The following is a 57,120-nucleotide window of genomic DNA, read 5'->3' as shown; positions in this document are numbered from 1 at the left end:
CGGCGCGGCGCGAGGTAAACAGCCCCTTGGTAAACGCGCCAATGCTCGCCAGCGACAGGTTTTGGCCGACCGACATGGTCTGCACAAGACCGTCGCGTTGACGATCTTCCGGCACCAAAACCAATCCCTTAGCGATGCGTTGCGCGATGGTCAGGCCCGATATATCGCGCCCCTGCAACATCACCCGGCCACCCGAAGGCGTCAGCCGGCCCGCGACACATTCTAGCAACTCGGTGCGACCCGCGCCCATAAGCCCATATATACAAACAATTTCCCCAGCCTTCACTGATAGGGAAAGCCGATCAACCACCGAGAAACCCACACCCGCCGCATCCGGCACCGACAGGTTTTCAATGCTCAAAGCTGTGTCGCCCATCGCATAACCGTTCGGCGGCGAGCCGAGGTCAAAGTTCTCACCCACCATGTTGCGCACGATCCATTCGAGATCAATCTGCGCGCGTTCAGCCGAGGCCGTCATCGCGCCATCGCGCAAAACCACCGCGTGATGGGTGATCTGCAAAGCTTCCTCAAGATGGTGCGAGATATAGACAATCGACACCCCCCGCGCCGTCAAATCGCGGATAACCTTGAACAAAACCTCAACCTCGGTGGCTGACAGCGCGGAGGTCGGCTCATCCATGATCAAAATGCGGGAGTTAACCGACAAAGCCCGAGCGATTTCAACGATTTGCTGCTGGCCAAGGCGGAGTTCTTCAACCGGCGTCAGCGGGTCAATATCTTCCTCAAGCTCGGCCATCAAAGCCCGGGTTTGGCGTTCTTCCTCGGCATAATCGACGCCAGAGCGGCCCATAATCTCACGGCCCATGAAGATATTGTCGCGGACGTTCATATTGGTTGCAAGGCTAAGCTCTTGGTGGATAATGGAAATCCCCCGATTGCGCGCATCGGTGGAATTGGCGAATGTCACAGGCGAGCCGTCCAGCACGATCTGCCCGGAAGTCGGCTTCACCACGCCCGACAAGATCTTCATCAGCGTCGATTTACCCGCGCCGTTTTCGCCGAAAAGCGTCGTCACCTGACCGCGATGGATGTCGAAATTCACGCCTTTCAGCGCGTTGATATTGCCGTAAGCCTTGGCGATATTGCGCGCTGACAGCACCGCCTCGCCGTGGGGGGCATCAAGGCTCATTTCACCTCCAACGACACCGGGGTGATCATCCAGCTTTTCGGATTAACCAGTTTGAACGCACCAACCACAGCGATGGTTTTGCCGGTCAAAGCCGCATTATCAATGCCGTCCAGTACCAGCTTTTTCATCTCTTTATTCAACGCCGATCCGGCATCCTGATACTCGATCTGGTTGGTGAATTGGCTGAAACTGATCTCGCCTGTAGCGTCGCGCAACTCGGTGCCATTGATCGCGGGGCCGGTCTGCACACGCAACCGCAAAGGCGCAGGAATCCCTGCAATATCAACGAAGTAAAGCCCGGATTTGCCTTCGCCCACCACGCCTTCAAGCTTCACCGGATAGACGCCCCCAACGGAATATTTCGCCTCCGCAGCCTTAGGATCAGCCGCAATCGCCGTTGCCAATTCGACCGCATCCACCGCGCGGCTGGTCACATTGGCCTGCACTTTTGGAAAGGTTTCCGCACCAAACGCCTCAGGCGAAAACACCGCCGCACGCACGTCCTGATCCGAGCCGATGCGGACCACCGTGGTATCCAGCGCAATCGCGGCCAACACGGCGACGACGATCGCCGCAGTGATCAAAGTTGTGCGGCTGGGGCGGTTGGGCAATGGAGCGAGATCGGAGTGTTGGCTCATTGTGAAGTGACCTCAGAGAGAGAGAAATTTGGGGTTCGACGACGATGGGCTGTACAGCGCAGGTCCACAATACCGCGCAACCAGCGCGGCTTGTCTGCCGTTCACGCGCACGAAGCCGGAATGCGGCGGCCAACTCAGCATGACTTCCCCCCACTTCTGCCGAAACTCAAGCTTAGGCGATTTCCTCCCGCCCAGCTGGTTCGCTCGTGTCTAACCATGATAGAGTTATGGTATCAACTCGGCGGATATTGTTATAACTTTCCAAGCCTGTCAATCGAGTCTTTCGTAAGCCTCTCACCATGCTCCGTGTCCGAAAGTCGCGAAATGTGAGCCGCTATCTTTGCATATCCGATTTTCTGCAGCCGCGAAAACCGCTGCGATGCGGCGAGGCTTTCGAAACAAAACCGAGCCAAATGTGAAGCAATCACTTGATATACATAGGTTATCAAGCTTTTGACCGAGCCTCACTCCGACGTGAAATCATCGGAACACCAACCTCGCCACGAATCCCAACTTGCTGCAGCTCAACTCCGCTTACGCCAATTGACAGCCTTCAGTTTATCTGAAAGAAATTGCGATGTCCGTAAAATAATTCAGTTTGGATGTTATCTCTATGCGATAACATGTGAAGCCAGCGGAGGGCCTATGGCTTTTGTGGTGACATGAAAGCTACGCAAGGAGGGGTGATGAAAGAGCTTTTGATCGGCATCGACTCAGGCACTTCGGTGGTCAAGGCGGTTGCGTTTGATTTGCACGGCGTCCAACTGGCGTCGCACGCCGTACCGAATGTCTACATCAGCGGTGCCGATGGTGCGGCCACGCAATCGCTGGTGCAGACTTGGGCTGATTGTGCGGCAGCCTTGCGCGGGTTGGCGGAAAAGGTGCCGAACTTGGCTGCGCGCACGACGGCGATCTCGGTCACCGCGCAAGGCGATGGCACTTGGCTGGTGGGGGCGGGCAACAAGCCAATCTGTGACGCTTGGCTTTGGCTTGACGCCCGCGCCGCGCCGACCGTCGCACGCTTGGCCGCAAATCCCGCCAATCGCGCCCGGTTTGAGGCTACAGGCACCGGGCTGAACACCTGCCAGCAGGGCACACAGATGGCGCATATCGACAGCTTTCACCCCGAGCTTCTGAACGCCGCCGAAGTGGTACTGCATTGTAAGGATTGGCTTTATCTGAACCTGACCGGAGTGCGCGCCACCGATCCCTCCGAGGCCAGCTTCACTTTCGGCAACTTCCGCACCCGCCTTTATGAAGATGCGGTGATTGATGCTTTGGGGCTTTCGCACCGGCGAAACCTGCTGCCGCAGATCATCGACGGCAGCCAAATCACGCATCCTTTGACGCCCGAAGCCGCCGCGCAAACCGGCTTGCTGGCGGGCACCCCGGTCAGTCTCGGCTTTGTTGATATGGTGATGACGGCGCTTGGCGCGGGCGTGCATACCGGTGCCGCGGGGGCTGCGTGTTCCACTGTTGGCTCGACGGGTGTGCATATGCGGGCAACTCCGGTGGACGGCGTACATCTGAATGCCGAGGGCACTGGCTACGTGATTTGCCTGCCAGTGCCGGGGATGGTGACGCAGGTGCAGACCAATATGGCGGCGACGCTGAACATTGATTGGGCGCTGCGGATGGCCGCTGACCTGATGTCGGACTTCGGCAAACCCACCAAACACGCGGATTTGGTACCGCTGATCGAAAGCTGGCTGGCGGCCAGCAAGCCCGGCGCGCTGCTCTATCATCCTTATATTTCGGAGGCGGGTGAGCGTGGACCGTTCGTTAATGCTGACGCCCGCGCAGGCTTTGTTGGCCTGAATTTCAACCATCGTTTCGCTGACTTGTTGCGCGCCGTGGTCGAAGGTCTGGGCATGGCAACGCGCGATTGCTATGCGGCAATGGGCGCTATGCCATTGGAGCTGCGGCTTACAGGCGGGGCTGCGCGCTCCAAAGGGCTGCGTGGCGTGCTGTCGGCTGCAACCGGCGCGCCAGTGCGGGTATCCACGCGCGAGGAGGCTGGTGCCGCCGCCGCCGCGATGATGGCGGCCGTCGCGATCGGCGCATATCCTTCGATGGATGACTGCATCGCAGAATGGGTGACGCCCCTGCTGGGTACGCCCGAAGCGCCCGATCCGGCGCTGACCGCCACCTACGCCCAAACCTACACCGCCTATAAATCCGCCCGCGAAGGGCTAACTGCCGCATGGTCCGGCCTTGCCGACCTGCGCGCGACAGCCCGCCACGCCACAGACAGGATAACACCATGAGCCTGAGTGAATCTCACCTTTCTACCGACAGTTTGTCTAACAATGACCGTATCTCTGATCCCGCTCTGGTTGATCTGTTCGTGATTGGCGGCGGCATCAACGGTGCGGGTATCGCGCGCGATGCTGCCGGGCGTGGGCTATCGGTGGTGTTGTGCGAAAAAGATGATCTGGCACAAGGCACCTCGTCACGCTCGGGAAAACTGGTGCATGGCGGCTTGCGCTATCTGGAGTATTACGAATTTAGGCTGGTGCGTGAGGCACTTATAGAGCGCGAGGTGTTGCTGAATGCCGCACCCCATATCATCTGGCCGATGCGTTTCGTGCTGCCGCACTCTCCCACCGATCGTCCGGCATGGTTGGTGCGGCTCGGGCTGTTTCTGTATGATCATCTGGGCGGTCGGAAAAAACTTCCCGGCACGCGGACGCTTGATCTTCGACGCGATCCGCAGGGCGCGCCGATCATGGATCAGTACAAGCGCGGCTTTGAATACTCCGATTGCTGGGTAGATGACGCCCGGTTGGTGGTGCTGAACGCTTTGGACGCCGCCGAAAAAGGCGCGCTGGTGCTGACGCGGACAACTTGCACGGGCGCGCGGCGTGAAAATGATGCTTGGACTGTAGAGACCACTGACCAGAACGGCGAAACGAGGGCGTTCCGGGCGCGCTGTATTGTCAACGCGGCTGGCCCATGGGTGACCGATATCGTTACGCGGGTGGCGGGGTCGAACTCCTCGCGCAACGTGCGATTGGTGAAGGGCAGCCACATCATCGTGCCGAAGTTTTGGGCCGGCGATCATGCCTATCTGGTGCAAAATCACGACAAACGGGTGATATTCATCAACCCATATGAGGGCGACAAGGCGCTGATCGGTACCACCGATGTGCCTTACGAGGGCCGCCCGGAAAAGGTGCAGGCCAGCGAAGCCGAGATCGAATATCTGATCGCTGCCGTTAACCGTTATTTTAAGGAAAAGCTGCGCCGCGCCGATGTGCTGCATCATTTCTCCGGCGTGCGACCGCTGTTTGACGATGGCAAGGGCAACCCCTCTGCCGTCACCCGCGACTATGTGTTCGATCTGGATGAAACCGGTGGGGTGCCTTTGCTCAACGTATTCGGTGGCAAGATCACCACCTTTCGCGAACTCGCCGAGCGTGGGCTGCATCGCCTGAAAGCCGTGTTCCCGCAGATGGGGCCCGATTGGACCGCAACCGCCAAACTGCCGGGCGGTGAGATGCCAAATGCCGATTACGAAAGCTTTGCCAATGACTTGCGCGTCGCCTACCCATGGATGCCCCGCAGTCTGATCCGGCACTATGGTCGTCATTATGGTGCCCGCACCGGTGATCTCGTGGGTACGGCGCAAAGCCTTGGCGATCTTGGCCAACACTTCGGCGGCGATCTTTATGAGGCCGAAGCGCGCTACTTGATCGCCCGCGAATGGGCGCAAACGGCGGAAGATATCCTAACCCGTCGCACCAAGCACAACCTGCAACTGACCGCCGAACAGCAAGCCCACTTCACGACTTGGCTGGCGCAGGAGGCTTAGATGTTAACGCTTTCGCTCAACACCAACCCGCTCGTTAACCGTTTCGCCGACCCGGATGAGCTGATTAACACCGTCGCCCGCGACTTGCGCATCCGCGATTTGCAGCTGACGCATGAGTTCATTAACCCGTCGTGGCCCGCCCCGGTGATACGTCGTTTGACCCGTCAAATGAACGCCGCGTTGCAGCGTACCGGCGTCCGTGTGACCTCTGGAATGACCGGTCCGTATGGCCGTCTTAACCATTTCGGTCATCCCGACCGCGACGTGCGCCGCTACTATGTTGACTGGTTCAAAACCTTTGCCGATATCACCGCTGATCTCGGAGGCACCTCGGTCGGAACGCAGTTTGCAATTTTCACTTACGCCGATTTTGACGACCCCAAGCGCCGGGAATCTTTGATTCAAATCGCCATCGATTGCTGGGCCGAGGTGGCCGAGCATGCCAAATCTGCGGGCCTTAACTATGTTTTCTGGGAGCCGATGAGCGTCGGTCGCGAGTTTGGCGAGACCATCGCTTCCGCACTTGCGCTGCAGACCCGCCTCACCAACGCCCGCATGGCGGTGCCGATGTGGATGATGGCCGACATTGATCATGGTGATTTGACCAGCCCAAACCCTGATGATGTTGACCCCTACGCCTGGGCACGCGCAATACCAAAGGTTTCGCCGATTATCCATATCAAACAAAGCCTTATGGATAAGGGTGGCCACCGCCCTTTTACCGCTGCCTTCAACGCCAAGGGTCGGATTCAACCTGAACCGCTGCTCAAGGCTTTGGCGGAAGGCGGTGCGCAAGACAACGAGATCTGCCTCGAACTGTCGTTCAAAGAACGCGACCCGAACGACCGCGAAGTGATCGCGCAAATCGCCGAAAGCATTGCGTTTTGGGCGCCGCATATCAGCAGCGGTGTGGACGATCTTAATATCTGACGGGGGATTTATGACCGCTTTCGCCTTCCTTACCGCCACGGAAATTATGTTTGGCCGCGGGCAAGCGGCGCAAGCGGCTCCGCGCATCCGGGCCCTCGGCACGGCGGTCTTCCTGCTGCACGGACAGCCCGGCCGCGCTGATTGGCTGGCGCATGCGCTCGCAGAGCAAGGCTGCAATGTCACCCGTTTTGTCGTGAGCGGCGAGCCTGATGTTGCGATGATCACAGCCGCAACTGACGCCGCCAAAACGGCGCAAGTTGTCGTGGCGCTGGGTGGTGGTGCGGTGATTGACGCCGGAAAAGCTGTGGCTGCCATGGTGCCAGCTATACGCCCGTTGATGGATCACCTTGAAGTCATTGGAAAATCGCTGCCACTTGACCATCCACCGCTGCCCTTCGTCGCGCTCCCGACAACCGCAGGCACCGGTGCCGAAGTCACCCGAAATGCGGTCATCGGCTCTCCCGAGCATGGCCGCAAAGTCAGCCTTCGTGACAAGCGTATGCTACCCACGCTCGCGATTATCGACCCTGCCTTGACCGACAATACACCGAAAAATATCACGCTCGCCTCGGGCCTCGACGCCATCACGCAAGCGATCGAGCCCTACATTTCCACCCGCTCCAATCGGCTGACCGACGCGCTTTGCCGCGATGCAATCCCGCAAGGTTTGCAGGCTTTGCGGCGATTAATGGTTAACGAAGATGCCGCCGCGCGCGACGATATGGCCTGGGTCAGTCTCTGCGGCGGTTTGGCGCTGGCCAATGCCGGGCTGGGGGTGGTGCACGGGCTCGCGGGCCCGTTGGGCGGTTTGATTGCGGCTCCGCATGGTGCGATCTGTGGCACGCTGCTGCCGCATGGCTTGGCGCTGAATGCTGCCCGCGCAACCAACCCGGCGCGCATAGATCAGGTGATCAAATGGATCGCGGAAGCCTTTGAAACTACACCGGAAAATGCGCTGACTGCGCTGACCGTGTGGTCGCGCCGGCACGGTTTGCCAACGCTTTCACAAATGGGTTTCACTCAAGCCCATCTGCATCAAGCCGCCGCAGCTGCGGCCTCATCGTCTTCGATGCAGGCCAATCCAGCCCAACTTTCCGCGCAAGATCTGCTGTCTCTGATGGCCGCCGCATGACCCGCGCGATTGATCCCGAGCAATCGCTCGCCATCCGCGCGGCTTGGTTGCATTACGTCGGCGGTCTGACGCAAGCGGCCGTCGCCAAACGGCTGGGCATCGCTTCGGTGAAGGCGCATCGCCTGATTGCACGCGCCGTGGCCGAGGGTGCGGTGAAGGTCACCATCGACGGCGATATTGTCGAATGTGTCGAGTTGGAAGCCAAACTCGCCGCGAAATTCGCGCTCAAGTTTTGCGAAGTTGCACCGGATTTGGACGAGGTAGGTCTGCCGACCCGCACCTTGGGTATGGCGGGTGCGGGCTTTCTGCGCCGACAAATAGAGCAGGGTGCGGCTCCGATAATCGGGTTGGGGCACGGTCGCACTCTCGCCGCCATGGTGCAACATTTACCACGTCTCGACGCGCCCGATCTAAAATTTGTCTCGCTGCTGGGAGGACTTACGCGAAATTACTCGGCCAATCCGCATGACGTAATGCACCGCATTGCCGAGAAAACCGGCGCGCGGGCCTACGTCATGCCGGTGCCGTTTTTCGCCAATACCGCGGACGACCGTGAGGTTTTGCTGCAGCAACGCGGAGTGGCAGAGGTGTTTGCGATGGCGACGCGTGCTTCGCTAAAACTGGTTGGCATCGGTACAGTTGAGCCGGATGCGCAGTTGGTATCGTCGGGCATGATAGAACCAAAAGAAATCAAAGCGATACAGGCCGCTGGGGGAGTGGGCGAGTTGTTGGGGCATTTCTTCGATGCGCAAGGCGAAATTCTGCAAACCCAACTTACAGCGCGGACTTTGGCGGTCAGTTTTGACGAAGTGGGCGATCAAATCGTTGCGATAGCGGGTGGGCCTGACAAGGTGCAGGCGATCCGCGCAGTGCTATCTAGTCGCCGCCTGAAGGGGCTGATCACCGATGAAGTGACGGCGCGGGCTTTGGTTAACGCGGTTTGATTGATTAATTAACTGACATCGCTCTGCTTATCCAAAATGCTCTGACAAAATTAGGCCGGGCTGGCCCACCACGGTCGCCCGGCCTTCGCAAGCGTTTCGAGTTTGACCTCGAGACGCCCTTAAAGAATGCTCTGGCCAGTGGCCGCCCAGTCTTTGGCGAACTGCTCAAGCCCCTTATCGGTCAGCACGTGATTGGCCAAGCTCTTGATAACATTGGCAGGAATCGTCGCCACATCGGCACCGGCGAGGGCCGCCTCTTTAACATGATTTGCGGTGCGGATTGATGCCGCGAGGATCTGCGTCTCAAACCCATAATTGTCGTAAATCTCGCGAATGTCGCGGATCAGGTCCATGCCGTCGACGTTGATATCGTCCAGCCGGCCCAGAAACGGCGAGATATAGGTAGCTCCAGCTTTCGCTGCGAGCAGGGCCTGATTGGCGCTGAAGCACAACGTCACATTGGTTTTGATACCTTTCTTGCTGAAATGCCGACACGCCTTGAGGCCAGCCAGAGTCAGCGGCAGCTTAACCACGACGTTATCGGCGATTTGTGCCAGACGCTCGCCTTCGGCAACCATGCCGTCATATTCGATCGAGGCGACTTCAGCCGAGACGGGGCCTTCGACCAGCGCGCAGATTTCTGCGATTACCTCTTTGAAATCACGACCAGATTTTGAGATCAGGCTCGGATTGGTCGTCACGCCATCCAACAGCCCATAGTCGTTCAACTCAGTGATATCTTTGATTTCGGCGGTGTCTACGAAGAATTTCATAACGCTCTCCTCTGCGGGAATCGATGGGATTTGCTTTGGGTTAACTCTACCGGAGCGGGCGAATTATCACAAGTAAAAATCACAAAATCACAAATTTCACTTTTCATTCATAATAGGTAATGTTAAAACAAGCCAAAGCTAGGGGGAATCTGGTGAAGCGCGAAGATCGCAAGCAGGCGATTATGGATTTGCTGGTAGAGCAGCATGCGGTCGATCTTGATGATCTGGCGGAGCGTTTTGCAGTCTCGAAAATGACCATTCACCGCGATCTGGACGATCTGGAGTCCGAAGGTTTGCTGCGTAAAATGCGCGGTGGGGCGACGATTGAGTCCGGCACCCAGTTTGAATCCGACTTCCGTTTTCGGGCCCGGCAAGAAGGCAACGCCAAGGCTCGGATGGCCCGCGCGGCGCTTGAAATGGTCGAACCTGGCATGACCTTAATGGTTAACGACGGCTCAATGGCCGCGGTGTTGGGCGCGATGCTGCCGCAGAAACGCCCGCTGACGGTGATCACCAACAACGCCGCCATAATTGATGCGCTGCGGGCCGAGCATGGCATTACCCTCATCGCCTTGGGTGGCATTTATTCCTACAAATTCAATGGCTTCTTTGGTGTCGTCACCGAAGAAACCCTCGCCCGCTTGCGCGCTGATGTGGCGTTCATCTCAACGCCTGCGGTACAAGGCACCCGCGCCTTTCACATGGATGACAACGTGGTGCGAACCAAACGCGCGATGATCGCCAGCGCCGCCAAGACCTGTCTTTTGGTTAACCACCAACGCTTTGGCCGCCAAGCCCTGCACGTTTTGGCCGAGCTTTCCGATTTCGATATCATTATCACCGACGCCCCGCCCGAACCTGAAACGCGCGCCGCTCTGGACCGGGCCGGGATCGCGCTGCGCATCGCAGGAGACCACGCATGAGCAAACACGTCTGGATTGGCACCAGTTGGAAAATGAACAAAACGCTGGCCGAGGCGCAGGCGTTCGCGCACGATCTGCCGCCTGAAGGCCATCCAAACATCCAACGATTTGTGATCCCGCCGTTTACCGCAGTGCGTGAAGTCAAAAATATCCTCGCCCACACCTCGGTAAAGGTCGGCGCGCAGAACATGCATTGGGCGGACGACGGCGCTTGGACTGGCGAAATCTCACCGCTGATGCTGCGTGATTGCAACTTGGATATTGTCGAACTAGGCCATTCAGAGCGCCGCGAGTTCTTCAATGAGACCGACGAAACTGTTGGTTTGAAAACTGAAGCCGCTGTGCGCCACGGGCTTATCCCATTGATTTGCATTGGTGAAACCCTAGCGCAGCGTGAGGCTGGCTTGGCGACTGAGACGCTTACGATGCAGGTCACCGGTGCGTTAAGCAAACTTTCGCAGGCCCAAAAATCGAGCGCGATCCTGCTCGCTTATGAACCCGTATGGGCCATCGGCGCCAACGGCATTCCCGCCACTTCGGACTATGCCGACGCCCGTCAGGCCGAGGTAATCGCTACCGCCGAAACCATTCTGAACCGGCGCATTCCCTGTCTGTACGGCGGCTCGGTCAACCCCGAAAACGCCGCCGAACTTATCGCTTGCCCAAATATCGACGGGCTGTTCATTGGCCGCTCGGCTTGGAATGTCGCAGGCTACCTCGACATCCTCGCCCGTGTCGCCGCAACTTTGTGAAGGAGAAACCGATGAAACTTGCAATCGCTGGTGACAGTGCGGGCGAAGGTCTTGCCAAAATCCTCGCCGAACACTTGAAAGCGACGCATGACGTTGCGGAAATCTCGCGCACCGAGGCTGGCCCGGACGCTTTTTACGCAAACCTGTCTGACAGGGTGGCGAATGAGGTGCTGCAAGGCAAATACGACCGCGCCATTTTGGTCTGCGGCACCGGCATCGGCGTCTGCATTGCGGCGAACAAAGTGCCGGGCATCCGCGCCGCACTCACGCATGACACCTACTCTGCCGAGCGTGCGGCTTTGTCGAATAACGCGCAAATTATCACCATGGGTGCGCGGGTGATCGGCTCTGAGCTGGCAAAAGCCATCGCCGACGCTTTCCTTGCGCAGAATTTTGACGAAAATGGCCGCTCTGCCACCAATGTCGATGCGATTAACGCGCTCGATAAAAAATACTCGTAACCCCCCATACGGCCCTGCGAGGGCATTTCCCCCGCGAGGCCGTTCAAGCCCGGCTGCCTCCTCGGCCGGGCTTGTCTTAACCCAACGTCCAAGCCATCTTGCGACAAACGGAGGCTGCGATGCTGACGCAAAAGCTGATTAACGACGGCAATCACGCGGTGGATGAGATGCTGCGGGGCGTTCTGGCCGCGCATCCCAAGCACCTGACCCTCGCATCGCCGCGCGCAATCGTCGCCAAACATGGCCCACGCCCGGGCAAGGTGGCGCTGGTGATAGGTGGCGGATCGGGCCACGAGCCGACGTTTTTAGGCTTTGTTGGCAAGGGCTTGGCCGATGCCGCTGCTGTCGGTAACGTCTTCGCCTCACCCCCGCCACAGCCCATCGTTGATGCCGCGATGGCTGTCCACGGCGGCGCGGGCGTGCTGTTCATGTACGGCAATTACGCGGGCGATGTGATGAATTTCGACATGGCCACCGAACTGCTGGAGATGGAGGACATTGAGGCCCGCACCGTGCTCACCACCGACGATATCGCCTCGTCGCCCGACCGCTCTAAACGTCGCGGTGTGGCCGGAAATGTGTTTATATTCAAGGTCGCCGGGGCCGCCGCCGACTTGATGCTGCCGTTGGATGAGGTCGCCCGCATCGCCGCCCACGCCAACGCCCGCACCTATACGATGGGCGTCGCGCTTTCTGCCTGTTCGCTGCCGCAAACCCGGCGGCTGAACTTCGATCTGCCCGCCGGAGAGATGGAAATCGGCATGGGCATCCACGGCGAACCCGGCATCCGGCGCGGGCCTTTGAAGCCCGCCAATGACGTCGCAGACGAGATCATCGACGCGATTTTGGCCGAGATGGCTGCGCCAAAAGGCGCCAACGTCGCAGTGCTGGTGAACTCGCTGGGTTCGACGCCACTGATGGAGCTTTACATCCTTTATGCCCGCGTCGCGGAGCGTCTCGCCGCCGCTGATCTGACGGTTCACACCGCCCTCGTCGGCCCGTATTGCACCTCGATGGAGATGGCCGGCGCGTCGATAACCATCATGCACCTTGATGAGGAACTGGCGCAACTGCTCGACCATCCCTGCGATTGCGCCATGTTCCGGGTTGGCTAAGCGATGGATTTCACGACACAAGACCTCACGGATCTGTTCGCAAACCTCGCCGGCCGCATGGCCGCCGAACGCGACGCCCTCTGCGCGCTGGATGGTCTGATCGGAGACGCCGATCACGGCATTGCGATGGAGCAGGGTATGCAAGCCGCAGCCGCAGCCGTGCCCAACCTAGCCACCCTGCAAGACCAATTTAACGCAGCCGCGAAGGCTTTCCTGAACGCGGTCGGAGCCTCATCCGGCCCGCTTTACGCTACGGCCTTCATGCGCGCGGCAAAAACAGCAGGCCCGCGCGCCGCAATGCCTGGCGCTGAAACGCCCGACCTGATCACCGCTATGGCCGAAGGCATTGCGCATCGCGGCAAAGCTGAACCGGGGCAAAAAACCATGATCGACGCATGGCACCCTGCGTCAGAAGCCGCCAAATCCGGCGCTACCTGGCCCGAAATACTGCGAGCCGCCCAAAGCGGAGCCGATGCCACTGCGCAAATGCAAGCCAGTTTAGGCCGCGCCGCACGACTGGGCGAACGCAGTTTGGGCCACAAAGACCCCGGAGCCGTCAGCGCCTGTATGATCATCGAAGAATTCGCCAAAGTCCTAAGCTAAGTGTCTAAAACTTATCTAAAATTGTTTCATCTACTCATAAATATCCCCGCCGGAGGCATCCTACATCGGCCAAAATGGCCTCCGTCAGAACATATGACCATAATGGAGCGAGCCTTAGTGATGCGCGATCACATCCGCCGAGCGCGCGATATGTGCCTGCATCGCTGCCACCGCGCCATCGCCGTCCCGCGCCGCAATCCGCTCGATGATCCGTGCGTGCTCCAACAGCGTCACTTCTTCCTTGCCAGACCAGTGCAGCAGCGCCGAGTGATAGTGAAACAGCCATTTCAGCATCGCCTGCGATACAGCGAGCATGATCGGATTGGCGGTCATCGCCGCGATCCGAGTGTGAAAGGCCATGTCGGCGGCAATAAAGGCGCGCGGATCAGCAAGGCAGCGACGCTGTTCATCCAAAATGTCTGACAGATCGACCACGTCCGCCTCGACCGCCCTCGCAGCCGCAATCCGCACCATGCCGGATTCGAACAGCCGCCGCGCCTCTTTCAGATGCGCCAAAGCTCCCGGTTCCGCCGACAGCAAAAGCTGCGCCACCGCGTCGACTTGGTCCAAAACAGCGCCTGCATTCAATGGCTTAACCCGGCTGCGCTCACCATGCGCGATGGTGATCAGCCCCATCGTATGCATTTGTTGCAGCGCCTCGCGCACCGCAGGTCGCCCGACGCCGAACCGCAACATCAGCGCGCGTTCCGACGGCACCACCTCTCCCGCAGCCAACTCACCAGTCAAAATCATCGCGCGCAGCCGGTCAAACACCTGATCCGAAAGCTTTTGCCGGGTGATCTTTTCCGAACTCATTTTGCGCCCAATTCCTGCGACCAGCGGTGTTCCGCCAAGTCTGCCCGCACAGCGCCACCCTCAAAATGCAAGCTCGCGCGGCGTTCGGGCACGATTTCAGCCCGGACCTGTTGCCCCGCCCGCTCCGCCAAAACCGCCAAAACCTCAGCCAATGGATAGACCTGCCCATCCCAATCCATCACCCCGCGCGGGCCATAAAGCCCAGCCGGAGTCCAAATCTCCACACCAGAACCGACCAAAGCCGCCGCCAATCCCACCGTATAAGCCGCGCCAAAAAGCTCGCGATGGCGCGGATCGTCGTCGGACATGCAGACCCGCGCCTGCTCTGGGTTCGGGATCGTGCGCGACCCATACGGGTTCTGCCGCATCGCAATCGTGCTCGGGCCCAGCCGATATTGCTTGGCACCAATGATGCTGCGGGCGGTCGCGGTGATATGCGGCACAGCCTCCAAAGTCTGCATCACGCCCGCATCGCTCGCATCATGCACAATAGGGCAAAGCCCGTGGCTGACGAAATCCAACAGCGCAACCGGCGGCGGTTTGCGGTTCAGTTCCGGGAAAAAACTGACCATGCCGCCGCCCAAAATCACGCCGGGAAACGCCAACCGCGCCGCTTTACAAACGTCGGCCAAAGCCGGGCAGGGCGGCCAAGCCGAACCTGGCGGCGTCGATTGTCGGTCCACCGAGGGGCAAACCATGATCGAGGCCACCCGCAGGCCAGAAATCTCCAAGTCTTTGGCATGGCGAGCAAATTCAAGATCTAAGTCGCCATCACAGCGCGCGATCAGCTCCAGATCAAACTCTGCATGATACACTGCCTGCAACGCCGCGAAGGCTTGCAACTCGGCCAGACCATGCAAAGTCGCATCAAAATGACAGAGCAGCCGCTGCGGTTTTACCACGTCCAAATCAGCGGGCAGGGTTGCAGCCAGCAAAGCCTCTTGCGCAGTGATCACAAGCGCAGTTTGCGGGAAAACCCCTGCGATTTGCGGCTCGGGCGGGGCGGTTTCAACCGAACCCGCAGCTTGCCATCTCAGCCGCACCGCTTGGCTAAACGCTGCGCCATCCGCGACCACATACGGCCAAGGCAGCGCCAACGGCCGCACGTAAGTCTTATAACTCGCGTCGCCCCACTGCCGCTGATCCTCCATTTCAAACGCGTCGCCCTCCATCCGACAGCTGATTTGCCAGCCGCCAGCGTGATGCGTCAGCGCTCGCAAGTCTTGAAACGGCTGCCACGGCGCGATCAACTTGGGGAAATGCGCCGCCCGAATGCTGCCATCGCAATGCTCAACCGTCACCGGCGCCCCCGCCACGCCACTGATCGGATGCAGCACCGTAAAGCCCGCGCGATTGGTTTCAAAATCGCCCATCGCCCGCGCCTCGGCGGTGAAATCCAGCCCCTCCGCAAAGTCGATAACCACGCTAACCACCAACCGCGCGCTATTGCTCTCATAAGTCGCGCTGTAGGAAATCCGTTTATCTTCAATACGTTCATCGTATATTTGCGGCACCAACGTGCCCCAATCCTTGTCACGCACCAGATAGGCGATGCCGCGAATGATCTCAACCTCGCCAAGGCAAATCCGCCGCAGCGCGCCGCTGTCATAGTCGAAATTCAGCGCACCCGCAGTGATTTTCATAGCTCTGCCAGTGCCACACTACGGCCCTCGGCAGCCGACAAATAGGCGGCCTCAACCAGCGCCAAAGTCTGCAAATTGTCCGCGCCCGAGGTTTCCGGCTGCACGCCCGCCGCGATGCAATCTAGAAAATGCCGCTGAATATGCAGCACGCTCTCCTGAATATTGTGCCAAGGCTTGCTCGCCCAGGCCAGCACCGGCGGTGTTAGATTTTCCACCCGATTGCCCATCTGCAACCGATAGCCCGCATCCAGCCGCAAACTGCCCAAAGTGCCGTCAATTTCAATCAAACTTTCCGGAAACGTCTCTGGGCTGCGCTTTGTGGCATAAGAACAATCGACCACGCTGGTCGCACCCCCGCCATGCGTCAACAGCATCGTCGCAACGTCCTCGCCGTTGATCGCAGGATTGATCCGCTTGGTCGTGGCCGTCAACCGCACCACATCGCCGAACAAAGCCCGAGCAATATCAAGGATATGGATGCCTAGATCCTCAATGATAAAGCGTTCACCCTCGGCCAGATAAGGCTGGCCCGAGAACACATCAAAGCCCGACCGAAAGCTCACCCGGCCAAAGAAAACCTCACCCAACGCACCCGAGCGCACGATCTCAATCACCCGTCGCACTGCAGATTGCCAGCGGAAATTCTCGTGTACCATCAGCGTCTTACCGGCAGCATCCACTGCCGCCGCCATGGCGCGCGCATCCGTCATATTAGCGGCAAACGGCTTTTGGCAGATCACATGCACCCCAGCCTGCGCCGCGATTTTTACCAGGAGCCGATGCGAGGCAACCGTGGTTGCGATATCGACAAAATCCAAATTCTCGGCGGCAAACATCTCACCCGCATCGGTGTATGTGCGCGCAATGCCAAACCGCGCGGCAGTTTCCGCCAACCGCACGGGATCGCGATCACATAAAGCTACAATCTGAGCATCGGCCAGGTCCGACCAAGCATGAAGTTGATTTTGCGCGAAAAATCCGCAGCCGATCACGGCACCGATCAAGGGTTCAGGCAAAGCGCGCTCCTTACAAACTGGCTGAACTCTGCCACGCTAGGTGCTTGAATTCAACAGGTATGATGAGTATGCAAGAGCAACACCCGACGAAAGGCCAGCCCATGCCCGAAGACTTGATCCGCGTGATTTATCGTCTGGAAACCTCCGGCGACATGGCGGCTTTGGCGGCGAAAATCGCCTCGGATCAATCGACAGGCACCTTCACGGATCTGCCCGGCGAGACTGCCGAAGTCAAAGCCCGCTGCGCCGCGCGCGTGTTGAAAATCACTCCGCTTCCCGACACGGAATTGTCGTCTTTTCCGTCCGAAGGCCACAGATTTCACCGCGCCGATGTGGTGATTGGCTATCCGCTTGAAGCTGTCGGCACCGATATTGCGGCGCTAATGACCATCACGGTTGGCGGAGTTTTTTCGGTGCGCGGCCTGTCTGGCGTGCGGGTGATGGACTTCGATCTGCCACCTGCTTTTGCCCGACATCCCGGTCCGCAATTCGGTATCGACGGCTCGCGCAAGTTAACCAATGTCTATGATCGCCCAATCATCGGTTCGATCATCAAGCCCGCTTTGGGCCTCGCGCCGCCCGAGACTGCACTGATGGTGAAAGAGCTTTGCGAGGCCGGAGTTGACTTCATTAAGGATGATGAAAAGCTGATGAGCCCCGGCTACTCGCCGCTGGCTGATCGCATCGCCGCCGTGATGCCGGTGATTGATGCGCATGAACAGCGCACTGGCAAACGCGTGATGTATGCTTGGGGGATCTCGTCGGCTGATCCAGATATTATGATGGAAAACCATGATCTTGTGCTTTCCGCGGGTGGCAATGCGGCCGTAATTAACATCAATTCCGTCGGCTACGGCGGCATAACTTACCTGCGAAAACGCTCCGCTCTGTGCCTTCACGCCCATCGCAATGGCTGGGACATCTTAACCCGGCATCCCGGTCTGGGAATGCAGTTCACCGCTTGGGGCAAAATCTGGCGGTTGCTCGGGGTAGATCAGTTTCAGATCAATGGCATAGCCGCGAAATACTGGGAGCCTGACGAGAGTTTCGTACGCTCGTTCCACGATTGCATGACCCCAATTTTCAGCCCAGCCGACCGTCCGCTGCCCGTAGTGGGATCTGGTCAATGGGGCGGTCAAGCGGTCGAAACTTACGCTCGCACCGGTCAGACTACCGATCTGATGTATCTCGGCGGCGGCGGTATTCACGGCCATCCCGGCGGTGCGGCGAGTGGAGTGGCTGCCATTCGCCAAGCGTGGGAGGCCGCAGTAGAAGGCGTATCGTTGGCCGATTATGCTAAGGATCACAAAGAGTTAGCGCAAGCCATCGAGAAATTCGGCGACAAATGAAAATACCCCCGGTATTTCTACCGAGGGCGCACTAGTTACTTCAACTACCTCAGGTAATTCGTTGAATAGACGCAGTAATCTCGTCCCATTCAAATACTTTTTTCCAGTCATCGCGCATCAGCATTGGCTTGCCGAACTCAATCGCTTTGTTGCAAGCGTCAGAGAACACGCCCGGCTGTTCGTCAAAGATTACAGCCGCCAAGATGTTCATATGCCCAAGCAAAAAGTCGCGGGCTGCCGCTTGCGGCACACCGCGCGCCACACATTCGTCCATCGCCTCGCGCATCACCACCAATAGCGACGCCACGACGGTCTCGGAAAGCCCCGGCTCCAGCATCGCCATTTGCTCAACCGTCACCCGATGGGAGCGCGCAACTGGCGCAAAAATCGCCTTCGCCACCGCCTCACCCACCGCATAATGCGCATCCGGTCCCTGCATCAAAGCGTTAACAACGCCCTGTTTTGCAGCCACACCTCCGAAGAAATCGCGCTTGGCTTCCGGGTCGGTTTCATCGTTAAAAATCGGCGGATGGCAGGGGTGGGTGACAAAATAGGTGATGTCTTCGCGCGGTGGCAGATGCCCGGCAAAGGGTGCGGCAGCATCCAAGCAGATCACAATCGTCCCCGGTGCCACCATCGGTACCACCATCGCGGCAACTTTGCCGATCGCGGTATCCGGTACGGCCAGAACCACCACATCGGCACCCAGTACAGCCTCCGCTGCAGTCACACAATCTGCCCCAACGGCGTCCTTTAACCGCGCTTGCCCGGCTTCGGAAAGCTCAACATGGGCCACGGTATAATCTGTCTTCGCGAGGTTGCGCGACAGCCGCACGCCCATCTTCCCGCCCGCTCCAAACAGCGCAATTTTGGTCATTTTCGTCTCCACCATTCGTCTATTGCTCAACTGGTATGATGAGATAATATGACAAGGTCAAGTCGAAGGAATAAACATGGCTCAATCGCTGCCGAATGGCCTGCTGCTGACGTGGTACGGCGATGATTTTACTGGCTCGGCCGCGGTCATGGAGGCATTAACCTTTGCGGGCCTGCCATCGATCCTGTTCTTCGACACCCCGACACCGGAGCAACTTGCGCGATTTCCCGGCGTCCGCGGCCTCGGCATCGCTTCCACTGCGCGCAGCCACGGCCCTGAATGGATGGCGCAAAATATGCCAGTGCCGCTGGCCTTTCTCGCTGCACTGAACGCACCTTTCCTGCACTATAAAATCTGCTCCACCCTCGATTCCGCGCGCCATGTTGGCAATATCGGAGCCGCGATTGATCTTGCCCTGCAAGCGCGCCCGTCGGCTGGCATCCCTGTGTTGACCGCCGCGCCCCGGATGCGCCGCTACCAAGCGTTCGGCCATTTGTTTGCGGGTACACCGCAGGGCGTGTTTCGCCTCGATCGTCACCCGGTGATGGCGCAACATCCGGTTACACCGATGGCCGAATCCGACGTCTTGCGCCACCTCGCCACGCTGTCTGCGCTACCCTCGGCGTTGCTGGATTTAGAGGCTTTGGCCGATTCCGAAACCGCTCAAGCCGCGCTAAATGCCGCACTGAAATCCTCCCGTTTGCTCAGCTTCGATGCGATGACGGCAGAAACTGATGCGGCCGCAGGTCGATTGATCTGGCAGAATCGCGACAATTTGCGACTGCTGGTCGGGTCACAAGGCATTGAATATGCACTTATCGAACATTGGCAGCGTGAGGGGCTTCTTCCGTCCGCCAGCGCAACCGCTTCTGCTGGCAAGGTCGCGCAGATCGTCGCGGTCTCCGGTTCGGTCTCGCCGACCACCGCGGCGCAGATCGAATGGTCCGCCGCAAATGGCTTCGGCCTTGTTCGTCTGAACGCCGCAACTCTGCTATCCGACCCCACAGGCGGCGAAGCCGAGGCGACCGCTTCGGCGCTGACCATCATCGCGCAAGGCCAAAGCCCGCTGATCCTGACCGCCGCTGGCCCCAGCGATCCTGCCGTTGCCGCATTCCGAGCCGCGCTCAGCCATACCGAAATCACCGTCGAGGCTGCCAATCAGCGCATCGGCGAAAGTCTTGGCCGGGTGCTCGACGCCACGCTAAAGACCTCCAACATTCGCCGAGCAGTGATCTCGGGCGGCGATACTTCTGGTCACGGCGCGCGTCAGCTGGGCCTGTTCGCGCTTTCCGCACTGGCCCCCACCATCCCGGGTGCTGCGTTGTTCACAGCCCACGGCGATGGCGTGCATGACGGTTTGCAACTGGCGCTGAAGGGCGGCCAGATGGGCAGCGCCGACTACTTCGGCTGGATCAGGCAGGGCGGTGGGCCGCGCTAGACCATCGACACGGGCTGCGAAATCCAGCAGTCTCGCCGCAAGCAAATCAAAGGCGCAATGATGTCCGAAAATGCAAATCTCACCCTGCCGAACGGCATTTGGCTTGGCCGCATTTGGCGCGCTGGCATCGGCCCCAGCCTTGTTACACTGCGCGATGGCAACGTGATCGACATCACCACAAAAGCCGCGCCGACTATGCGCGATGCGCTGGAACAGCCTGATATCGCTGGCTTTATCTCTGGTATCCAAGGCGAACCTATAGGCCAACTCACCGATCTCGCCGCAAATTCCATCGAACCCGACCAAGCCCAAACCCACCTGCTTGCCCCGAATGATCTGCAGGCAGTCAAAGCTTGCGGCGTTACTTTCGCGCGCTCGATGGTGGAGCGGGTGATCGAAGAACGTGCCGCCGGCAACCCCGCGCGTGCCGCCGAAATTCGCGCCCGCGTGGCCGATATGATCGGCAATTCCTTGCGCGATCTGATCCCAGGCTCCACCAAAGCGGCCGAGGTTAAAGCCTTGCTCCAAGCCGAAAATCTGTGGAGCCAGTATCTCGAAGTCGGCATCGGCCCGGATGCCGAGGTGTTCACCAAGGCGCAAGCAATGTCGGCGGTGGGCTACGGTGCGTCGGTCGGCCTGCACCCGATCAGCAAATGGAACAACCCCGAGCCGGAGGTGGTGCTGGCGGTCAACTCCACGGGCCAAATTGTCGGCGCAACTTTGGGCAATGATGTCAATCTGCGCGATGTCGAGGGCCGCTCTGCGCTGCTACTTGGCAAGGCGAAAGACAACAACGCAGCGGCCAGTATCGGCCCGTTCATCCGCGTTTTTGACGCCGATTTCACCATGGATACCGTTCGCAACCTGAACCTCACCCTGACCGTCACAGGCGAAGACGGCTTCCATCTGACGGGTGCTTCCTCGATGAGCCAAATCAGCCGCGACCCCGCCGATCTGGTGGCACAAACAAGGGGCCGCCATCACCAATATCCCGACGGTTTCATGCTTTACTGCGGCACGATGTTTTCACCGGTGCAAGACCGCGACGGGCCGGGGCAGGGCTTCACCCACCATCTTGGCGACGTGGTCACCATCGCCGCACCCGAACTCGGCACCCTGCGCAACACCGTGCGCCTGTCGACAGAAGCCCCAGAATGGACCTTCGGCACATCCGCCCTTATGCGCAATTTGGCCGCCAGAGGCTTGCTCTAAATACCTAAAACTTAGCTAAAATTGTCATCCTCTCTGCTCAAATATCCCACCGGGGTCCGGGGGTGTGAAACCCCCGGCGTTTGATGCAGAGCACAAGACTTTGAAATTTAAACCAAATCCGCCGGAAACAACTCCGCTGGCAGGTTCTGGAACGCCACCGGACGCAACCAGCGCCGGATTGACAGTGTCCCTACGCTCGTCGCGCCAAAGTTGGTCGAGGCCGGATACGGCCCGCCATGCACCTGCGCATCGACCACCTCAACGCCAGTCGGGAAGCCGTTGGCGAGGATCCGGCCCGCCTTGCGTTCCAGCACGGGCAACAACACGCGCGCCTGCGGGTAATCCGCAGGGTCGATGTGCAACGTGCAGGTCAGTTGGCCCTGCAACGCGGCCGCAACCGCCTGCATCTCAGCGAAATCGCGCACCCGCACGATCAGGCCCAAAGGCCCGAACACTTCCTCGCCCAAGGCATGATTGGCCAGCCAATCAGCACCCGAAACTTCGAACAAATACGGGCTGGCTTGGCGCATGTCGCAAACCGAGGTCAGCACTTCCTGCACGCCTGTCGCCGCTGCGATCTTGTCGCGCCCGGAACGGTAGGCTTGCGCGATACCATCGGTCAGCATGGTCTGCGCGCCAACTTTTGCCAGCGCCGCCTTGGCCGCGTCGATGAAGCCTTGCGTCTCGGCACCGTCGATCACCACCACGATGCCCGGGTTTGTGCAAAACTGGCCAGCTCCCATCGTCAAAGATCCAGCCCAGCCCGAACCCAGCGCCTCACCGCGCGCCGCGACGGCAGCGGGCAGCAGGAACATTGGGTTGACCGAACCCAACTCCCCAAAGAACGGAATCGGTTCAGGACGCTGTGCGCAAAGGTCAAACAGCGCGCGGCCACCGCCCAAAGACCCTGTAAAGCCCACCGCTTTGATCAGCGGATGCTGCACCAAAGCCTCGCCGACATCGCGGTTACCACCTTGCACCAAAGAAAACACGCCGGGATGCAATCCCGAAGCTTTGATAGCCGCCTCAATGGCTTGCGCGATAATCTCACCTGTGCCCGGATGCGCCGAATGGCCCTTAACCACCACGGGGCAGCCCGCCGCCAGTGCCGAAGCGGTATCACCACCCCCCGTTGAGAACGCCAGCGGGAAGTTAGACGCCCCAAACACCCCAACTGGCCCAACCGGAACCTGCATCATGCGGATTTCCGGCCGCGCAGCTGGCGCGCGGTCCGGTTGCGCTGCATCGAAGCGGCGATCGAGATAGTCGCCCTTGCGAATGTGGTTGGCAAACAGCCGCAGCTGGCCCGTGGTGCGACCGCGCTCCCCCTCCAGCCGCCCCGCTGGCAGCCCGGTTTCAGAGGTGCCAATCGCGGTAATTTCCGGCCCGCGCGCTTCAATCTCGTCAGCGATCTTGTCGAGGAAAGCCGCCCGCGCTTCCCGGCTCAAAGCCGAATAGCTGGGATAAGCTGCCTCGGCGCCCTTCGCGGCCGCATCAATATGCGCCGGAGTGCCGACCGCAAAAGCCAAAGCCTCGCCCGTCGCCGGAGAGGAGAGAAAAGTCGCGTCGCCCGCGACCCAAGTGCCCGCGATGAGGTGTTTGCCAGTTAGCATGGTGGTTCCTTTCAGCAGCGGCTGGGGGTTTCACGCCCCCCGAGCCATTTGTTCTTTAACCAATGGCGAATCAAACGGCTCACCCGTGGGATATTTAGGCCAATGTGAAATTAGAAGTCGAAGGCCGCAGTTTCAATGCGTCGGCCCAAAGTCAGCGCATCAGCGACATGTACCATTGGCGCGAGATCAACCTCTGAGCCACCTTGCGCCACCAGTTCGGCCATGCGTTTATAAAGCGCCGGATACTCGCCCATGATGGTATTTTCGCCCGCCGAGGGCTGGCCCGCGATTTCCAGCACATTGCCACCCATCCGCAAAGCCATCGGGCCTTGGTCGGTGTCGATCTCAATGTCCCAAGTCTGCGGCCCGGTTTGCCGCCAATCGAAATCGGCGGTGACATTGCCCGAGAAGGTCAGTTTGGCGGCAATCGGAGTTTGACGGTTCGACGGAAACTCAAGGCTCGCAGCGGTCAGATGCACCGGCGCGGGGAGGATTTCGGTCAGGATCGACAGCGCGTTAATGCCCGGATCAAACACCCCCATGCCGCCCGGTTCAAACACCCAATCCTGCCCCGGATGCCATTTCCGCACATCCTCGCGCCAAGTGATATGGGCTTTGAGAATGCGTTTATCCGCCAGCCAAGCCTTTGCCGGGGCCACCGCATGTGCCATGCGGCTGTGCCATGTGGTGTAAAGCGTCAGCCCCTTAGCCGCTGCAAGTGCCTGTAAAGCATGGACTTCGGCCAAGGTTGCTCCCGGCGGTTTCTCCAGCATCACATGCCGACCCGCCAGCAGCGCGGCTTCGGCATAGTCGAACCGAGGCACTGGCGGCAGGCACAAAGATACCACCGACACATCCGGGCGAGCCGTCAAAAACGCTGCGAAATCGTCAAACGCCTCGACGCCTTCAACCGAGCCTTTGCGCGATACCGTCGCCGACAGCTCCCAATCCGCCGATCCAGCAATCGCCGGAACATGCTGATCAATCGCGATCTTGCCGATGCCAACCAGAGCCACTTTCATTGGATTGGGCATCAATGCGAATCCTTGCCCACCGCATTGCCGCGCGCGCCTTTGAGGAAATCGAGGTCAGCCCCGGTATCGGCCCCCTCAACATGGCGCTGATGCAGCCAGCCGTAACCGCTTTGATACAAAGGATGGATCGGCACCCATTTCGCCAACCGCGCCGCAAGTTCCTCATCCGAAATATCCAGATGCAGGCGACGGTTCGGCACGTCCAACTCGATGAAATCGCCGTTCTGCACCACAGCCAACGGCCCACCCGCAGCCGCTTCCGGCGAGGTGTGCAGCACAACCGTGCCATAAGCCGTCCCCGACATCCGCGCATCGGAAATCCGCACCATATCGGTGATGCCTTTACGCAAAATCTTCGGTGGCAGGCCCATATTGCCGACCTCTGCCATGCCCGGATAACCCTTCGGCCCGCAGTTTTTCAGCACCATGATGCAGGTCTCGTCAATGTCGAGATCCTCGTCGTTGATCTTGGCTTTGTAGTCGTCGATATCCTCAAACACCACGGCGCGACCCCGGTGGGTCAGTAGCGCCGCCGTCGCAGCCGAGGGCTTCAACACCGCGCCTTTCGGTGCCAGATTGCCCTTCACCACCACCACGCCACCCGATTGCGCCAGCGCCTTATCGGCAGGCAGGATCACGTCGTCGTTGTGGTTCACCACATCCTTGACCTGCTCCCAAGCCGTCTCACCCGAAACCGTCAGCGCATCCTTGTGCAGCAGACCCGCTTCGCCAAGCCGTTTGATCACCACGGGCAGACCGCCCGCGTAGAAGAATTCCTCCATCAGGTATTTGCCCGACGGCATCAGGTTCACAATCGTCGGCACATCGCGGCCGCAACGGTCCCAATCTTCCAGCGTCAGATCAATGCCAACCCGGCCCGCAATCGCGAGCAAATGGATCACCGCATTCGTAGACCCACCAATCGCCGCATTGGTGCGGATGGCGTTTTCAAACGCCTCCTTCTTCAGGATATCGGACGGTTTCAGATCATCCTTGACCATCTGCACAATCCGCCGCCCGGTAATCTGGGCCATCACCCGACGCCGACTGTCCACCGCCGGAATAGCCGCATTGCCCGACAAAGCCATGCCCAATGCTTCCGCCATCGACGCCATGGTGCTCGCCGTCCCCATAGTATTGCACGAACCGGGCGAACGGCTCATCGAAGCTTCCGCGTCAACGAACTCCTCTTTGGTCATCGTCCCGGCCTTCACGGCCTCAGAAAACTTCCACAAGTGAGTCCCCGAGCCAACCCGCTCATTCTTGTAATAGCCGTTCAGCATCGGCCCGCCGGTCACCACGATCGACGGAATATCGGTGCTCGCCGCCGCCATCAACAACGAAGGCGTGGTTTTATCGCAACCGACCATCAGCACGCAGCCATCCATCGGCTGCCCGCGCATCGCTTCCTCAACCGCCATCGCGGCGAGGTTGCGGAACATCATCGCAGTCGGGCGGAACGCGCTTTCCGAAGCCGAAAACACCGGAACCTCAACCGGGAACCCGCCCGCCTCATAAATCCCATGCTTCACCCGCTCTGCCAGATCGCGCAAATGCGCGTTGCAGGGGGTCAATTCCGACCATGTGTTCAAAATCCCGATCACCGGGCGGCCATCGAACAAATCCGGTGGGAAGCCTTGGTTTTTCATCCAACCACGGTGATAGATATTGTCCTTCGACGTGCCGCCAAACCAAGTTTGCGAGCGCAGTTTGCGGGGCCATTCGGCGGGTTTGAAGGTCATGTTATCCTCAGAGTTGCTTAACGGTCACCGCACCCTGCAGGGCAGGGGCAACGGCCAAAGTATTGCGCAGCGGCAGACCGAACGCATCGACTTGAATCTCAAACACATCGCCGGGCAGCACATTCAGCCCATCCGCGAAACTCAAGGTCGCGGTGCCGAACATATGCACATGCAGATCGCCGGGCTGACGGAACAGATCATATTTGAAGTGGTGATGCTCCAAGTTCGCGAACGTATGCGACATGTTCGCCTCCCCCGACAGGAACGGCTTGTCGAAAATCGCCTTACCATCGCGGTAAATCCGGCTTGCGCCGCGCACATCCATCGGCAGATCGCCGACCAACAACTCCGGTCCGAACGAGGCTTCACGCAGTTTGGAATGCGCAAGGAACAGATAGTTGATCCGCTCGGTCACATGGTCGGAAAACTCATTCGCCAAGGCCCAGCCGACGCGGGCAGGGCCGCCATCCGCGTCAATCAGGTAAATCCCGGCGAGTTCAGGTTCTTCACCACCATCCAGCGCAAACCCCGGTGAGGTCAAAGCCGAACCTGGAGCAACAGCAGTATAACCGTTGCCCTTATAAAACCACTCCGGCTGCACGCCGACTTGCCCCGGCGCAGGCCGACCATCGGCCAGCCCCATCTGGAACATCTTCATCGAATCCGTCAGAACCGCTGCCTCGCCCAACTTGGTATGCATCGCATCGCGCGTCGCAGCCGAGCCCAAATGCGTCAACCCGGTGCCAGTCAGATGCATATGCGTCAGATCCGGGTGGGTGATCGGCAACGCCAACCGCCCAGCCGCAGCCAAACTCACAAGATCGACCGCCTCACCCAAACCGCGCGCGGCAATCACTTCGGCCAGACCACGACCCTGCGCCAAAGCCTCAGCCGCGAGCGCATAGGTGCTGACAGCACCGCGCACAATCGCCGCTTCCGAGCCTTCACGCGCCACAACACTCAGCGACCCGTCTACATTCATTATCTGAGACAACAGCATGACATTCCTGCCTTATTTCGCTTTGTTATAGACGTCAAAGATCACAGCGGCCAACAGCACCAAGCCCTTGATCATCTGCTGATAATCAATGCCGATGCCCATGATCGACATGCCCATGTTCATCACGCCCATGATCAGCGCACCGATCACCACGCCGACAATCTTGCCCGAACCGCCCGTCATTGACGCGCCGCCGATGAACACCGAAGCAATCGCGTCCAACTCAAACCCGGTGCCAGCCTTAGGCGTTGCCGAGTTCAACCGCGCCGTCACCATCATCCCCGCCAAAGCCGCCAGAACGCCCATGTTGACGAAACAAGCGAACACCAGACGGTCGCTGCGGATACCCGACAGTTTGGCGGCTTTCTCATTGCCGCCCACCGCGTAAATCCGCCGCCCCATCGTGGTATTTTCGGTGAAGAACGCATAGAGCACGGTCAGCACGATCAGCACCACCAACACGTTTGGCAGACCTTTCAGATAGGCCAACTGGTAGCCGACAAACCCCGTCGCCGCCGCGATCAGCGCAGTGCGGCCCATGAACAAAGCCATCGGCTCGGCTTCAATGCCAAACTCGGCATCGCGCGCCCGCGCCCGGAAACCGAGCCAAAACTGCGCGCCAATCGCCAGCACCACCAAGATCACCGTCAGGCCATGCGGCTTATCCATCCCGGTCAAATCCGGCAGGAAACCGCTTGAAATCGCTTGGAATTCTTTTGGAAACGGCCCGATGTTCTGCCCGCCGAGCATCCACATCGTAGCCCCCCGGAACACCATCATGCCCGCAAGCGTCACGATGAACGAAGGGATGCGCCAGAACGCCACCCAATAGCCTTGAATAGCCCCGATACAGCCGCCAACCACCAGCGTCGCCGGGATCACCACATAGAACGGCCAGCCCAGTTTCACCGTCAGATAAGCCGCAACCGCCCCGGTAAACGCCGCAACCGAGCCCACCGAAAGGTCAATATGCCCCGCCACAATCACCAGCAGCATCCCCAAAGCGAGGATAATCACATGGCCATTCTGCAAGAAAATGTTGGTGATGTTTTGCGGCTGCAAGAACGTTTTGCCCTGTTGTGCCAGCAAAATCGAGAACAGCGCCACGATGGCGACCAGCGCCAGCAACATACCATTTTCGCGCAGACGTTCGCCCAAAGCCGAGCCGGATTTTTTGTCTTGTGCCATTATGCAGCCTTCCCTTCGCCCTTCAGGATCAACGCCATGATTTTCTCTTGGCTTGCCTCATCCCGGCCCAATTCTCCCACGATCCGCCCCTCGTTCATCACATAGATGCGGTCGCACATGCCCAACAGCTCGGGCATTTCCGAGCTGATCATCACGATGGAACGGCCCTGTTCGGCGAGTTCCTTCATGATGGTGTAAATCTCAAACTTCGCGCCCACGTCGATGCCGCGCGTCGGCTCATCGAGGATCAGCACTTCAGGGTTGGTGAACAGCCATTTTGACAACACCACCTTTTGCTGATTGCCGCCCGACAGGTTCATCACCTTTTGCTGCACCCCCGGGGTGCGGATGGCGAGTTGCTTGCGATAGCCTTCAGCCACCCGGGTTTCGCGCCGCTTGTCCAGCACGCCGCGCAACGACACCCCCGGCAGATTGGCCAGCGTGACGTTCTTCACAATCGGTTCTTCAAGGATCAGTCCCAGCCCCTTGCGATCCTCGGTGACATAAGAAATCCCCGCCCTCACCGCTTTGGTCACTGTCGAGACATCGACTTCCTTGCCATGCATCTTGACCGAGCCCTTGTGACCCTTGCCATAAGACCGCCCGAAGATCGACATCGCAAGCTCGGTCCGCCCGGTGCCCATCAGCCCCGCAATGCCGACGATCTCACCCTTTTTCACATTCAGCGACACATCCTTGATGATCTGCCGATCCGCCTGCTCGGGATGCCAAACGCTCCAGTTCGCCACCTCCATCAGCGTCTCACCGACATTCGACACCCGCTCGGGGTAGCGATGCGCCATATCGCGCCCCACCATGTCGCGGATGATGCGGTCCTCGGTGATCTCATGCTTGTCCATCGTTGACACCGAAGCGCCATCGCGGATCACCGTGATACGGTCAGCCACGCGGGAAATCTCGTTCAGCTTGTGGCTGATGATGATCTGAGTAACCCCCTGCGCCTTCAACTCCAGCATCAGGTCGAGCAGTTTCTGGCTGTCATTCTCTTGCAAAGCCGCGGTCGGCTCATCCAAGATCAACAACCGCACATCCTTGGCCAAAGCCTTGGCGATCTCAATCAACTGCTGCTTACCAACGCCGAGCTTTTCCACTTTGGTGGTCGGCAGTTCGTTCAAGCCGACCTTCTTCAACAGCCCCTCAGTGCGCTGATAGGCTTCGCCCCAGTTAATCACACCGTTCTTCGCCACCTCGTTGCCAAGAAACAAGTTCTCGGCAATCGACAGCAACGGCACCAGCGCAAGTTCCTGGTGAATAATGATAATCCCGCGCGCTTCACTGTCGCGGATGTTGCGGCAAGCCAACGTCTCGCCGTCATAAATTATATCGCCCTCATAAGAGCCAAACGGATAAACCCCTGACAGCACCTTCATCAGGGTGGATTTGCCCGCGCCATTCTCACCGCAGATCGCGTGGATCTCGCCGGGCTGAACCGTAAGCGACACGTTATCCAACGCCCGAACACCCGGAAAGACCTTGGTGATCCCCCGCATTTCCAACAATGCTGTCATGATTTCCTCCTAAAATCCGTGCCCGCCCAAAGACGCCAATGGGCGGGCACGGAGTTCGCTTATTTCAGCTCGTCAGCGGTGTAGTAGCCCGAAGTGACCAGCACAGCTTCGTAGTTGGTGGCGTTGACCGGCTGGCTTTCCAGCAGATACGACGGCACAACTTTGACGCCGTTGTCATAGGTTTTGGTGTCGTTGATCTCTGGCTCTGCGCCCGAAAGCACCGCATCGACCATTTTCACGGTGACTTTCGCCAGCTCGCGGGTGTCTTTGAAGATCGACGAATACTGCTCACCAGCGATGATCGACTTCACCGACGGCACTTCGCAATCCTGGCCAGTCACGATTGGCATTTTCAGATCGCCCGAACCGTAGCCGACGCCCTTAACTGACGACAGGATACCGATCGACAGACCATCGTAAGGCGACAGCGCGCCGTGCAGAACCTTGTCGCCGTAGTTCGACGACAGCAGGTTATCCATGCGGGATTGGGCCACAGCCGCATCCCAACGCAGAGTGCCGACAACCTTCATGCCAGTTTGGCCCGACGGAATAACGATCTCGCCCGAGTCGATCATTGGCTGCAACACCGACATCGCGCCATCATAGAAGAAGAACGCGTTGTTATCGTCCGGGGAGCCGCCGAACAATTCAACGTTCCAAGGCTTGGTATCTGGGAAGCGCTCTTTCAGACCTTCAACCAGCGAAGTCGCCTGCTGCACGCCGACTTTGAAGTTGTCGAACGTCGCATAGTAATCGACCGAGCCAGAATCGCGGATCAGACGGTCATAAGCGATGATCTTGATGCCAGCCTTGTTGGCCGCGTCCAAAGCGTTCGACAAAGTGGTGCCGTCGATCGCTGCAATCACCAAAGCTTTGACGCCATTGGTGATCATGTTTTCGATCTGGCTCAACTGGTTTGGAATGTCATCTTCTGCATATTGCAGATCGGTGGTGTAGCCAGCGGCGGTGAACTGATCCACCATCGATTTGCCGTCCGAGATCCAACGTGCCGAAGATTGCGTCGGCATTGCGATGCCGATGGTGCCTTTGTCTTGCGCAAAAGCTGGCAGACCGAACACGGTCGTTGCAGCCGCAGCGCCGCCCAGCGCCAAAAGCGCCCTTCTTGAAACTTGCATTCTATATCCTCCCAAGCGGCACATTGGCCGCGATATCCCTACAGGTCCAACCGAGCAGCGCCCCTCGGAACCGTGCGGCACTCTTGCAACAGGCTAACATATCGGTCAAATGATGAAATGGTATGGACACATGGCAGGATTGATATGTCAAAACCCCCAACAAGCGATTTGTTGATTCAGCGCGGCCTAAAACTTAGCCATTTGCGCTTGCTCGCCGCCTTGGCCGAAACCAGCCATATTAGTCTTGCGGCAGATCGGATCGGCTCCACCCAGCCCGCCGCTTCGCGTCTGCTGGCAGAGGTGGAGCGTATCGTAGGTCAACCGGTTCACCACCGCACCGGGCGCGGGATGAGCTTGACGGCTGTGGGCCAAGCCCTAGCGACCCGCGCCCAACGTATCCAGATGGAGCTGCGCGATGCCGCCCGCGATATGAGTGAAGTGGCCTCTGGCACCAGTGGCCATGTTCGCATCGGTGCGGTGACTGGCCCGGCCATCGACCGCGTGCTGCCAACGTTGCGCAACGCGCGGCTGACCGCACCGCAAGTCACCGTCGAAGTCGTGGTGTCACCCTCAGATCTTTTGTGCGAACAACTCCTCGCCGGACGTCTCGATTTTGTCATCGGTCGCCTGCCCGAAGGACCAACCCGCGACCTGTTTACCCTGACACCCATCGCCACCGAACCCGTCAGCCTGGTGGTACGCAAAGGCCATCCGCTCGCCAATCATCCGAACCCGCAGCCCGAAGACCTGCTGGCTTACGATTGGGTGATGCCGCCGCCGGATTCGCTGCTGTCCCGCGCCGTGCACGCCCGCCTGCACGCAAGCGGAATGCCCAGCCCACCGCAACGGCTTTCGACCGCGTCGTTCCTGTTGATCTTCGCGCTCTTGCAACAATCGAACGCCATCGCCCCACTCGCCCGCGCCGTGGTGACCAGCTTCTCCGCTTCACCCGACGCGCCTTACACCGAACTCGCCATTGATCTCGGCATCGAAGTCGAACCCTTCGGCCTCGTCACCCGCGCAGGTGCGATCCTGCCACCCGTCGCGGCACGGCTGGCACGCGAGATTCAAAACATGGTGACGCTGTAAATAAGCCAGAGATTTTCTTGCATGCTATCGCAACAAGCTGCCAGCGCCGGGGGTTTCACACCCCCGGACCCCCGTGGGATATTTGTGCCAATGTGAAAGAGCTAAGAACAGCAGAAGAGTGAGCCGTGCGAATTGACCGCCCACCAAACCCCTCAAATTTTAATCTATTTGCATTCACATTGGCTTAAATATCCTCGGGGTCTGGGGGTGAGCCCCCAGTGGCCTGCCGCAATTCCCCAAGTTTCAGAATAATCTCTGCGACCACCATCTCCATCGGCTGATCAATATCTACCACCACGGCGCGCTCGTGAGCCGCCGGCACCTCCAAAGTCGCAAACTGGCTATCAAGCAAGGCGGGCGGCATGAAATGCCCGGTCCGTGCCCGCATCCGCGTTTCAATCACCGTCCGCGAGCCGGAAAGATGCACAAACACCACCCCGCCGCCCGCCTGCCTATCAATCAACTCCCGATACACCCGCTTCAAAGCCGAACAGCCGACAATCCCCGGCGCGCGCAAAGCCTGCCCGACCAGTTCCAACCAAGGCCAGCGATCGGTATCCGTCAGCGGCTCGCCCCGCGACATTTTCACGATATTCGCCGCCGGATGCAGATCATCGCCGTCGCGGTAGGGCAGGGCCAAAGCCTGCGCCAAAGCCACCCCGACCGAGGATTTTCCGCAGCCCGCCACCCCCATCAACACGATTTTCATCAGCCCTCACAAACTCGCCGTAATGCCGCCATCGACATACAAACACTGACCATTGACGAAACTCGACGCAGCCGAGGCGAGAAATACGCAAGCCCCGACGAGTTCTTCAACCTTGCCCCAGCGCCCCGCTGGCGTGCGCTTTTCCAGCCATTCGGTAAACGCAGGGTCCGCGACCAGCGCCGCATTCAACGGCGTGTCAAAATACCCCGGCGCAATCGCATTGCATTGCAAGCCGTGCTTCGCCCAATCCGTCGCCATGCCCTTGGTCAGATTGCCCACCGCCCCCTTGGTCGCGGTATAAGGTGCTATCCCCGGCCGCGCCAAAGCCGTCTGCACCGAGGCGATGTTGATGATCTTGCCCGCACCGCGGCTGATCATATGCCGCGCCACCGCTTGGCCTACATTGAACACCGATGCGATGTTGGTCTGCAACAACCGCTGAAACGCTTCCTCGGGGAATTCCTCCAGCGGCCCGCGATGCTGCATGCCCGCATTGTTCACCAGAATATCGATCGGCCCCACAGCCACCTCAAACCCATCCACCGCCGCCCGAGCGCCCCTGTAATCCGTTACATCAAACACCAGCCCGAGCGCGCCCGGCACCCGCGCCACCGCGCCCTGCAACCGCACAGCATCGCGCCCGTTCAAGACCACCGCTGCCCCAGCCTCCGCCAGACCCTGCGCCAGCGCCAGCCCAATGCCCTGCGACGCCCCCGTCACCAGCGCCCGCTTGCCCGTAAGATCAAACAACTTCATCCTGTCCCCTCGACACATCGCACGCACCCCAGTTAGGTAACGCCAACCCCCGCTGTCAACCGGAGCGCACCATGCCGAAACCCCACATCCTCCAGATCGCGAGCTACCCCGCGCCCGACCAAACAGCCCTTGACGCCGCCTACACCACGCACCGCCTCTGGCTAGATCCCGATCTGACCCAAATCGGCCCGCAGATCCAAGCCATCGCCACCAACGGCGGGGCAGGGGTCGCCTCCGACGTGATCCGAGCCTGCCCCAACCTCAAACTCATCGCGATTTACGGCGTAGGCTACGATGCCATCGACCTCGCCCTCTGCGCCGAACGCCACATCCAGATCACCAACACCCCCGACGTCCTCACCGGCGACTGCGCCGACCTCGCCCTAGGCATGATGCTCAGCCTCGCCCGCCAAATCCCCGCCGCCGACCACCATGCCCGCAGCGGAGCATGGACCCAAACCAGCTTCCCCCTACAGCGCCGCGTCTGGGGCGCTAAAGCCGGCATCCTCGGCATGGGCCGCATCGGCCAAGACGTAGCCACCCGTCTGCAAGGCTTCGGCATCGACATCGCCTACTCCGCCCGCCACGAAAAACCCTTGCCCTACAAATACATCCCCGACCCGATCCACCTCGCCACCCACGCTGACTTCCTGTTCGTCACCGCCGCAGCCACGCCTGAAACCCACCACATCATCAACGCCGCCACCCTTGCAGCCCTCGGCCCCAACGGCTTTCTCATCAACATCTCCCGCGCCGCCAATGTCGACGAATCCGCCCTGCTTGACGCCCTCGAATCCCATCAAATCGCCGGAGCCGCCCTCGACGTGTTCGACGCCGAGCCCCACATCAACCCCCGCTTCGCCGCCCTGACCAACGCCCTGCTGCAACCCCACCACGCCTCCGCCACCCATGAAACCCGCCGCGCCATGGGCCAACTGATGCGTGACAACCTCGCCGCATATTTCGCCAACCGCCCGCTGATTAACCCGGTTACATAACAAACCCCCGCCAACCGCCCGCTCGCGCCACCCGATGTTAACCACGCCAATGCTCCACTCCGCCCAAACCAACGGAGCATAAAATGACCCTCATCCCAGCCCTACTGAACACCCCAATCCTGATAAATACCGCCGAGATTGACCCCAATGCCCTGCCGCGCGACCGCACCCAACTCGACGAGGCAGCCATGGCCGAACTCACCACCTCCATCGCCACCACCGGCCTGCGTATGCCGATTGAGGTCTGGACACTCAGCCAACCCACCGAGCCATTCCGCTACGGCCTGATCTCCGGCCTGCGCCGCCTCACCGCCCACCAGCGCCTCGCCACCCTGCGCCAAAACGGCACATTCACCGAAATCGCCGCCTTCATCCGCACCCCCGAAACCATCCCGCAAGCTATGGCCGATATGGTGGCCGAGAATGAAATCCGCGCCGAAACAAGCCCTTGGGAGAAAGGTGCCACGCTTTTAGCCGCCACCCGCGCAGGTATCTTTGACACGCTGGACGATGCCACCCAAACCCTGCACGCCAGTGCAAGCCGCCAAAAACGCGCCCGCCTGCGCGCCTTCGCCGAGGTTGTCGAAGATCTCGAGGGCACCATCGCCACCCCTGAACGCCTGACCGGCCGCCAAATGCACCGCCTCAGCGCCGCCCTGCGCGCCGGCCTGTCCGAACTGATCCACCTCACCTTACGCGACCACCACCGCTCCGCCTTGCCCGCCCAATGGCAAGCCCTGCTGCCGATATTGTCCGAAGCCCTCACCGACCCCACCGAGGAAGCCACAACCACCACCCCCGGCCGCCCCCGCAGGCTGTTGCAGCTGAAACAGGGGTTAACCATTAGGCGGGAGCGGTCGGGGAGCGACTGGATTCTGCGGTTCTCAGGGCCAGAGTCGAAGAAGAACGGGCTGATGGACGACGTGATCGACCATATAGAGCGATGGTTTCAGCCGGAGTAGAAATGCTTGATTTTTACGCGCCAAACAGCGGCGCTGGCTTGGCTTCATCCGTGTGAGATTTCACAGCGCTCGCAAGTTGTCCGACAATCACGTCCACCTCATCTGCATCCACCACCACTGGATTCAACGGGCTAACCCGAAGCAGCTTCTGCATTTGCGCGTACTTGGGAAGCAACGCGGGGTTCGTCGGTTTCCCGGTGACAAAATAGGGCTTTAGGTCTACGCGATATTGTAAACTTTGCATATTTCCCGCCCACTTAGCACCTTTCAGCTGCATTTGCTCTTCATCGACAGAGTCAAATGATACTGGCTGAATGCAATGGAGCTTTCCGTTTTGAATGGTGTGAGCAAAACTGATTTTTGCGAACTCGGACGTCACTGTCGTGGGTTGCATCAGGTGAAGTAGTTCGGCTCGTTGCAGCTTATCTTTTACGCGCTCAAAGACCATTTCGTCCGTAATGGCGTCTCGGCCTTCTTCTTGCTCATACCGCGTCACCATTCTAGCAAATATAGCTTCATGAGCGGCGGCTGGGTCTAAAGCTAACCCACTTCCGCTACTAAACCACCGTAAGCTGCTATCGTCATCAGCAAGCACCGAACGCCCAAAATCCAAAGCTGAATCTGGCCTTGGAAGAAAGCCGTTCTTCTCCAACCGATTTGCGAAGTATTTTTCTAAGCCTTTAATCGTTTGTCGAAGTGCACCATGATCAATGTCGGGATATACCCGACCCAGTCGTGCCCGGCCTGTCCGAACTTTCAGAGATAAGTAGGAATGCGACGGGCAAAACATCAAAACGCCTAGGTTCAGAGCTTCCCCTGTCCAAACGTCGTGACGATACTGAAGTATCGTGTAAGAGTATGATGCCATGTTCATCGTGAGAAATTATACTCTATCAGTGCGGTTATTTCGTCTATTCTTTGCGTTGCATTCGAAAGATAATCGGCGATCGCGAATGTGGCGTGTGATGACCAGCATGCCGGTGCATCTCGTGCATAGAGCGTGAAAGCATCCGATGGCAAGCGTTTCCAAGTGGCAGCTGCCTGTTGGAAATCGACCTGCGTGGCTGGATGCAGTTTTCGCCACAAGGGGTGTTCAAGGTCGTACCCCGTGTGATTGCTGATCGCTCCCCGCACCCACGGAGCCTTTTGGTAGTCTTTCTCAGCGTCCGATCCAGTTGCTTCGACAAATGCCTCTTCATGGTCAATGAGAAGGAGATCATCGCCTTTTTGAAGAAGATTGGGATTTGGCATGCAGCGATCCCAGTTCTGAATTACGGTATCGAAAAGATATATACTTGTCGCTAGCGCCAGTTTGTTCCGGGGCATATGCGCCGCTTCAGTCCATATGTTCCAGCCGGAACCCGCCGACAGGGAACCGAATATTATTTCTGGCCCTGACAAGAGCTGACGCTGTAGTTGTCGGTCTGCCATGGAAGCGATAAACTCTTGCGAAAGATGCACCTTGACTGGCGGCGCGCAGGGTAGGTCAAGAGCGAGTGCAAGTTTTGCAGCCATCCATTCCCGTTCAACAACGAAACTAGATTTTTTCACATGAAAGTGTGGGCTTTTCAGATACACCTCGAATAGTTCGCCGCCATTGCCCCTTACGATCACCATAGGTGGGTTTGCTCTGCCAGTGCCTGCGCGTCCAACGCAACTCATAGCTTCACAAATCAATGGATTTTAACTCCAGTCCTGTAATTCTAATCATCTTGCGCAGATTATCAACGCGACGCCAGATGAAGTTTTTTTACTGGTAACAAAAGCTATTCGTTGAAATACCTTAACAAACCCTTAGCAAACCTCCTAACCCCTTGAAATCCCTAGCCCCACCCCAAACGCCACACGTGGACACACCCCCTCAACTCTGAGGCCGGGTCTTCTTTGGATCATAAGCCGAAGGGCCCACAATCCGCGCCGGAAGCCGTTTTTGCTGGCCGTCGAGTTTGCCGATCTCCACCGCAGTCCCAAGCGCCGCATGGGCCAGATCAACCCGGGCGAGGGCGATATTCTTGCCCAACAAAGGCGACCGCATCGCCGAAGTCACCACCCCAACTTTGGCCCGCCCCAGATAAATTCCGTCGCCATGCCCGACCTCCACAGCCGCCTCAATCTCCAGCCCGACAAACTTCTCACGCGGGTTTTCCTTCCGCCGGATCAAAGCCTCGCGCCCGATAAAATCGTCGGTCTTCGATTTCAAAGGCACGGTAAACCCGATCCCGGCTTCAAAAGGATCGGTCTGGTCGGTGAAATCATAACCCGCAAAGATCAACCCCGCCTCAATCCGCACCATATCCAGCGCCGCCAGCCCCATCGGCCGCAGCCCCTGATCGGCCCCACTCTCCCAAACCGCATCCCAAACCGCAGCGCCATCCTTGGGGTGACAAAACACCTCAAACCCCAACTCGCCCGTATATCCCGTCCGAGAAACCACCACAGGCGCGCCATCCGGCCCCCCAAGCCGCCCCACCGTGAAGCGGAACCAGCCGAGTTCCTCAATCGTCGGCTGGTGCGGCGCAGTCCAGATCATCCGCCGCATAATCTCACGGCTGTTCGGCCCCTGAACCGCCAAATTATGCAGCTGATCGGTCGAACTCCGCACCATCACCTTCAACCCGAGTCTCTCAGCCTGCTCGCGCAGCCAAATGCCGGAGTAATCATCGCCACCGATCCAGCGGAACTGATCCTTGCCGAGCCGGAACAAAGTGCCATCATCAATCATCCCACCATGTTCAAAACACATCGCAGAATAGACCACCTGACCCACCGACAACTTCTTCACATCCCGCGTCAGACAATATTGCAGCAAAGCCTCCGCATCCGGCCCGGTCACCTCAAACTTCCGCAGCGGCGACAGATCCAACACCACCGCCTTCTCGCGGCAGGCCCAGTATTCCTCAATCGCGCCATTCGAGGCATAAGTCTGCGGCAGCCAGTAGCCCCTGTATTCCACCAGATTGCGGGTCTTCTCAACAATCCGCGTGTGAAAAGCGGTTTCCTTGGTCATCACAGGCTCCGATGTGGGGGTAGGGCGGTGGGCGATGGACCGCTGGAACGTTTCCGCGCCCGAATAGGTGCGGACATGGATATCCGACAGATACCAGCCATTCGCGGGCGAGGTATCATCCGGGCAGGCTGAATTCACGCAGACTAGATCGGTCAGCGCGCGCAACAGAACGTAGTCACCCGGGCGCGACCACGGCTCATCGATGATCAGCACGCCGTGGGCGTCGATGTTGGTGTTAAAGAACATGTTGACCGCCATCCAGCCGGGACGGGCCGTGACGCCATGCGGGGCGAGGGCGGTGTTGAAATTGTCCGAGCAGTTCACATGCCCCGGATAGCCGATCTCGTCGTAATATTTGGAAGCACAGGCCATCGCGAAAGCGTCGTGCCGACCGACGGTGTCTTGGATCACCTCGACCAGTGGCAGCCAGTCCTGATCGTAATATTTCGCGTGCAGGCCGGGCATCGAATAAGCATGTCCCATCAGCGTGCGTGAGGTGGTCACGTCCAGCGGATGCTCTAGCCCCTTGTCCAGTTTACGGGCGGAGAAGCATTGGAAGTCCGTGCATTGGCGGCCATCGACGTCGATGATCTGAATATAATCGCCCGCCTTGACGAAGTAGCTTTCCGCCGTCGCCGACTTTACGCGAAGGTCTAGAACCGGGTTTGCCAGCGGATCAGGCAGCTCATATTTTTTGATCCCCGCCAAAGTTGAGCGTTGCAAGCGCACGCCGATTGGCGTCGAAGTATCCTGCGCATCGGGCGACATTGTGTTGCCGGGGGCTGCGATAATCAGCACGCCGTCACGGGTGGCGGTGAAGCTCTGCACATCTCCGGCGGGCGAGGTTTCGCCAAAACAGGCTACCGCTTTCGCGTCAGAAAGATTAATGCCGCGCCGTTCGATGCCCAGCCGCAAGCCGCCAATTCCGGCCCCTTTGCCCGAGGCCAACAGCGCCTTCAGTCCGGCCGCGTCGGAGTTAGAAGCAGCCCCAAAAATCCCCGGATCAATCCGGCCTTGATCGTCGGCGGCGAGCAGTTCGGCGCGCTGACCGCCCTCCACGTTAACCACGGTTACCCGATCGCCTGTACCCAAAGCGATCAGCCAAGCGCCGCCGCCGGGGACGGTAAATCGTTCCAATCCCGCGCGCACACCTAATGGTTCAGGAGTGATTATCTGGCTAGGGCGCGGCGGACCGGGTTGGACAGCTGGATATGAGTCGAGCATCGGAGCCTCATTTTTGCATACACGGCAAAATTGTTTCTTTTCAAGAATATCGCGCGCAGGGATTTGCGCAAGCCATTTGCGCGTATAGTTTGTCACGGATCAGAGAGCGGGGGAATGTTATGCAGTCGCTGTTGCTAGGTTTATGTGCCGCGTTCTTGTGGGGATTGCATGATTTTAACGTGCGCAAAATCGGGGCAAAGACAGATGCGGCGGCGCTTTATCTGATCGTGCTGCTCGTCGGGGCGCTGTTGTTGCTGCCATTGGCAATTTTGGCGGGCGGTTGGTCAACGCTTAATTCACATGTGATGGGGCTTTCGCTGGCGGCGGGTCTCGGCGAAGCGGTGGCGGGCTATGGGCTTTACCGGGCGTTTGCGATTGGCCCAGTGCGGCTGGTAGCGCCAATTTGCGGCTCATTCCCGCTGCTGTCAGTCGGTTTTGCAGTGGCGCGCGGTGCCGAGGCTGGGCCGCTGGTTTGGCTGGGCGCTGCTGCGGTGGTGGGTGGAATTGCCATCGTCGCCCGAGGCGAAGACGACGCGCCGACAGGCGACACGCGGGCGGCTGTGGGTTGGTCGCTGCTGGCTTGCGTCAGCTTTGCCGCTACCTTCGGTCTGCTGCAATGGGCAGCCGAGCGGGGCGCGGACTTGCCGGTTTCGCTGGTGGCTAGGCTGGTTGCCTGCGTTGCGATGCTGGCGTGGATAGTTCAGCAACATATTGATATAAAACCAACTTATGGAATTCTGCCGAGCCTTGCGCTGCTCGGATTTCTGGACGTAACCGCGCTTACCGCCGTGACCATCGCCGCAGGTTTCGCGCGGCCCGAGTTTGCCTCGGTCGCCTCATCAATCTTCGGCCTTGTAACCATACTGCTCGCATGGCGGTTTCTCGGCGAGGCGTTGAAGCCGCTGCAATGGCTTGGGGCGCTTGTCGTCTTCGCTGGTATCGCAGTTTTGGGGCTTGTCTGAAATGAAAGATGGCGAGTCGGGAATGAAAGCACAATCCTTCCGGCTTCGGCCCATATTGACCCAAGACGGGACATGGGAATACCACATGCGCTATTCGGGTTTTAGGGTGATTGCCGAGGCTTTGACCGGGCATAAGGGCTGGAAACCGGCGTGGCGCGATGCGGCACCGCAGGCTGCTTACGACTACATTATCGTCGGCGGCGGCGGGCATGGCTTGGCGACCGCCTATTATCTGGCGAAGGAGTTCAAGCAGGCGCGGATTGCGGTCGTGGAAAAGGGCTGGATCGGGGGCGGCAATGTGGGGCGAAACACGACTATTGTGCGCTCCAACTATCTGCTCGACGGCAACCAACCGTTTTACGAATTCTCGATGAAGCTGTGGGAGGGGTTGGAGCAAGATTTCAACTATAACGCCATGGTCAGCCAGCGCGGAATTATCAATCTGTTTCATACGGATGGCCAGCGCGACGCCTATACGCGGCGCGGCAATGCGATGATCATGCACGGCGCGGATGCAGAGCTTTTGAACAAAGAGCAGGTGCGCAAAATGTATCCTTACTTAAACTTTGACAACGCTCGCTTCCCGATCAAGGGCGCGTTGATGCAGCGCCGCGGCGGCACCGTGCGGCATGATGCGGTGGCTTGGGGTTATGCGCGCGGCGCGGACCAGCGCGGCGTCGATATCATCCAGAACTGTGAGGTTTTGGGGATGCGGATTGAGAATGGCCGGGTGCTTGGGGTCGAAACCTCTCGCGGCTTCATAGGTGCGAAAAAGGTCGGCGTGGCGGTGGCGGGGTCTTCGTCTAAGGTGATGGCGGGTGCTGGGATGCGTCTGCCGATGGAAAGCCATGTGCTGCAAGCCTTTGTGTCCGAAGGGTTAAAGCCGCTGATCGACGGCGTGATGACCTACGGCGCAGGGCACTTCTACGTCAGCCAATCCGACAAGGCCGGGCTGGTGGTTGGCGGCGATATCGACGGCTATAACACTTACGCACAACGCGGCAACCTGCCGGTGGTTGAGGACGTGGCCGAGGGCGGCATGTCGCTGATGCCGATGATCGGGCGCGCGCGGCTGCTGCGGATGTGGGGCGGCATCATGGATATGTCGATGGATGGCTCGCCGATCATCGACAAGACCCATATCGCCGGGCTCTATTTCAACGGCGGTTGGTGCTACGGCGGCTTCAAAGCGACGCCCGCCAGCGGCTTTGTTTTCGCGCATCTGCTGGCGAAAGACACCCCGCACAGCACCGCCACCGCCTACCGTTTTGATCGTTTCGCCAAGGGCCTGATGATCGACGAAAAGGGCCAGGGCGCCCAGCCGAATTTGCACTAGGAGCAGACCATGATCATCAATCATCCGCTGCTGGGGCCTCGGGACTCACAAGAGTTCGTCTACCTCGGCGATGCCGCGCTGATCCATCGCCCCGATGGCATGGCTGACGGCAGCTTGGACAAGTTCATTGATTACGCATACTTGCGCGATAACCCTGCCGGGGAGCACCGCGAGTTATGGTATCACGAGCAAGGCGACCGCTCTTGGCTGGTCGTCACCCGCAACACCGTGACCCATGAAATTACCGCCGTAGAATTGGCCCGCGATGTGGCCCGCAGAGAAGGCCGCAGCAAATGAGCCGTATTTCCGGCGGTCAGATCGACCGCAGCAAAACCCTGCGCTTCAGCTTTGACGGCGTCAGCTACACAGGCCATCCCGGCGACACTCTGGCCTCGGCTTTGCTCGCCAACAACGTCCGCCTGATGGGTCGCAGCTTCAAATATCACCGCCCGCGTGGCGTGATTTCGGCAGGGTCCGAAGAGCCGAACGCCATCGTGGAACTGCGTAGCGGCGCGCGGCAGGAACCCAATACGCGGGCTACGGTGATTGAGTTGTTCGATGGCCTGCAAGCTCAAAGCCAGAACCGCTGGCCCAGCCTCAAATTCGACGCGATGGCGATCAATGACCGCCTGTCGCCGTTCTTTGCAGCAGGGTTTTACTACAAAACCTTCATGTGGCCGGCTGCGTTCTGGGAAAAGATCTACGAGCCGATCATCCGCCGCGCCGCAGGGCTTGGCTCGCTATCCAAACAAGACGACCCCGACACCTACGACAAAGGTTTCCTGCATTGCGATCTGCTGATTATAGGGGCTGGTCCGGCTGGCCTTTCCGCTGCCCTGACTGCAGGCCGGGCAGGCGCGCGGGTCATCCTTGCCGATGAAGATTTCCGCATGGGCGGCCGTCTGAACGCCGAAACGCTGGAAATCGGCGGCGCTTCGGGTGCAGATTGGGCGGCGAAAACCGTGCTGGAACTTGGTTCAATGCCCAACGTCCGCCTGATGCCCCGCAGCACCGTCATGGGCGCGTTCGATCATGGTATCTATGGCGCTGTGGAGCGTGTATCCGACCACCTCGCCGAACCCCTCCCCGGCAAACCGCGGCAAACCTTGTGGCGCATCTACACCAAGCACGCCATCCTCGCCGCCGGTGCCACCGAGCGCCCGATTGCGTTTGAAAACAACGACCGCCCCGGCATCATGCTGGCGGGTGCATTGCGGGCCTACGCGAACCGCTGGGGCGTTGCGGTGGGTGAGAAAGTGGCTGTATTCACCAACAACGATGACGGGTTGCGCACTGTGGCCGATCTGAAAGCCAAGGGCCTCGACGTCACCCTGATCGACGCCCGCAAAGGCGATGAAATCATTGATTCCGCAGGCCGTCTGGGGCTGAAATCCATCACAATCCGCCGCGCCAATGGTCAAACCGAGACGCTGCACGTCACCGCCCTCGGAGTTTCTGGCGGCTGGAACCCCAGCCTCAACATCGCCTCAAATCATCGCGGTCGCCCGATATGGGATGATCAAATTGCGGCCTTCATCCCTGCGCCCGAAAGCATCGCGGGCCTGACCTGTGCGGGTGCTGCGGCGGGCGCGATGTCCACCCATGCCGCGCTGACCACTGGCGCGAACCATGCGATTGCCGCCCTCGCCGATCTGGGGCTAAACGCCATCGCTGACATTCCGCAGGCTGAAGATGCCCCGCTCAACCTGACCCCCGCGTGGTATGTGCATTCCGGCAAAGGTCGCGCTTGGGTGGATCAGCAAAACGACGTGACCGTCAAAGATGTGAAGCTGGCAAAGCAGGAAGGTTTCGTTTCGGTCGAACACCTTAAACGCTACACCACGCTTGGCATGGCCACCGACCAAGGCAAAACCAGCAACGTTCTGGGCCTTGCGGTGATGGCCGAACTGACTGGCAAATCCATCCCCGAAACTGGCACCACAATCTACCGCCCGCCCTATACGCCTGTGGCAATGGGTGTGCTGGGAGGCCGTGCGCGCGGCCATGATTTCAAGCCGATCCGCCAAACCCCGAGCCATAAATGGGCCACCGAGCAGGGCGCGATTTTCGTCGAGGTCGGCTATTGGCTGCGCGCTCAATGGCTGCCCCGCGCGGGCGAGACGACATGGCGGCAATCGGTGGACCGTGAAGTGCTGCAAACCCGCAAGTCGGCGGGGATTTGCGACGTGACCACGCTTGGCAAGATAGACATTCAGGGCACCGACGCGGGCCTGTTTCTGGATCGCGTCTATGCCAACACTTTCGGCAGCTTAGCAGTCGGCAAGGTTCGCTACGGGTTGATGCTGCGCGAAGATGGCATGGTGATGGATGATGGCACCACGGCGCGGCTGGGTCAAAATGAATATGTGATGACCACGACCACCGCCAACGCCGTGCCGGTGTTCCGCCATCTGGAATATTGCCGCCAAGTGCTGTGGCCGGATCTGGATGTGCAACTGATCTCCACGACCGAGGCATGGGCGCAGTATTCCGTCGCTGGCCCGAACGCGCGGAAATTGCTCGAGAAACTGGTCGATCAGGATATCTCTGACGCCGCTTTCCCGTATATGGCTTGCGGGGCGATCACCGTGCAAGGCACCCGCGCGCGGCTGTTCCGCATCAGCTTTTCCGGCGAACTGGCTTACGAAATCGCCGTGCCGACCCGCTACGGCGATGCGATGATCCGGGCTTTGGTTGAAGCTGGGCGTGAGTTTGACGCCGTGGTTTACGGCACCGAGGCGCTGGGCGTGATGCGCGTGGAAAAGGGCCATGTCGCTGGCAATGAGTTGAACGGGCAATCCAGCGCGCTCAACATGGGCCTTGGCAAAATGGTGTCGCGCAAGAAAGACAGCATCGGCATGGTTCTCAGCCAGCGCGAAGGCATGACCGCTCCCAACGGCTACCGCCTCGTCGGCGTCAAACCCGTGAACCCCAGCGAAACCCTCACCGCAGGCGCGCATTTCTTGGCCAAAGGCGCTGCGGCGCTGGCCGAGAATGATGGCGGCTGGCTAACCTCGGTGGTCTATTCACCGCATCTCGGCCATTCCATCGCCCTCGGCTATCTGAAATCCGGCGATAATCGCAAGGGCGAACGCCTGCGCAGCGTCAATCTATTGGCAAACACCGATGTCGAAGTCGAAATCGTCAGCCCGCATTTCGTTGATCCAGAAGGGGAGCGCCTCCGTGGCTAATCCGTTGAAATCCCTCACGCCCTTGGGCCACGACGCGCCGATCACGGAAACCATCGGCGCGGTAACGATCACCGAGAACACTGGCACTGCGCTGGCCTCGCTCGCCGCCCGCTTGGGCTATGAGGTCGAAGTCGCCAGCATCGCCCAAACCGCAGCCATCCCGCTACCCGGCCCCGGTCGCATCGAGTTCGCCGAAACCTACGCCGCAATTTGGCTTGGCCCCGAGCAATGGATGATCGAAGCCCCCTTCGCCACCCACGAAGATATCACCGCCATCCTGAAGCCGATCTTCACCGAAACCGCCTCAATCACCGAGCAAACCGACGCTTGGGTGCGCTTCGATATCACCGCCCCAGACCTGCCCGCGCTGTTCGAACGCCTGTTCAACTACGATCTACGCCGCGCCGGGGTAGGGGCCGCAACGCGCACGGTGATCGACCACCTTGGCTGCTACGTCATTCGCCGCGCCGACACCGAAGTCAGCATCCTCGGCCCGCGCTCTTCGGCGCACAGCCTGCACCATGCGCTGACCACCGCCGCCAAAGCGACGTTCTAGGCTTTCACATTGGCATAAATATCCCACGGGGGTCCGGGGGTGTGAAACCCCCGGCGACCAGCCCAAATTCTAATCATTCGGAGGCATCGCCCCCGCCAACCCCCGCAGGCCCACGAGCCGCCTGCGCTCATCATTCGGATTGACCCCAAACGCCTCGGCGTAATGCTTGGTCATCGGCGTCGAACTCGCATAACCCACCGACTGCGCAATCTCGCGGATGCTTTGCGTGGAATACAGCACCCGTTGCCGCGCTTTGCGCAGTCGCATCAGGCGGTAATATTTCAGCGGACTTTGCCCCGTCGCCTGCTTGAAACACCGCTCCAGATGGCGCTCTGACATCGCCAAAGCCTCGGCTACATCCGCGATCTGCAACGGGTCTTCGATGTGATCGCCGAAAATCGCAATCGCTGCGCGCACGGTGTCGGGCAGCATATCATCGGTGCCACCCTGCTTTTGCACCGGCACTTTTTGCGCTGCATCCTCGGTCCGCACGAACGGATGCTGGAACCAACAAGCCACTTCGGTCATCGTGTCGCGCCCCAAACGCTCCTCGATCAGCCGCAGCATCAGATCAAATACCGCCCCCGCACCCGAGGCCGTGTAGCGCCGCCGATCCCGCAAAATCACCGCTTGAGACGCCGCCATATCGGGGAACTCAGACTTGAACGCCGCTTCATAACACCAGTGCACCGACACAACATGCCGCTCCATCACGCCGGATCGCACCAGCGGAAATATCCCGCCCGAAAACCCGCCGAGCACCACGCCCGAACGATCCAACCAACGCACCTGAGCATTGCCGCGCTTGGGGTTTTCGAATTGCGAGGTCGGGGTGGACAGAAAAAATAGGTAATCCAAGCCCACCGCATCGCTCAAAGTGACGTCCGGATCGAAACGCACCTCGGCCGAAGATCGCACCGGGCTTGCCGCCTCACCAATCAGCTTCCAAGCAAATTCTTTCCGCCCAGTGATTTCATTCGCCGCCCGCAACGGTTCAATCGCCGAGGTCAAACAAGCCATTGGAAACCCCGGAAATAGCAAAAACCCCAAAGTTGCGGCGGTATCGCGGTGCATATTCATGGTGCGGGATTTTCTGTTGAGTGGGGCTGTGTTTCACAGTAGTAAACAAGGGTAGCCATGCCACAAAGAGCAAAATCAATGGACATCGAAACCGACGACCCCATCCTGCCCCGCGCGAAGCCAGCCTTCGACCAAGACCCGCACCGGGTGCGTGAATTGTCGGAGCGCAACTTAGAGATGGCGATTGGCCGCTCTGTCCGCGCTTTTCGCCGCGCGCAAGGCATGACGGTTGCCGATTTGGCGGGCGTCACCGGGCTTTCCATAGGTATGCTGTCGAAGATCGAAAACGGCATCACTTCGCCCTCTTTGACGACGCTGCAAATCCTGTCACACGCGTTCTCCACCCCGGTCACCTCGTTCTTTCGCGGCTTTGAAGAGCGCCGCGAGGTGCAGCACGTCAAGGCTGGCGATCACATTGAAATAGAGCGTCGCGGCACCCGCGCGGGCCATCAGTATCACTTGCTCGGCCATATCGGCTCGAACGATTCCGGCGTGCTGGTCGAGCCTTACCTGATCACCCTCACCACTGAATCCGACGTATTCCCGGCGTTCCAGCACGACGGCATTGAGCTTTTGTATATGCTGGAGGGTGAGGTCGAATACCGTCATGGCGATCAGCTTTTCCATTTGAAACCGGGCGATAGCCTGTTCTTTGACGCCGACGCCCAACACGGGCCAGAGGTCCTGGTGAAACTTCCGGCCCGCTATTTGTCGGTGATTTCCTACAAGCAAGCGTAAGGCGCTTTGTGAATCCGGCCTTCGCATTCACCCGTGGATCGGGCCAATGCGAAGTGGTCATTTGTTCGCAACAACAAACCTACTCCGGCGCGAACCCCGGCGAGGTTGGCTGCCCATCGTCAAACGGCGCGAGATATTCCAGCATCAACGGCTTGTTGCGCAGGAAACCCTTATACGTCGCCAACTCGTCCGGAATATCGCGCACCACGCGATGCAAACGCCGCGCCCATTTCGGCACCGTCACCAATTCCTCAAACCGGATCAGATAGCAGCGGATCGGGAAAGCGATGGCGTTTGAACGCGGCAAGCGGTGCAGGGTCTGCAATTCCACCCGCAAATGCTGCCGATGCCCAATGGTTTGCGGCGTCATCGTGGTCTTGCCCGGCCCCCATTTCGGATAATTCTCTGGGCTGGTATCCAGCAGCGGATCGACCGTCATCGTCCAGTTGAACCGACGCACTGGCGCGCCGTGTTGCAGCTTCAGCAGGAATTTCAACGCGCGGTCAAAAATCCCCATCTGATGCGCCAAAGGCACCGGAGCGTGCCATTGCTTAAAACTCATCCCAATGTCAAAATCCAATGACCAATCGGCTTGCGTCGTCACCATGCCAGCCTCAATCCACAGGTCATCATCACGCTGATCTTGCAGGGTAAAATCGCCCTGCGTCTGCCGGGTGATATATTCCATCGGGCCGTAGGGCAGGGTGGAGGCATCCAGGAACGTAAACTTTTGCTCAATCTGCAACGGCCGATTGACCCAATGCCATTGGTTGCCATCTTTGGTCAATGAAAACCAATGCGGATAGTCGCGCGCCTTGGACTCCATAATCAGTTCCAGCAAATCCCAACCCGCCAGTTCCATATGCGGCAAGCTTTGACACCGCAAAGGATCATCTGCCAACACCTGCGCGCGGTCGCGCATTTCCGAGACATAATGCTCATCCACATCGAACATATGCTCAAACACCGAGCCCACAGGCCCCGGCACATGCGGCTCCATATTCACCGAATACATGTAGCTGTCTTCCGGGAACGGAAACGGAAACCGCTTAATCGCCTTTGCGGAGTTCTTAAACGTGAAGTCGCCCCGAAAGGTTTCGTCGTTGAAATCCAGTGACATAAGCGGTCCTCCTATCGGTCCAGGATCAGGGCAGTGCCCCGAAACCGCGACACGCATGGCATGATTTTGGTGTTCGTCGCCTTTTGCTCATCGGTCAGCCAGTGATCGTTGTGCTCAATATGGCCGTCGCAGCGCAGAACATTGGTCTCACACTGCCCACAAGCGCCACCCCGGCACAGATAGGGCGCTTCAACCCCCGCCGCTTCAATCGCCTCAAGCAGCGATTGGTTCGGCTGCACTGTTATGCTTTTGCCCGAGGCCGCAAGTTGCACCTCAAACGCCTGACCCACCGGAGGTGCCAGAAACTCCTCCGAATGAACCGCCCGATCCGGCCAGCCCATCGCCTTGGCAGTAGCATGGACCCAAGCGATCATTCCCTTTGGCCCGCAGGCATAAATATGCGTGCCAAGCGGCTGTGATTTCAACAGCGTTTGCAGATCAATCTTCTCACCATGCTCGTCGTGATAGACGTGCACCCGAGGTCCGTAATGCGCTTTCAGATGCTCAACATAAGCCCCCAAAACCGGCGAGCGCACCGAGTAATGCAGCTCAAACCGCCCACCCATCGCCTCAACCTGCGCCATCTGTGCAACGAACGGCGTGATACCAATGCCGCCCGCGATCATCAGATGCTTCTTCGCGCGCGCATCCAACGGGAACAGGTTGACGGGCTGGCTGAGCACCATCTCCATCCCCGGTTTCACATGGCGGTGCATGTAAAGCGAACCGCCACGCCCCGCTTCATCCCGCCGCACCGAGATTTCATAGCCCATGGTATCCGCCGGATGGCTCATCAGCGAATAGGGGTTCATCCGCCGCACACCATGGTCGTCCATCTCAACCACCACATGCGCGCCGCCCGAAAACACCGGCATGGCCCCGCCATCGCGGCGCACAAAGCGGAAACGTTTGATCAGGTCGTTGACCTCAACCACCTCGGCCACCACCACCGGGATTTTAGGCGCACCCACGCTCATTTGAACCGCTCCACCGAAGCCGGAACCAGCCCGGGGTCTTCCGCATCAATGTTGACGCCCTGAAACGCCGCCAAACGTCGCGAGAAATGGTCGCGCACGAACAGGCTCAACCCGCAATGACTGCACACAAACGGATCAAGCGTCACGTTCTCGGTCACGCCCTTGCAATGCACACACTGCACCCGCCGCGCCAGCGACCCACGATGCTCCATCTGCACCGCCTCATAAGGCAGCCCAGCGTGTTGAGCAGCAGCCGCAACCTGCGCCATCAGCCCCTCGGTTCCTGCCGCGTAAACCTGCAATCCCATATGCGCATCGGCCAACACCTTCGCCAACCGAGACTGCGCCGCAGCAAAACTGGGCGAGCGATGAAATTGCGGCACCCCCAAAGCCTGCAACGCCGCCGACCTATCACAACCATTCGCGCCCGGAATATAGATGATGTGGCTCGAAGCCTTCAGCCCCTCGCCCTGAGCAAACAAATCGCAAACCGCATCCGCGCCCTCGCCATCCGCCACAAACAAATGCGCCGACCCCACGCCGGGCGTCAGCACGCCATAAGTCGGGCGGCTGGGAATAGCTGGCTCAAACACCGTCTTGATCATCGTCGCATCAACCTCAAACTTTCCGCGGATTTCATCAGCTCTTAAATATCCCCGCCGGAGGCATCCGACACATCGGCGGAAGCCTCCGGCGGGAGTATTTAAGCCAGTCTGAAAGCCCTAGCCCTTCGCAGTCCGCCGCTTTTTCTCCACATCAAAAAACGGCATCGCCTGGGTGGTTGCCGCGATCTCGCCATGCGTGGCGCAGTTCACCAACAGCTTGGTGCCATTGTTGGCGCAATCGACCGGCAGCCGCGCAATCGCAATTGTCCAATCGTTCAACGGTGAATACATCGCTTGCGTCACCACGCCGACCTGATTGCCATCCTTGAACACCGGCGCTCCATTGCCCGGGGCATTCTTGCCCTCCAGCTTTAGCCCCCAGATTTTGAAGCGTTCTTTCCCCTTCAGCCGGTAATGCTCCTCAGCACCCCGGAAGCCGGTTTTCCCCGGGGACACTGTGAAATCGAGCCCCAATTCCCACAACGTATCGCCCGGGCCTTCATTGTCGAACGGATACATCTCGGAATTATCAAACGGGAAGAACAACAAATATGACTCTGTCCGCAGCATATCCAAGGTTGTGAAGCGGCACGGAATGATCCCCATCGCCGCACCTTCCTCCAAGATACGATCCCAGATCATCGGCGCATCCTGCCCACGACAGAAAATCTCATAGCCGCGCTCGCCAGTATAACCAGTGCGCGAGATCATCACCGGCTTGCCGAACAGGCTCGTCTGCATCTGCGCGAAATATGCGAGGTCACGGATTCCCGGCACATGGCCCGCCAGATAATCCACCGCTAGCGGCCCTTGCAGCGATAGATCGTGCAGGTTGTCGTCGAACCGCACCGAGACATCGCGACCCTCCGCCGCCATCGTCAACTGCTCAAACCCCTGACCCGAGCCATGCACCACCATGAACGCATTAGGCCCGGTGCGGTAAATCACGCAGTCATCGACGAACTTGCCAGCATCATTGAGCATCGTCGCGTAAACTGAGCGCCCCGGCATCAGCTTTTCCATGTTCCGCGTCGTCGCGCGTTCAATCACATGGCTGGCTCCATGCCCAACAACATGCACCTTCTTCAGTCCCGACACATCCATCAGCCCGGCTTTGGTGCGGATCGCCATATACTCGGCATCCGGGTCGCCCTTCTCGTAGGACCAAGCCGTGCCCATGCCCGACCAGTCTTCCAGATTTGAGCCCAAAGCGCGGTGGCGGTCAGCGAGCGCAGAGAATCGCCAAGAATTAGTCATGTAGCCCCCCAGAAGCGGATAATTTCTGTAAGCAGTTTGCGAGCAGACCCCAGCAATATCAACCTTGATGTGCAAAATTATTTCCTGTCAGGGAAGTTTTCAGGCCGATTCTCGCGTAGCCCGCCAGAAAACGAAAGGAGGCGGCCCGAAGACCGCCTCTTTGCACGATTTAGTGGCAGATTGCGCAGCGCCTTGCTTACGCAGCGCACGACCATAGCAACGAGCTGGTTATGCAGCCACTGGCAGCACGAAGAACCAGTTCGCCCAAAGCACGACGGCCGCGCCCGCGACCAATGCAAGATAGGGCAACATGCCCGCTTTGCGCGGCCCAAGGTCGCCGTGATCGGTCAAGCCCAAATCCTCCATCGCTTCCTTCGGGAAATGACCCTTGTCCTGCACGTAATGGCGGAACCAGAACACCGGTAGGATGAATGCTGCGAACACCAGACCCGACCACAACGCGTTCTCATAGCCCCAGACTTTCGCGCCAGCACCCAAGAACAGCGCGTTCACGAATGCCAACACGGTGTTCACGCCGATTAGCCAGCTCGGCGCTTTCCACGGACGATCCAGATGCGCGCTATCAATCCGGTGAATCCAACCTGCATTAAGATTGAGGAAGTTGAAGATGATGTAGCCAACGTTGGAAATCGCCAGCACATAGAAGTAACCGCCAATGTCCGACGCAAGCGCCAGCAATATGACGTTAAAACCAAAGTCCGTCCACATCGCCCCAACCGGAGCACCGTGGCTGTTGGTTTTGCTGAGGTATTTCGGCAGCCAACCATCGCGAGAGCCTTGATACAAGGTCCGCGAAGACCCGGCCATCGCGGTCATAATTGCCAAAAACAGCGCCAGTACCATCAAGATCACAAAAATCTGGATGAAGATCGGGTTGCTGCCGACCATCGCGCCCAAAGCCGCTGCAACGCCGGTGCCGTCAATCACACCGGGCGTCAACATGCCGTCCAAACCATAGACGCCTTGGAACGAGAACGGGATCAGGAAGAAGAACACGATGCAGAGCAGACCCGAGTAGAAAATCGCCCGGAACGTATCGCGCTTGGGGTCTTTCAATTCGGCGGTGTAGCAGACAGCAGTTTCAAAGCCGTAGGTTGACCAAGCGGCGATATACATACCGCCCAAGAACAACGTCCAGCCGCCGACGTTCCACTCACCATTCACGCCGGAATAACTAGAGGTGGGCGGCACGATGCCGGTGACGTTCATGGTGTTGATTTCACCGGTCAGGATCGGGATCAGACCAACCAGCAGCAGCGGCACCAAGACCACCACCGCCAGCACCTTTTGCGCGCTCGCCGTGGTGGCAATGCCGCGGTGTTGAATGGCCAGCATGATCAACATCAGCACGACGCCAATCACGAAGGTCGAGTTGAAATGCAGTACGCCAAGGCCCGGAATGTTCAACGCGTAAGCCTCCCACACCCGGAAAGCCGGGGTCAGGGCCGCGACGCCATCAGCCGAAGCCACGGCGGTGATTGCATCCGCAGGCGCGGTGCCAGCGTTGGCGGCTAGGTAATCAACCACGGCGGGTGTGGCGGCGGTATATTCCGCCAAATGCGCCGTCACCCAAGCGACGACTTGCGGAGCCGTATCGAGGGGGATCGGGAACAAAGCGTTCAGGATATAGCCCGCAGCGATAGCACAACCGAGCGACAGCACTGGCGACCATGCGAACCAGTTGCACCATACCGATAATGGCGCGATCAGCTTGGAATACCGCAGCCATGCGGTAGCGCCATAAATGCTGGTGCCGCCGGACTTATTGCCAAACATGCCCGCCATTTCGGCGTAGGTGAAGCTTTGCGAGAAGCCCATGATCATCGACAGCATCCACACCACGAACGCGGCTTGCCCAGCCACCCCCGCAATGCCGCCGATAGAAAACAGCACCAGCGGCGGCACCCCTGCGGCAACCCAGAAGGCGCCCTTCCAGTTGAGCGTGCGATGCAGTTCGCCCGCCTTATTTTCAGATGACATGAGGTATTCCTTTATCCCTGTTGTTGTCTGGCCTTGAACTGGCCGGATCGTTTGGTTTCGGCAGATCGTTTGGCTTCGCCAGATCATCCGCCTTTGATTGCGACACATTGAAGCGGCAGCGGCCAAGCGCAAAGCAGTTTTTCGCCTGCGAGGAATAATTTTTAACTTTTGATCGGATGCGGTTTTGTTTTGTTAGGCGCGGGGCGAGTTTTCTGCCGCAAAATCAGGCGCTCACCTGGGCTGCGCGTGCCGCCAAACCTCGAATCGCACCCGGGCGGTTTTGTACGCATCCATCATTGCCAACGCCCAAACGAACAAACCGCCCGCGAGTTTGCCGACCAGCGACACCTCCGGGCTTGCCGTTTTCAGCGTAAACGCCCCCAGCAGAATGATGAAGAACACAAAAGTCAGCCCCCGGATCGGCTGACGGTTCAGCACTTGCCCCGATCCCGGCAGTATCGTCGCGACAAGCAAAACAAGACGCGGATTCAGCGGTTGCTTCATGGTAATTCCCTCAAATCATCCTGCATCGACAATAGCGCGGCCAGCAAAGGCTCCAACACCGCAGGAGCCAGCGCCACCCGCCCCATCTCCGCATCACGAAACGCCAGATACCGCGTCCGATCCGCCTCCTCGGCCAACCAAACCAGCCGCAGACCTTCCGGCGAGATCACCAACTCCTTCAGCAAGCCCGCATCCAACCGCTCCAGGTGCGTCAGCACCAGTTCAGCAGGCACCGCAGCCTCCGGCGCATCACTCCGAATGGCGCAATCCTCGGGAAACCCCGGCGGCGTCGCGATTTGCACCGCCAAATCCCGAAAGTTGCTAAACGGCTCCACCCCACGCGGGCGCAACATCACGTCCAAAGTCGCACGGGCAGCGGTCTGCTCAACCAGCGTCACCAGCAACCACAGCGCCGGCAGCTTGCGGTAGGTCAGCGTATCCGGCACCACCTGCAAATCAAACAACGCCCCCTGATAGCGCCCCGATAGCCGAGGAAATCCGGTCGGCACCACCGCAACAACAGCCGCATCAAACAGCCCTTCGACCGCCGAGAAATACCGCCCCCGCACCACCAACCGTTTGGCACTCTGCCCACGCAATCGCACCGCAATACCGCAACCGATTGCAACAACCAAAGCCCAGATCAGTAATTTCATACGCTATCCCTAGATTGATCGGGCCCTAAAAAAATCCGGCCCGCGAACAACGCGGGCCGGGAAGCGATCTCAATACCCGCGCGGACGCGGCCACGGCATGGTGAACTGATCAGCGCGCTTCACAAACCGATAGCGCCAGAAGTGGAACCACAGGCTGACCACGATATAAAACCCAATCATCGCGATAAGCTGGGTGCCATAGCCCAGAAACACCGCGAAATAGGTCACCGAACACAGTGCCATCAGCGAGATCGCAGGCAGCGGATGCAACGGATGCTCATACCCCCGCTTGATCGTATCCAACGGCCATTTCTTGCGGAACATGATCATGTTGATCGGCATGAACGTATAGCCGAGCAACCCCGACAGGATCGAGAACGTGATCACCTGATCCAAAGGCGCGCCCAACGCAAAGATCAGCGCAATAGGCACCAGAAAGATGATCGCGCGGTAGGGCGTGCGATAAACCGGATGCACCGCGCCAAACCACGCGGGCAAATAGTGATCGCGCCCCATCGAGAACCACGCCCGGCTGGCATCATTGATACAGCCATTCGCGCTCGCCAAAGTCGCGAACAAAGTGCCGATCCCCAGCAACCACACCAAGGCGCTAGACCCAGAGATCTGCGCCGCCGAGAACAACGGTGCCACCGCCCCATTCACCCCGTCACCGAGATATTCCCACGGCATCAGCCCCGAACACACATACCAGGTCAACGTCGCCGCAATCAGCAGCGTCATGATCCCGGCCAAAGTGCCAAACGGCAGCGACCTCGCAGGTGAGCGCACTTCCTCCGCCGCCTGCGTCGTGCCCTCAATCCCGAGGTAATACCAAAGACCAAAGTGCATCGCCGCCAAGATACCCAACCAGCCGTAGGGCAGGGATGCCTGACCGCTCATCAGATCCTTGTGCAGCATCTCCCCGGCCCCCAGCAAAGGCGAGGTCGCGAGGAAAATCGTGATAATCGCCACAAACGCAATCGCCGTGATCACCAAGTTGAACGTCAGCGTCGCCAACACCCCGCGATAGTTCAGCCATGCCAGAAACATGATCGCCAGCACGATAAACGGCCGCTGATCAAGGCCACCCTCATGCCCGGTCATGCCCGCCACGGTATCCACGAGGAAACCCAAGGTGATCGCATTGCCAGCCTCAAGCATCGTATAGGCGAACACCAGATACAGGCCCACGTTGAATGCCATCAGCGGCCCGATGATGTGCTTGGCTTGGGTATACTGGCCCCCAGCGGCGGCCACCGTCGAAGTCACCTCCGAGTCGATCATCGCCACGCAAGAATACAAAATCCCGGCAAACCAGCAGGCGATCAGCGCAGCATAAGCCCCGCCTTTGCCCACCGCAAAGTTCCAGCCCATGTACTCGCCGACCAGCACGATGCCGACGCCAAGCGCCCAAACATGCGCAGGGCCGAGCACGCGCAGCAAGCCCATCGACTGACCGTGTGCCGTATGGTCCACGTCCGTATCAGAGTGTGCCATCTGAGCCCTCCAGCCGATGTTTCTCGGTCATCGCTTCCAACACGCCTTCGCGCGATGAAGTCAGCATTTCCTCTGAATATGTCGTGTCGATCTTGATCCAGTCGATCAAAATCAACAGCCCGAACAGCGCAGACAAGCCCCAAGCGCCGTATTCGATGTAATTCCAGGTATCCATCATCGCCCCCTATTTCTCACCGAATTTCTCAGCGATCACTTCGCGGTATTCGATGTCGGAAAACCGGATCATCATCACGAAATAGCCGACGATCACGATCACCATCACGGCCAGCGAAACCCAGCTAAAGCTGTAATCATACCGCGCCGTGATCATGTCATGCGCCGAGGCCGCATCTGGAAACCCGAGCTTGTTCCATTGCTGCACCATCACCGGGTTCTGCCCCAAACTCTCCCAAGTTGGGTTTTCTACCGGAACGGGCAGCTTGGCCGAGCCCGCAAGCCCAAGCCACAGCGGCACGAACAGCGCGCCAACTGACAGCACCACCAGCACGATCACGTCGATGATCTGGCCCAATTTGCTTTGAACGGGAGGAACATAACGTGCCATCTATTTCCCCTTCGCGGCGCGGGCGGCATCCATGAACTGAATGTCCAAGCCATACATAAAGTCGCGGTCCTCGCGGTAATGCCGCAGCATCGCCATGATCGCGGCAGTGTTATAAATCAGCACCAGCGCGCCGCCGATTAGCAGCATGACCCGGGCTCCGGGCGAGGGCGCAAGATCCCACGTGCCATACGCCACAAAGCTGATCGCAAGCCAAAGGCCGACCACAAAAGCCCACGCAATCCGCGTGTCGCTTCGATGCATCGCCTCGATCCGTGTGTTCAGATCAGACAAGATTTCCTCCCAAGGCCCCCTCCACCTGACCGCGCTTAGGGCCATAGCGCGGCAGTCGCAGCAGGGTACGCTCCCCACGTGAATTCTCCGCTGATTTCTCGCGTGTGAACTTTATTGTCTGACAGGAAACACCGCCTGCGACACTCTGTCAAAGGTTTTGATGAGAAAACAGGCGAAATGAAAATCATTACCCACAGGTAAAAAAAGTTTC

53 protein-coding genes (1 of these 53 only partly in view) are annotated in these 57,120 nt (G+C 59.1%); 22 read left to right on the top strand and 31 right to left on the bottom strand.

Annotated features, from left to right (window positions below):
• On the bottom strand, positions 1–1,150 hold the 5' portion of the coding sequence (locus JWS10_RS13850; RefSeq protein WP_299508338.1) for a sugar ABC transporter ATP-binding protein. It extends 383 nt beyond the left edge of the window; 1,150 of the gene's 1,533 nt are visible here — the first part of the coding sequence; it begins with the start codon at positions 1,148–1,150; its stop codon lies beyond the left edge, outside the window.
• Complete coding sequence (locus JWS10_RS13845; RefSeq protein WP_299508336.1) at positions 1,147–1,788, bottom strand: DUF2291 family protein; 642 nt, start codon at positions 1,786–1,788, stop codon at positions 1,147–1,149. The genes JWS10_RS13850 and JWS10_RS13845 overlap by 4 nt, the downstream gene beginning before the upstream one ends.
• 686 nt (positions 1,789–2,474) lie before the next feature.
• Here JWS10_RS13845 and JWS10_RS13840 point away from each other — a divergent pair.
• The 5 genes from JWS10_RS13840 to JWS10_RS13820 are packed head-to-tail and all read left to right on the top strand — an operon-like array spanning position 2,475 to position 8,608.
• Positions 2,475–4,055, top strand: a complete 1,581-nt coding sequence (locus JWS10_RS13840; RefSeq protein ID WP_299508334.1) for an FGGY-family carbohydrate kinase — start codon at positions 2,475–2,477, stop codon at positions 4,053–4,055.
• Positions 4,052–5,602 (top strand): glycerol-3-phosphate dehydrogenase, encoded by a 1,551-nt coding sequence (locus tag JWS10_RS13835; protein WP_299508332.1) that lies wholly within the window; start codon positions 4,052–4,054, stop codon positions 5,600–5,602. The genes JWS10_RS13840 and JWS10_RS13835 overlap by 4 nt, the downstream gene beginning before the upstream one ends.
• A complete protein-coding gene (locus JWS10_RS13830; RefSeq protein WP_299508329.1) occupies positions 5,603–6,532 on the top strand; it encodes a TIM barrel protein in 930 nt (309 codons plus the stop codon).
• A gap of 10 nt (positions 6,533–6,542) precedes the next feature.
• Complete coding sequence (locus JWS10_RS13825) at positions 6,543–7,664, top strand: iron-containing alcohol dehydrogenase (RefSeq protein WP_299508327.1); 1,122 nt, start codon at positions 6,543–6,545, stop codon at positions 7,662–7,664.
• Positions 7,661–8,608, top strand: coding sequence for a sugar-binding transcriptional regulator (locus JWS10_RS13820; protein WP_299473919.1), 948 nt, complete (start codon positions 7,661–7,663; stop codon positions 8,606–8,608). Before JWS10_RS13825 ends, JWS10_RS13820 begins: the two co-directional genes overlap by 4 nt.
• A 119-nt stretch (positions 8,609–8,727) precedes the next feature.
• Here JWS10_RS13820 and fsa read toward each other — a convergent pair whose 3' ends face one another.
• On the bottom strand, positions 8,728–9,381 hold the full coding sequence (gene fsa, locus JWS10_RS13815) for a fructose-6-phosphate aldolase (RefSeq protein WP_299473921.1): 654 nt from the start codon (positions 9,379–9,381) through the stop codon (positions 8,728–8,730).
• Between the two features lie 152 nt (positions 9,382–9,533).
• Between fsa and JWS10_RS13810 the strand changes: the two genes are divergently transcribed.
• The 5 genes from JWS10_RS13810 (at position 9,534) to dhaL (ending at position 13,235) form a co-directional block, all read left to right on the top strand.
• The gene (locus JWS10_RS13810) at positions 9,534–10,304 is read left to right on the top strand and encodes a DeoR/GlpR family DNA-binding transcription regulator (RefSeq protein ID WP_299508326.1); all 771 of its coding nucleotides are present in this window, start codon (positions 9,534–9,536) and stop codon (positions 10,302–10,304) included.
• The gene (locus tag JWS10_RS13805) at positions 10,301–11,056 is read left to right on the top strand and encodes a triose-phosphate isomerase (RefSeq protein WP_299508324.1); all 756 of its coding nucleotides are present in this window, start codon (positions 10,301–10,303) and stop codon (positions 11,054–11,056) included. Before JWS10_RS13810 ends, JWS10_RS13805 begins: the two co-directional genes overlap by 4 nt.
• 11 nt (positions 11,057–11,067) lie before the next feature.
• Positions 11,068–11,517, top strand: coding sequence for an RpiB/LacA/LacB family sugar-phosphate isomerase (locus JWS10_RS13800; RefSeq protein WP_299508322.1), 450 nt, complete (start codon positions 11,068–11,070; stop codon positions 11,515–11,517).
• Between the two features lie 119 nt (positions 11,518–11,636).
• The gene (locus JWS10_RS13795; protein ID WP_299508320.1) at positions 11,637–12,632 is read left to right on the top strand and encodes a dihydroxyacetone kinase subunit DhaK; all 996 of its coding nucleotides are present in this window, start codon (positions 11,637–11,639) and stop codon (positions 12,630–12,632) included.
• A gap of 3 nt (positions 12,633–12,635) precedes the next feature.
• A complete protein-coding gene (dhaL, locus tag JWS10_RS13790; protein ID WP_299508318.1) occupies positions 12,636–13,235 on the top strand; it encodes a dihydroxyacetone kinase subunit DhaL in 600 nt (199 codons plus the stop codon).
• 114 nt (positions 13,236–13,349) lie between these two features.
• Here the strand turns inward: dhaL and nanR are convergent, their stop codons facing one another.
• Genes nanR through JWS10_RS13775 form a run of 3 tightly spaced genes read right to left on the bottom strand, consistent with a single transcriptional unit; the run spans position 13,350 to position 16,710 of the window.
• Complete coding sequence (gene nanR, locus JWS10_RS13785) at positions 13,350–14,051, bottom strand: transcriptional regulator NanR (protein WP_299508316.1); 702 nt, start codon at positions 14,049–14,051, stop codon at positions 13,350–13,352.
• On the bottom strand, positions 14,048–15,694 hold the full coding sequence (locus JWS10_RS13780; RefSeq protein ID WP_299508314.1) for a hypothetical protein: 1,647 nt from the start codon (positions 15,692–15,694) through the stop codon (positions 14,048–14,050). The genes nanR and JWS10_RS13780 overlap by 4 nt, the downstream gene beginning before the upstream one ends.
• Positions 15,691–16,710: a Gfo/Idh/MocA family oxidoreductase gene (locus tag JWS10_RS13775; protein WP_299508312.1), complete on the bottom strand. Its 1,020-nt coding sequence runs from the start codon at positions 16,708–16,710 to the stop codon at positions 15,691–15,693. Before JWS10_RS13775 ends, JWS10_RS13780 begins: the two co-directional genes overlap by 4 nt.
• 101 nt (positions 16,711–16,811) lie before the next feature.
• On the opposite strand from JWS10_RS13775, the gene oiaX reads away from it, so the two are divergent.
• Entirely contained in the window at positions 16,812–18,059 is a 1,248-nt protein-coding gene (gene oiaX / locus JWS10_RS13770; RefSeq protein ID WP_299508310.1) for a 3-oxo-isoapionate-4-phosphate decarboxylase OiaX, read from the top strand.
• A gap of 49 nt (positions 18,060–18,108) precedes the next feature.
• Here oiaX and JWS10_RS13765 read toward each other — a convergent pair whose 3' ends face one another.
• The gene (locus JWS10_RS13765; RefSeq protein WP_299508307.1) at positions 18,109–18,936 is read right to left on the bottom strand and encodes a phosphogluconate dehydrogenase C-terminal domain-containing protein; all 828 of its coding nucleotides are present in this window, start codon (positions 18,934–18,936) and stop codon (positions 18,109–18,111) included.
• Between the two features lie 76 nt (positions 18,937–19,012).
• On the opposite strand from JWS10_RS13765, the gene JWS10_RS13760 reads away from it, so the two are divergent.
• Entirely contained in the window at positions 19,013–20,374 is a 1,362-nt protein-coding gene (locus JWS10_RS13760) for a four-carbon acid sugar kinase family protein (protein ID WP_299508305.1), read from the top strand.
• A gap of 60 nt (positions 20,375–20,434) precedes the next feature.
• On the top strand, positions 20,435–21,586 hold the full coding sequence (locus tag JWS10_RS13755) for a fumarylacetoacetate hydrolase family protein (RefSeq protein ID WP_299508303.1): 1,152 nt from the start codon (positions 20,435–20,437) through the stop codon (positions 21,584–21,586).
• A 107-nt stretch (positions 21,587–21,693) separates the two neighbouring features.
• Here JWS10_RS13755 and JWS10_RS13750 read toward each other — a convergent pair whose 3' ends face one another.
• From JWS10_RS13750 to chvE, 7 genes are all read right to left on the bottom strand, one after another.
• Positions 21,694–23,199, bottom strand: coding sequence for an aldehyde dehydrogenase (NADP(+)) (locus JWS10_RS13750; protein WP_299508301.1), 1,506 nt, complete (start codon positions 23,197–23,199; stop codon positions 21,694–21,696).
• A 110-nt stretch (positions 23,200–23,309) separates the two neighbouring features.
• On the bottom strand, positions 23,310–24,221 hold the full coding sequence (locus JWS10_RS13745; RefSeq protein ID WP_299508419.1) for a Gfo/Idh/MocA family oxidoreductase: 912 nt from the start codon (positions 24,219–24,221) through the stop codon (positions 23,310–23,312).
• A gap of 11 nt (positions 24,222–24,232) precedes the next feature.
• Positions 24,233–25,975 carry an L-arabinonate dehydratase gene (araD, locus tag JWS10_RS13740; protein WP_299508299.1) on the bottom strand — a complete coding sequence of 581 codons (1,743 nt, stop codon included), beginning with the start codon at positions 25,973–25,975 and terminating at the stop codon, positions 24,233–24,235.
• A 7-nt stretch (positions 25,976–25,982) separates the two neighbouring features.
• The gene (araD1, locus tag JWS10_RS13735) at positions 25,983–26,975 is read right to left on the bottom strand and encodes an AraD1 family protein (RefSeq protein WP_299508297.1); all 993 of its coding nucleotides are present in this window, start codon (positions 26,973–26,975) and stop codon (positions 25,983–25,985) included.
• A gap of 12 nt (positions 26,976–26,987) precedes the next feature.
• A complete protein-coding gene (mmsB, locus tag JWS10_RS13730) occupies positions 26,988–28,163 on the bottom strand; it encodes a multiple monosaccharide ABC transporter permease (protein WP_299476019.1) in 1,176 nt (391 codons plus the stop codon).
• The gene (gene mmsA / locus JWS10_RS13725; protein WP_299508295.1) at positions 28,163–29,692 is read right to left on the bottom strand and encodes a multiple monosaccharide ABC transporter ATP-binding protein; all 1,530 of its coding nucleotides are present in this window, start codon (positions 29,690–29,692) and stop codon (positions 28,163–28,165) included. The genes mmsB and mmsA overlap by 1 nt, the downstream gene beginning before the upstream one ends.
• A 59-nt stretch (positions 29,693–29,751) precedes the next feature.
• Positions 29,752–30,828: a multiple monosaccharide ABC transporter substrate-binding protein gene (chvE, locus tag JWS10_RS13720; RefSeq protein ID WP_299508293.1), complete on the bottom strand. Its 1,077-nt coding sequence runs from the start codon at positions 30,826–30,828 to the stop codon at positions 29,752–29,754.
• Positions 30,829–30,972: 144 nt separating this feature from the next.
• Here chvE and JWS10_RS13715 point away from each other — a divergent pair, with 144 nt between their 5' ends.
• Complete coding sequence (locus JWS10_RS13715; protein WP_299508291.1) at positions 30,973–31,917, top strand: LysR substrate-binding domain-containing protein; 945 nt, start codon at positions 30,973–30,975, stop codon at positions 31,915–31,917.
• Between the two features lie 184 nt (positions 31,918–32,101).
• On the opposite strand, the gene JWS10_RS13710 is transcribed toward JWS10_RS13715, so the two are convergent.
• Positions 32,102–32,626: a gluconokinase gene (locus tag JWS10_RS13710; RefSeq protein ID WP_299508289.1), complete on the bottom strand. Its 525-nt coding sequence runs from the start codon at positions 32,624–32,626 to the stop codon at positions 32,102–32,104.
• A 6-nt stretch (positions 32,627–32,632) separates the two neighbouring features.
• Positions 32,633–33,382 carry an SDR family oxidoreductase gene (locus JWS10_RS13705; protein ID WP_299508287.1) on the bottom strand — a complete coding sequence of 250 codons (750 nt, stop codon included), beginning with the start codon at positions 33,380–33,382 and terminating at the stop codon, positions 32,633–32,635.
• Positions 33,383–33,453: 71 nt separating this feature from the next.
• Between JWS10_RS13705 and JWS10_RS13700 the strand changes: the two genes are divergently transcribed.
• Positions 33,454–34,380 carry a 2-hydroxyacid dehydrogenase gene (locus JWS10_RS13700; RefSeq protein ID WP_299508285.1) on the top strand — a complete coding sequence of 309 codons (927 nt, stop codon included), beginning with the start codon at positions 33,454–33,456 and terminating at the stop codon, positions 34,378–34,380.
• A gap of 83 nt (positions 34,381–34,463) precedes the next feature.
• Entirely contained in the window at positions 34,464–35,342 is an 879-nt protein-coding gene (locus JWS10_RS13695; protein ID WP_299508284.1) for a ParB N-terminal domain-containing protein, read from the top strand.
• Between the two features lie 13 nt (positions 35,343–35,355).
• On the opposite strand, the gene JWS10_RS13690 is transcribed toward JWS10_RS13695, so the two are convergent.
• From JWS10_RS13690 to JWS10_RS13680, 3 genes are all read right to left on the bottom strand, one after another.
• The gene (locus JWS10_RS13690) at positions 35,356–36,210 is read right to left on the bottom strand and encodes a DUF3037 domain-containing protein (RefSeq protein ID WP_299508283.1); all 855 of its coding nucleotides are present in this window, start codon (positions 36,208–36,210) and stop codon (positions 35,356–35,358) included.
• A 2-nt stretch (positions 36,211–36,212) separates the two neighbouring features.
• Complete coding sequence (locus JWS10_RS13685) at positions 36,213–36,959, bottom strand: HipA family kinase (protein WP_299508281.1); 747 nt, start codon at positions 36,957–36,959, stop codon at positions 36,213–36,215.
• Between the two features lie 244 nt (positions 36,960–37,203).
• Positions 37,204–39,573: a DUF1989 domain-containing protein gene (locus tag JWS10_RS13680; protein WP_299508279.1), complete on the bottom strand. Its 2,370-nt coding sequence runs from the start codon at positions 39,571–39,573 to the stop codon at positions 37,204–37,206.
• Between the two features lie 119 nt (positions 39,574–39,692).
• Between JWS10_RS13680 and JWS10_RS13675 the strand changes: the two genes are divergently transcribed.
• The 5 genes from JWS10_RS13675 to JWS10_RS13655 all read left to right on the top strand — a co-directional run bounded on the left by JWS10_RS13675 (position 39,693) and on the right by JWS10_RS13655 (position 45,618).
• Positions 39,693–40,535 carry a DMT family transporter gene (locus JWS10_RS13675; RefSeq protein ID WP_299508277.1) on the top strand — a complete coding sequence of 281 codons (843 nt, stop codon included), beginning with the start codon at positions 39,693–39,695 and terminating at the stop codon, positions 40,533–40,535.
• A gap of 85 nt (positions 40,536–40,620) precedes the next feature.
• A complete protein-coding gene (locus JWS10_RS13670; RefSeq protein ID WP_299508417.1) occupies positions 40,621–41,871 on the top strand; it encodes a sarcosine oxidase subunit beta family protein in 1,251 nt (416 codons plus the stop codon).
• A 9-nt stretch (positions 41,872–41,880) separates the two neighbouring features.
• Positions 41,881–42,168, top strand: a complete 288-nt coding sequence (locus tag JWS10_RS13665; protein ID WP_299508275.1) for a sarcosine oxidase subunit delta — start codon at positions 41,881–41,883, stop codon at positions 42,166–42,168.
• Complete coding sequence (locus JWS10_RS13660) at positions 42,165–45,062, top strand: sarcosine oxidase subunit alpha family protein (RefSeq protein WP_299508273.1); 2,898 nt, start codon at positions 42,165–42,167, stop codon at positions 45,060–45,062. Before JWS10_RS13665 ends, JWS10_RS13660 begins: the two co-directional genes overlap by 4 nt.
• Positions 45,055–45,618 carry a sarcosine oxidase subunit gamma gene (locus tag JWS10_RS13655; RefSeq protein WP_299508272.1) on the top strand — a complete coding sequence of 188 codons (564 nt, stop codon included), beginning with the start codon at positions 45,055–45,057 and terminating at the stop codon, positions 45,616–45,618. Before JWS10_RS13660 ends, JWS10_RS13655 begins: the two co-directional genes overlap by 8 nt.
• A gap of 69 nt (positions 45,619–45,687) precedes the next feature.
• On the opposite strand, the gene JWS10_RS13650 is transcribed toward JWS10_RS13655, so the two are convergent.
• Positions 45,688–46,698 (bottom strand): helix-turn-helix domain-containing protein, encoded by a 1,011-nt coding sequence (locus JWS10_RS13650; protein WP_366943545.1) that lies wholly within the window; start codon positions 46,696–46,698, stop codon positions 45,688–45,690.
• A gap of 78 nt (positions 46,699–46,776) precedes the next feature.
• On the opposite strand from JWS10_RS13650, the gene JWS10_RS13645 reads away from it, so the two are divergent.
• Positions 46,777–47,436, top strand: a complete 660-nt coding sequence (locus tag JWS10_RS13645) for a helix-turn-helix domain-containing protein (protein WP_299477286.1) — start codon at positions 46,777–46,779, stop codon at positions 47,434–47,436.
• A 79-nt stretch (positions 47,437–47,515) separates the two neighbouring features.
• Here JWS10_RS13645 and JWS10_RS13640 read toward each other — a convergent pair whose 3' ends face one another.
• The 11 genes from JWS10_RS13640 to JWS10_RS13590 form a co-directional block, all read right to left on the bottom strand.
• Positions 47,516–48,556, bottom strand: a complete 1,041-nt coding sequence (locus JWS10_RS13640; protein WP_299508270.1) for a DUF3445 domain-containing protein — start codon at positions 48,554–48,556, stop codon at positions 47,516–47,518.
• Between the two features lie 11 nt (positions 48,557–48,567).
• On the bottom strand, positions 48,568–49,533 hold the full coding sequence (locus JWS10_RS13635) for a PDR/VanB family oxidoreductase (protein ID WP_299508268.1): 966 nt from the start codon (positions 49,531–49,533) through the stop codon (positions 48,568–48,570).
• Positions 49,530–50,138 (bottom strand): dimethylamine monooxygenase subunit DmmA family protein, encoded by a 609-nt coding sequence (locus JWS10_RS13630; RefSeq protein WP_299508266.1) that lies wholly within the window; start codon positions 50,136–50,138, stop codon positions 49,530–49,532. Before JWS10_RS13630 ends, JWS10_RS13635 begins: the two co-directional genes overlap by 4 nt.
• Before the next feature lie 117 nt (positions 50,139–50,255).
• Positions 50,256–51,395 (bottom strand): aminomethyltransferase family protein, encoded by a 1,140-nt coding sequence (locus JWS10_RS13625; RefSeq protein WP_299508264.1) that lies wholly within the window; start codon positions 51,393–51,395, stop codon positions 50,256–50,258.
• A 228-nt stretch (positions 51,396–51,623) separates the two neighbouring features.
• Complete coding sequence (locus JWS10_RS13620) at positions 51,624–53,396, bottom strand: APC family permease (RefSeq protein ID WP_299477298.1); 1,773 nt, start codon at positions 53,394–53,396, stop codon at positions 51,624–51,626.
• Positions 53,397–53,627: 231 nt separating this feature from the next.
• On the bottom strand, positions 53,628–53,900 hold the full coding sequence (locus JWS10_RS13615) for a hypothetical protein (RefSeq protein ID WP_299508262.1): 273 nt from the start codon (positions 53,898–53,900) through the stop codon (positions 53,628–53,630).
• Complete coding sequence (locus JWS10_RS13610) at positions 53,897–54,556, bottom strand: hypothetical protein (protein ID WP_299508260.1); 660 nt, start codon at positions 54,554–54,556, stop codon at positions 53,897–53,899. The genes JWS10_RS13615 and JWS10_RS13610 overlap by 4 nt, the downstream gene beginning before the upstream one ends.
• A 69-nt stretch (positions 54,557–54,625) precedes the next feature.
• On the bottom strand, positions 54,626–56,053 hold the full coding sequence (locus JWS10_RS13605) for an APC family permease (RefSeq protein WP_299508258.1): 1,428 nt from the start codon (positions 56,051–56,053) through the stop codon (positions 54,626–54,628).
• On the bottom strand, positions 56,040–56,228 hold the full coding sequence (locus tag JWS10_RS13600; protein WP_299479341.1) for a hypothetical protein: 189 nt from the start codon (positions 56,226–56,228) through the stop codon (positions 56,040–56,042). Before JWS10_RS13600 ends, JWS10_RS13605 begins: the two co-directional genes overlap by 14 nt.
• 9 nt (positions 56,229–56,237) lie before the next feature.
• Complete coding sequence (locus JWS10_RS13595) at positions 56,238–56,618, bottom strand: hypothetical protein (protein ID WP_299508256.1); 381 nt, start codon at positions 56,616–56,618, stop codon at positions 56,238–56,240.
• Positions 56,619–56,909 (bottom strand): hypothetical protein, encoded by a 291-nt coding sequence (locus JWS10_RS13590; RefSeq protein ID WP_299479336.1) that lies wholly within the window; start codon positions 56,907–56,909, stop codon positions 56,619–56,621.
• Positions 56,910–57,120 lie beyond the last annotated feature (211 nt).

It is taken from the genome of Cypionkella sp. (assembly GCF_028290025.1).
In the GTDB taxonomy this organism is placed as follows: domain Bacteria; phylum Pseudomonadota; class Alphaproteobacteria; order Rhodobacterales; family Rhodobacteraceae; genus Cypionkella.
This window is presented reverse-complemented; position numbering and strand designations above follow the sequence as displayed.

Bases quoted from the DNA above. Each gene is read 5' to 3' on its own strand.
- JWS10_RS13635 (WP_299508268.1), bottom strand. From the start codon at position 49,533: ATGAGCGTGGGTGCGCCTAAAATCCCGGTGGTGGTGGCCGAGGTGGTT.
- JWS10_RS13795 (WP_299508320.1), top strand. From the start codon at position 11,637: ATGCTGACGCAAAAGCTGATTAACGACGGCAATCACGCGGTGGATGAG.
- JWS10_RS13640 (WP_299508270.1), bottom strand. From the start codon at position 48,556: ATGTCACTGGATTTCAACGACGAAACCTTTCGGGGCGACTTCACGTTT.
- JWS10_RS13690 (WP_299508283.1), bottom strand. From the start codon at position 36,210: ATGGCATCATACTCTTACACGATACTTCAGTATCGTCACGACGTTTGG.
- fsa (WP_299473921.1), bottom strand. From the start codon at position 9,381: ATGAAATTCTTCGTAGACACCGCCGAAATCAAAGATATCACTGAGTTG.
- JWS10_RS13825 (WP_299508327.1), top strand. From the start codon at position 6,543: ATGACCGCTTTCGCCTTCCTTACCGCCACGGAAATTATGTTTGGCCGC.
- JWS10_RS13845 (WP_299508336.1), bottom strand. From the start codon at position 1,788: ATGAGCCAACACTCCGATCTCGCTCCATTGCCCAACCGCCCCAGCCGC.
- JWS10_RS13820 (WP_299473919.1), top strand. From the start codon at position 7,661: ATGACCCGCGCGATTGATCCCGAGCAATCGCTCGCCATCCGCGCGGCT.
- JWS10_RS13705 (WP_299508287.1), bottom strand. From the start codon at position 33,382: ATGAAGTTGTTTGATCTTACGGGCAAGCGGGCGCTGGTGACGGGGGCG.
- JWS10_RS13840 (WP_299508334.1), top strand. From the start codon at position 2,475: ATGAAAGAGCTTTTGATCGGCATCGACTCAGGCACTTCGGTGGTCAAG.
- mmsA (WP_299508295.1), bottom strand. From the start codon at position 29,692: ATGACAGCATTGTTGGAAATGCGGGGGATCACCAAGGTCTTTCCGGGT.
- JWS10_RS13760 (WP_299508305.1), top strand. From the start codon at position 19,013: ATGGCTCAATCGCTGCCGAATGGCCTGCTGCTGACGTGGTACGGCGAT.
- araD (WP_299508299.1), bottom strand. From the start codon at position 25,975: ATGACCTTCAAACCCGCCGAATGGCCCCGCAAACTGCGCTCGCAAACT.
- JWS10_RS13805 (WP_299508324.1), top strand. From the start codon at position 10,301: ATGAGCAAACACGTCTGGATTGGCACCAGTTGGAAAATGAACAAAACG.
- araD1 (WP_299508297.1), bottom strand. From the start codon at position 26,975: ATGCTGTTGTCTCAGATAATGAATGTAGACGGGTCGCTGAGTGTTGTG.
- JWS10_RS13660 (WP_299508273.1), top strand. From the start codon at position 42,165: ATGAGCCGTATTTCCGGCGGTCAGATCGACCGCAGCAAAACCCTGCGC.
- JWS10_RS13800 (WP_299508322.1), top strand. From the start codon at position 11,068: ATGAAACTTGCAATCGCTGGTGACAGTGCGGGCGAAGGTCTTGCCAAA.
- JWS10_RS13765 (WP_299508307.1), bottom strand. From the start codon at position 18,936: ATGACCAAAATTGCGCTGTTTGGAGCGGGCGGGAAGATGGGCGTGCGG.
- JWS10_RS13620 (WP_299477298.1), bottom strand. From the start codon at position 53,396: ATGTCATCTGAAAATAAGGCGGGCGAACTGCATCGCACGCTCAACTGG.
- mmsB (WP_299476019.1), bottom strand. From the start codon at position 28,163: ATGGCACAAGACAAAAAATCCGGCTCGGCTTTGGGCGAACGTCTGCGC.
- JWS10_RS13715 (WP_299508291.1), top strand. From the start codon at position 30,973: ATGTCAAAACCCCCAACAAGCGATTTGTTGATTCAGCGCGGCCTAAAA.
- chvE (WP_299508293.1), bottom strand. From the start codon at position 30,828: ATGCAAGTTTCAAGAAGGGCGCTTTTGGCGCTGGGCGGCGCTGCGGCT.
- JWS10_RS13755 (WP_299508303.1), top strand. From the start codon at position 20,435: ATGTCCGAAAATGCAAATCTCACCCTGCCGAACGGCATTTGGCTTGGC.
- JWS10_RS13835 (WP_299508332.1), top strand. From the start codon at position 4,052: ATGAGCCTGAGTGAATCTCACCTTTCTACCGACAGTTTGTCTAACAAT.
- JWS10_RS13685 (WP_299508281.1), bottom strand. From the start codon at position 36,959: ATGGTGATCGTAAGGGGCAATGGCGGCGAACTATTCGAGGTGTATCTG.
- JWS10_RS13830 (WP_299508329.1), top strand. From the start codon at position 5,603: ATGTTAACGCTTTCGCTCAACACCAACCCGCTCGTTAACCGTTTCGCC.
- JWS10_RS13745 (WP_299508419.1), bottom strand. From the start codon at position 24,221: ATGAAAGTGGCTCTGGTTGGCATCGGCAAGATCGCGATTGATCAGCAT.
- oiaX (WP_299508310.1), top strand. From the start codon at position 16,812: ATGCCCGAAGACTTGATCCGCGTGATTTATCGTCTGGAAACCTCCGGC.
- JWS10_RS13610 (WP_299508260.1), bottom strand. From the start codon at position 54,556: ATGAAATTACTGATCTGGGCTTTGGTTGTTGCAATCGGTTGCGGTATT.
- nanR (WP_299508316.1), bottom strand. From the start codon at position 14,051: ATGAGTTCGGAAAAGATCACCCGGCAAAAGCTTTCGGATCAGGTGTTT.
- JWS10_RS13680 (WP_299508279.1), bottom strand. From the start codon at position 39,573: ATGCTCGACTCATATCCAGCTGTCCAACCCGGTCCGCCGCGCCCTAGC.
- JWS10_RS13605 (WP_299508258.1), bottom strand. From the start codon at position 56,053: ATGGCACACTCTGATACGGACGTGGACCATACGGCACACGGTCAGTCG.
- JWS10_RS13645 (WP_299477286.1), top strand. From the start codon at position 46,777: ATGGACATCGAAACCGACGACCCCATCCTGCCCCGCGCGAAGCCAGCC.
- JWS10_RS13665 (WP_299508275.1), top strand. From the start codon at position 41,881: ATGATCATCAATCATCCGCTGCTGGGGCCTCGGGACTCACAAGAGTTC.
- JWS10_RS13630 (WP_299508266.1), bottom strand. From the start codon at position 50,138: ATGATCAAGACGGTGTTTGAGCCAGCTATTCCCAGCCGCCCGACTTAT.
- JWS10_RS13595 (WP_299508256.1), bottom strand. From the start codon at position 56,618: ATGGCACGTTATGTTCCTCCCGTTCAAAGCAAATTGGGCCAGATCATC.
- JWS10_RS13670 (WP_299508417.1), top strand. From the start codon at position 40,621: ATGCGCTATTCGGGTTTTAGGGTGATTGCCGAGGCTTTGACCGGGCAT.
- JWS10_RS13650 (WP_366943545.1), bottom strand. From the start codon at position 46,698: ATGAATATGCACCGCGATACCGCCGCAACTTTGGGGTTTTTGCTATTT.
- JWS10_RS13710 (WP_299508289.1), bottom strand. From the start codon at position 32,626: ATGAAAATCGTGTTGATGGGGGTGGCGGGCTGCGGAAAATCCTCGGTC.
- JWS10_RS13615 (WP_299508262.1), bottom strand. From the start codon at position 53,900: ATGAAGCAACCGCTGAATCCGCGTCTTGTTTTGCTTGTCGCGACGATA.
- JWS10_RS13675 (WP_299508277.1), top strand. From the start codon at position 39,693: ATGCAGTCGCTGTTGCTAGGTTTATGTGCCGCGTTCTTGTGGGGATTG.
- dhaL (WP_299508318.1), top strand. From the start codon at position 12,636: ATGGATTTCACGACACAAGACCTCACGGATCTGTTCGCAAACCTCGCC.
- JWS10_RS13600 (WP_299479341.1), bottom strand. From the start codon at position 56,228: ATGGATACCTGGAATTACATCGAATACGGCGCTTGGGGCTTGTCTGCG.
- JWS10_RS13625 (WP_299508264.1), bottom strand. From the start codon at position 51,395: ATGACTAATTCTTGGCGATTCTCTGCGCTCGCTGACCGCCACCGCGCT.
- JWS10_RS13695 (WP_299508284.1), top strand. From the start codon at position 34,464: ATGACCCTCATCCCAGCCCTACTGAACACCCCAATCCTGATAAATACC.
- JWS10_RS13700 (WP_299508285.1), top strand. From the start codon at position 33,454: ATGCCGAAACCCCACATCCTCCAGATCGCGAGCTACCCCGCGCCCGAC.
- JWS10_RS13750 (WP_299508301.1), bottom strand. From the start codon at position 23,199: ATGCTAACTGGCAAACACCTCATCGCGGGCACTTGGGTCGCGGGCGAC.
- JWS10_RS13780 (WP_299508314.1), bottom strand. From the start codon at position 15,694: ATGAAAATCACTGCGGGTGCGCTGAATTTCGACTATGACAGCGGCGCG.